The sequence below is a fragment of the Acinetobacter sp. CAU_H_60 genome, from assembly GCF_058599385.1.
In genome coordinates, this window is sequence record NZ_CM178653.1 from 979,713 (window position 1) to 1,037,383 (window position 57,671).

Sequence of the window (57,671 nt, forward strand, 5' to 3'; positions counted from 1 at the left end):
GGAGCAAAAACCTGGAGCGAGCACGTAAACATGTCGAAAAATATGTCTGGGCAGGTGTACTGACCTATTTTATTTTTCTGCTGGTTATGGTTCCGACCGACTACTGGATTATCGATTCACAATATTTCGTACATGATTTTGTGCGCTGTATGCTGGGGCTGATCAATGGTAGTCTAGCTTTACTCGCTTTTTATTTCTTCTCTTGTCTGCCTAAAATCAAACGCTTTTTTCCGCAGGCTTCCATGCTGCTGATGTTCTGGATGATAGTCTCGACCTCTTATCTGACCATGTCCATTCAAACAGTAAGCTTGCAACATCAGTCGATGGCGATCATCACCATTATCTACATCCTAGGGTATATTCTGACCGGAGTAAAACCTTTACAGATGTTAATCACGGGGTTATTTGCCGCACTTTGTACAGTCTGGCTGTTATCCATGTTATCGATCGACTTTAATGCACTGGTATTGGGGCGGATTCTGATTGGCAGTAGTCTATTAGGATGTGTGATTAGTTATATGCTTTTTGCCCGTGAGCGAATGATTTTTCTCTATACCATGCGGGCCAGAATCAGTGAGAAAATTCAGCGGATTCATACCACAGAATTGTTGCATTTAAGCCAGCATGATGAGCTGACCAAAATTTCTAATCGACGAACTTTCGATGAAACACTGGATATCTTCTTTGAACGTTCCCGCCGTAATCAGCATGCTTTGGCGATTTTGTTTATCGATGTTGATCACTTTAAAAACTATAACGATTTTTATGGACATCAAAAAGGGGACGATGTCATTTCCAGTATTGCCTTCACTATTAAAAATGCGATCCGGCATATGGATTTCGTGGCCCGTTATGGTGGTGAAGAGTTTGTCGTATTGCTTCCAGAAACCGATGCGCATGGCGCCTATGCAGTGGCTTCTAATATCTTTAATGCAATTGAGCGTCTGGAAATTCCACATGAGAAATCTGGTGTAGCTGACCATATCACCATTAGTTTGGGCATCACCGTTTATCGTGGTGAGGACTTTATTGATAAGGATGCCTTATTGGGAATTGCCGATCAGGCGTTGTATCGGGCCAAACAGTTGGGTCGAAACCAGATTTATTACCAATCCATACGCACTGCAAATCCGAACAGTGTGAATACCTAAATTGAATCCATAAAAAAACCGCTCATTCGAGCGGTTTTTTTGACTTTAAAACAAACTTATTTGTTTTTGTCTTTTAATTGAGGTACTGCAGAACCTGTACCTACTGCAAGCAGGCCAGAATCTGTATAGATACCCAGTTTCGCACGTGTATCTGTGATATCCAGGTTACGCATAGTCAACTGACCGATACGATCCGCTGGAGAGAACATAGAATCACCTTTCTCCATAGTTAAACGCTCAGCTTCATAAGTGAGGTTAGGAGATTCAGTGTTCATGATGGTGTAGTCATTACCACGACGCAGTTCTAAAGTCACAGTACCAGTGATAGCTTTAGCTACCCAACGCTGTGCAGTTTCACGAAGCATCAATGCTTGAGAATCGAACCAGCGACCTTGGTACAGAAGACGACCCAAACGAAGACCGTTGATACGGTATTGTTCGATCGTATCTTCGTTATGAATACCAGTGACCAGACGTTCATAAGCGATGTGAAGAAGGGCCATACCCGGAGCTTCGTAGATACCACGAGATTTCGCTTCGATGATACGGTTTTCGATCTGATCCGACATACCTAGACCATGACGGCCACCAATACGGTTCGCTTCAAGAATGAACTCAACTGGATCTTCGATACGTTGACCGTTGATTGCAACAGGGAAACCTTCTTCAAAAGTAATGGATACTTCTTCAGGTTTGATTTCAACGTCTTCTTTCCAGAATGCAACGCCCATGATTGGATCAACGATTTTGATACCGGCATTCAGGTATTCAAGATCTTTGGCTTCGTGAGTTGCACCCAACATGTTTGAGTCAGTTGAGTAAGCTTTCTCTTTTGACATTTTGTAGTCAAAGCCATTGTCGATCAGGAACTGTGACATTTCTGCACGGCCACCTAGCTCGTCAATGAAGGTCTGGTCTAACCAAGGTTTGTAGATTTTCAGGTTAGGGTTGGTCAATAGACCGTAGCGGTAGAAACGCTCGATGTCGTTACCTTTATAAGTAGAACCGTCACCCCAGATGTTCACGTCATCTTCTTTCATTGCAGTTACCAGCATGGTACCTGTCACTGCACGGCCAAGAGGAGTCGTGTTGAAGTATGGAACGCCACCTGTAGAAATGTGGAACGCGCCACATTGAATTGCAGCAATACCTTCTAATGCAAGCTGTAAACGGCAGTCGATCAAACGTGCTTTTACTGCGCCATAAGCTTCAGCTTTTTTTGGAATTGCATCGTAATCGTCTTCGTCTGGCTGACCCAAGTTTGCTGTATAAGCATAAGGTTCAGCGCCTTTTTGTTTCATCCACAAAAGAGCTGCAGAAGTATCTAGACCGCCAGAAAAGGCAATACCAACTTTTTTGCCTACTGGGACATTCTGCAAGATAGTTGCATTATCAGACATTGTTCATCCTAATGATATGAAATAGGCACGCCAGAAGTGGTGGCCTGAAAAAACACATATTGCATCAATTGTATCATTATTTTATTTAGGTTTGCTTTAGAAAAGAAAAACTCGTTTCAAAATCTTGATTCAATAGGCTTAGATAATCATAAAATTACCGTATTTTTGACAAACGCTTAAAAAATAGGAAAATCTGGGAAGATTCAATAACATCATTAAGAAAAAACATCTTCAGGATAGCCCTCATGAGCCCGAATATTCCTCCTTTACCTCATCTGCAACCTGCCTCCAAGAATGAAACCCTGTCGATTGCGCATGGAATCTACGCCGGGTTGCTGGTTTTTAGTACGGTTGCATTTTTATATCTGGAATATCAGCAGTCGACGATTTCCATGCTGAGTCTGGGTATTGTGTTGCTACTTTTGGCTGTGCTGATTGTTTTGAATATTCAGGCCTGTCTCAAGGTCAAACAGGGCAATGGTTCAGGACGCACCTTGTCCAGAATTATGGCGATCCTGATGCTGCTCAGTTTTCCCATTGGTACAGTACTCGGCGTAATTGCTTTATGGAAATCCAGCAAAAATCAATGGAAGCAATAAATCCATCACTCAGGTACGGCATGAATATCACAATTGGTATTTGTGCCTGAGAAAGCGGACCTGATAGTCATAAAAAGCCCCTGAAAATCAGTTAAAGTACATTGATAAGATTTAAGCTTTTAGCCAAATAAGAATCAGGGATATTTTATGACAACGACGCGCTATGCAAATATTTTAAAACCATTACATCTGGGTTTCACCACGATTAAAAACCGTGTGGTGATGGGATCAATGCATACGGGCTTGGAAGATCGTTTTTATAATTATCCTAAACTGGCAGCTTATTTTGGTGAACGTGCCAAAGGTGGTGTGGGTCTCCTGATTACTGGCGGGATTTCACCTAACCGTCAGGGCTGGTTATTGCCTGCTGGCGGAACCATGAATACCTTGGGCGATGTTGCACCGCACCGACTGGTTACGCATGCCGTGCATAAGCATGGGGCCAAGATTCTGTTGCAGATTTTGCATGCCGGACGTTATGGCTATCAACCTTTTGTGGTATCTGCTAGTCCGATTAAATCGCCAATTTCACCTTTTAAACCACGTCAGATGTCTGAAAACCAGATTCTGGATACGATTCAGGACTATGTTAAAACTGCAAAACTGGCTAAAAAAGCGGGCTATGACGGCGTGGAAATCATGGGCTCGGAAGGGTATTTGATTAACCAGTTCTTAAGCCGTCACGTCAATCAGCGTACTGATCGCTGGGGCGGAGAAATTGAAAACCGCATGCGTTTTGCGGTGGAGATTGTTAAAGCGATTCGTGCTGAAATTGGTGAAAAATTTATTATCTGTTTCCGCTTGTCCTTGCTAGATCTGGTACATGATGGCAATACGATGCAGGAAGTGATTACCGTCGCTAAAGCATTAGAGAAGGCTGGAATAACTTTACTCAATACCGGTATTGGCTGGCATGAAGCACGTATTCCGACGATTGTCACTTCTGTTCCTCGTGCCGCATTCGTAGATTACACCGCAGAAGTCAAAAAACATGTCGCTGTTCCAGTCATTGCATCGAACCGGATCAATATGCCAGAAACGGCTGAAGCGATTTTGGCATCGGGTCAGGCAGATATGGTGCAAATGGCACGCCCGTTGTTGGCAGATGCATTCTGGGTAAATAAGACAGCAACCAATCGAGTTGATGAAATTAATACCTGTATAGCCTGTAATCAGGCCTGCCTGGATCATACCTTTAAAAATAAACGTGCTACCTGTCTGGTAAATCCACGTGCTGGTTATGAAACCGAACTGGTTTATGTCAAAACTAAAAAGCCCAAAGGCATCGCCGTGGTAGGTGGTGGAGTGGCAGGTTTATCCGCAGCTACAGTCGCAGCTAGCCGCGGTCATGATGTGACTTTGTTTGAAGCCACTAATGAAGTGGGTGGGCAATTTAATCTGGCCAAAGTAATTCCAGGTAAAGAAGAATTCCATGAAACCATTCGCTATTTCAAAGTGCAGCTGGAAAAAACCGGGGTAGATGTCCGTTTAAATACTCGAGTGAATCGGGAGCAACTGGAACGCGAAGGTTTTGATGAAGTCATTGTGGCTACGGGCGTTGTTCCGCGTGAATTGAAAATTACCGGTAGTGATGCACCTCAAGTCCTGTCTTATGCTGAAGTATTGCGCGGCGCACCAGTGGGAGATCGTGTCGCTGTCATTGGTGCCGGAGGAATTGGTTTTGATGTATCAGAATTTTTATTAAAGCCACCGCATCAGCCACAACCGCAACCTGTAGATGAATGGAAACGGGAATGGGGTGTAGATCTGCATGCAAATTATGTAAGTGAAGGCGGACTGCAGCCAGCAGAAGTCGAGCCACCTGTACGTGAAATTTATCTATTACAGCGTAAAACTACTGCTTTAGGAGCAGGCTTAGGTAAAACCACGGGCTGGGTTCATCGTGCCCAATTAAAAAAACATGGCGTGCGCATGTTACGCGGTGTGCACTATAAATCGATCACGGATGAAGGTTTGTGGATTGAAGTGGATGGGCATGATCAATTGCTGCGTGTAGATACGGTCGTCGTTTGTGCTGGTCAGGAATCGGTCAAAGATGTCATGCCTTCAGAGGACCAAAAGACTTTAGCGAATTACCATATTATTGGTGGAGCAAAGCTGGCTGCTGAACTAGATGCCAAGCGTGCAATTCGTGAAGGGGCAGAATTGGCAGCAAAATTGTAAGGATTTGATGAAACTATATGCAGTTGATGAGATTCACTGTAATTTTCACTTGTCAGTCGCCTAAAAGCTCCGTATTATTGCGCACATGGAAGCGTGGCAGAGCGGTTTAATGCACCGGTCTTGAAAACCGACGAGGGCTTATACCCCTCCGTGAGTTCGAATCTCACCGCTTCCGCCAGATACGAAAAACCCCGATCATTGATCGGGGTTTTTTATTGCCTAAGTTTTATTGAGTGGGAAATTGTCTGATTTTTTAGATAAAGCAGATAGATAACAAGCTAATTGATCTAATTTCCTAAATATTTTCTTATTAAAAAAATAAATGAATAAAAACGAATGCATATAGCTTTAATTTCTAAAATTTAATCTCAGGCAATTAGCTTAAGCCTAAATTCAAAAAGTATGATCCAAATTTTTATCTGACAAGAGGATATAAAAATTTAAAGCTTATTTCATTGCCGTTATCAGTTTATTAAATAGAACATTTTTCATTATTAATTCGCTGAATGACTGAAACAGCTGAAAGTCGACTAGGATAGTAGGATAATTTTTTGTTCTTTTCGGCTTTCATTTATGTCGAATTTTAAAGTGCGAGTTAAAAATGGCAACTGAACCTCTGAACCCTAAACGTCCACTTTATATTCCCTACGCAGGTACTGCATTACTTGAACTACCATTGCTGAATAAAGGCTCAGCTTTCTCTGTAGAAGAACGTATTCATTTTAATTTACATGGACTTTTGCCCCAAGTAATCGAATCGATTGAGGAACAAAGTCAGCGTTCGTATCAGCAATACTGCTCATTCAATGATGCAATCAATAAGCATATTTACCTACGTAACATCCAGGACACCAACGAGACGCTTTTCTATCATTTGATTGAAAATCACTTAAGCGAAATGATGCCGATCATCTATACGCCAACGGTAGGAGAAGCATGTCAGCATTTTTCCGAGATTTATCGCCGTCATCGCGGGGTTTTTATTTCCTATCCGGATCGGGATCATATTGAGCACATCCTGCATAACGTGAATCGAAGAAATGTCAAAGTGATCGTGATTACGGATGGTGAGCGTATCCTCGGTTTAGGCGATCAGGGCATTGGTGGAATGGGCATTCCGATTGGAAAGCTGGCTTTATATACGGCCTGCGGAGGCATTAGTCCGGCCTATACCTTGCCAATTACTTTGGATGTAGGCACGAACAACGAGCAGCTGTTGAATGATCCGATTTATATGGGATGGCGTCAGCCTCGTATCACTGGTGATGAGTATTATGAATTTGTCGAAATGGTGATACAGGCGATTCAGCAAAGATGGCCAGATGCACTAATTCAATTTGAAGATTTTGCCCAGCACAATGCCATGCCTTTACTGGAAAAATATCGAGATCGAGTATGTTGCTTCAATGACGACATTCAGGGTACGGCAGCTGTGGCAGTAGGAAGTCTGATTGCAGCTTCCTATGCGTCAAACAAACAATTAAAAGATCAGACCATTGCCTTTCTGGGAGCAGGTTCAGCCGGTTGTGGGATCGCTGAACAGATTGTGGCAAAAATGGTGGCAGAAGGCCTGACTGATGCTGAAGCGCGTAAGCGGGTCTTTATGGTGGACCGCTTTGGTCTTATTACCCAGAATCAGCCGAATCTATTAAATTTCCAGAGAAAACTGGCTCAAGAACCAGAAAATATTGCTGAATGGGGAAATGCCGAAGAGATTATTTCTCTATTGGATGTCATCAAGTATGCAAAACCAACAGTACTGATTGGGGTATCTGGACAGCCGGGATTATTTAGTAAAGAAGTGATCACGACAATGGCTGAAAATTGTGAACATCCGATCATCTTCCCTTTATCGAATCCTACTTCTCGCGTAGAAGCTGTTCCAGCCGATATTATTCAATGGACCAATGGGAAAGCTCTGATTGCTACAGGTAGCCCATTTGCACCCGTTAATTATCAGGAACAGATTTATACTATTTCTCAATGTAATAACTCTTATATTTTCCCGGGAATTGGACTGGGCGTGATTGCTTCAGGCGCTACACGTGTTACGGATAATATGCTGATGGCATCAAGTAATGCCTTAGCAGAATGCTCTCCAAAACTTCAGGATCCAACCGCCAATTTGTTGCCAGATCTGGATCAGATTCAGCATATTTCCAAGATTATTGCCTTAAGGGTTGCGCAAGCTGCGGTTGAGGATGGCGTCGCTCCAAAAGTTGGTTCTGATGTGCTGCAGAAAGCCATAGATGCGAATTTCTGGATACCAGAATATCGCGAATATAAGCGTGTGACCTTTTAATATTATTAGGGAAAGAGCAGCCTAACATTAAGTAAAGCAGAGCAATGACATCGACATTTCTCTGCTTCTTTGTTTGGAGAAAGCGAAGGTAATCTAAAATGTAGAAGTTTAACTCACTCAAGTAATATAGGTTAATTTTATTAAGTGGTTGAAATTAAATAAAATTTAATGAAAATTTTGTAAATAATAAAATAATATTTATAAAGTAATTAAATATATATATAAGAAAACTTGATTATTTTAAATCTTCCTGTATACTGGCCTTAACTAGAAAAAAGTCTTGTTGCAAAAAATCTTCCTTAAGTATCGTCGTTTTATTCATAATCCTTCGTTTTATCCAGATTTTAAGTTCCATTCTTTATTATTTTCAAAGTTACAACTGGTCATTCAGATGACTAAAAATTATTAAAAATTAATAGGTTTTATTATGTCAAACTCAAATATTGTTAAAGGTACTGTAAAGTGGTTCAACGAAACTAAAGGTTTCGGTTTTATTCAACAAGAATCTGGTCCAGATGTTTTTGCTCATTTCAGTGAAATTGCCAGTTCAGGTTTTAAAACCTTAATGGAAGGCCAGCAAGTTGAATTCAGCGTAGTTCAAGGTCAAAAAGGCCCAAATGCTGTAAATATTACTGCGCTATAAGTCTTTAGAATAAAAAAGCACGCATCAGTGCTTTTTTATTGTTTTAAATAAAAGTTAAAAAGCTTTTTCTAGATTGGAAGAAGTATAAAAATAGGATACAAGTTGTTAAAAATTAATGAATTAATTGCAAAATCTAAAAATGGTACAGAAATTATTGTTTCTTTGATTCCCTTGAATAAAATGCAAAATACACGTCAAGGTTTTAAGGAAATTGAAGTAGGTAAAAGAGTGCTGCTTCAATCAGGAATCGAAGTTGACCTGAATCTAGACGGTCGTACATTTTATACATCTTTAAATCAATTATTTAAATTAAATCATAAAGTTATTTAATATTTAAATTATATATTGGCTAAACATTTTCTAGCCGATCTCTCTTATAATCATTATTAAAGGTTTATTTATGCTTAAGCAAAAGATCAGTGTGAAAGATCAATTCGGTGTTCAATACGTGATTCAGGCTACTGTTGATCCTGATTTTGTTCGTACACAATCGGATTCTAACGTCAAACATATTACAGTTGAAGGTGAAAATATTCGCCCAAGTTTTGAAATGTTTTTTCAAAGCACCATCAGCGGCAAAATTTTCAAAATTATTTAGTGGTCATATGACATGACCAAAAGTGCATATAAAAAATCCTGGTATCTTGCCAGGATTTTGTCTTTGAAATTATTCACTTCTTAATTAAACCTATTCATCGTCTTATAAATAAACCCTGAATTAATAAGCATATTTTAGTTCACACTTAAATCGACTTAGCCATCATTTCAGTGATATATATTTTATATCTTCTACTACTTATGCTTTTAGGCATAAAACTATTATCAACCTATAAAAAATCTAATACACATCAAATCAGAAAGCCAATCAGAGTTAAAACCAGTCAAGGTTATTATAAGTTTCGTCGGTATGAACTTAAGTCATATAAATGACTGAGGATATACAGCGGGTTTAAGGTGGTGAGCAAGGGTAGTTCAGTTTTAGTTTTGCTAGGACATTCAGACGCTAAGTATTTAATCTTTTATTTTTGAATATTTAATACTCAATAGATGATCATAAAGTCAGGAGTTTACTCTATGAATAAATGTATAAAATTACTCGCCAAAAAAAAATTAAGTATTACTTTTCTAGAGAGTGCATCAGCAGGTTACCTGGCTTACCGATTTTCCCAAAATAAATATTCGGGTGATATTTTATATGGCGGACTGGTCTGTTATGACATGGGTGTCAAAGAGAATATTTTAAAAATCAAACCTGAATTTATTAAAAAATATACCCCGGAATCTATGGAAGTCACGCAGGAAATGGTCAGAAAAGCCAAGAAAATGTTTTATTCTGATATTTATATTGCCTGTACAGGACTCTTAAAAAGAGGCGGGACAGAAACCAAAGAAAAGCCAGTAGGAACTTTTTTCTATGTAATTTCTTATAAGGATGAGCTTTATAGTTTCCGCTTTCTTTGCAGAGGAAAACCGAGAGAGAAATTAAAAAAACTGGCGAGAAATATCAATCTGAGCTTAATTGAAATCCTTGAGGGCAGTCGGGACAAGAAAAATAAGTAAATCGCTATTTATTTAGCTCTTGATGGTCGCTCATACACTGATCATGAAAAATGATTTGCTATAAAAAATCCCAGCTGAAGCCGGGATTTTTTATATTTAATTGGTCAATTAGTAAGGATAATTAGGGACAGGGCCATGCGTTGGAATGGTGAGCCATTGTCCTGTTGCCAGGCGATTTGAGCCGCCATCCGGTTGCGCATAGAAATACAAAGGTGCGGTAGGCAGATTAAGCAGGGCGACTGAAGCATGTGCGGTTGCAGTGACAGGCAAGCCATAAAGTGCATAGAAATCTTTAAGGTCATAGCCCATGATTTTTGAACTGAGCACATAAATCAGGTCAGGGCGGCTCATGTTTTTCGCATTAAAGGCGCCTAGTCCCAGTTTATTCTTATCTGCTTGAGAAGCTTTACTTAAATCGATCTGATTATATAAACGTTGCGCCGTATTCAGTAAGCGTATAAATTCAAATACTCCCTGAAGATCAGGTCGCGATTTACCTTGATGTAAACGGGTATAGTTCATGGCCATCTGGATATGGAAGGCCTGCATCGATACATGATAGCCATCTTGCCATAAGCGTTTTTCCATGGCGGCACGTTGTACCTCACCTGACAGACCAAGACTTCGTGTATCCTTGATATTGGCATATAAGGTTGGGTGGCGGAAGTTGCTGCCATTACTGTCCTGAGCATATAGATGATATTTACGCATCATGCTTAGGCCTGCCAGAATGTTGTTATTACATTCCACTACGCAACCAATAGTTATTCCGGTTTCAGTAGAAGGGAATACCATGGTTAAGACATCCTGAACAGTATTATGTCCCAGTTCATGTACCCAGCCCCAACCGGTATCAATGCCAGTTGACCCATCTGATGGATTTCCTGAGCACAGGAAGCCACAGGTCGCAATCCAGCCCACAAAATGCTGAACATTCGGTGCACGATGAACTGTGCCGGTACAATCCCAGCCTAATTCATTACAACGCTGTGCCGTACTGCTATCCAGCGGCATGTTGTTATAACCGTTGGCAATGTGGTTACTGTCAAAGATTACGCCCTTAATCTGATCCACATAGGTACGTGCCGATCGATCACCAATGGCTTTTAAAGCATAGTCATTGGTCTGTTGAATTTCACCACCAACAAATTTAAAAGTGTTCCAGCCGAAGTTTCTACTTTGCAGGATGCTGGTTGCTTCGCTAATATCCGCTTCAGTGATCGTTTGAGTAAAATCATAATGCGCATATTTTGCTGCACCTTTGATTTTTAAGGTCACCACAGAGCCTGCTTTGGCATTGCTGTAATTCAACATCAATGGTCCACCGAACGGACTGATAAAGTCATTGCTTTGAGTGGTGTCTAATTTCACGGTGAAACTATTGGGGCGGCGAGGACGTTTATAGCCGCTATCATCAAAGGGATTGCCCCAGGCACGTAAATAGCTGGTCTGGACTGAAAGCTGTGCACCTTGAGCATCAACAATCTCAATACTGACAGGTTTGCCCGGAATGCTGGCACGACCAATTGCGGTAATTCCGCTGCCTTGCGGAATGGTCACGGTAATGGTTTCAGCTTGAGTACTGACAGCCATGTTTTGTGCAGATGCTGGCATATAATCGCCAGCACCATTTGGATTCACCAATGTGGTTTTGCGTTTATAGTCCGTCCAGGAGTCGCTGGCATACGTACGCATAAAAGTCAGAGTATCACTATTTTTCGACAGTCCGCTGTAATTCACGCCTGGACGCCAGAGATCTGCCAATAACACCAAAGCTTTTAGAATCTGATTATTATTTTTTTGGCTAAATGCAGTAATGCCTTGTGCATTTAAATTTTGTAGATTGGTAGAAGCTTTATTGATGGTTTGAATCAACGGATTATTGGCATTTAAATCACCTAGACGTGCCGCACTTGGTGACTTGAAATATTCCAGCATTTGGATCGTACTATCAATGTCATTCACTTTATTCCATTGATCTGTGATGGAACGTCCTGAAGACATGAGTAAAGTATCTTGGCCACGCCAGTAATTATTATTGGTTTCAATCTTTAATGCCGAAAAGATTTTTTCCATCGGTGTAGTGACGTTATAACCCATTGCCTGGAAATATATTGGCTTACCTGCCTCCAGATATTCCTGAATCAAGCTGGATTCAAAATTATTGGCGCCAATATTACTGCCTAAAATCATCAGATCAGCATCTTTCCAGCAGGTATTGGTTTGATCCAGTACATTACATTGTAGAAAGGTAACTTTAACCCCTAAATGCTGGGCAAAATAATTTTCTATCATGCTCAGGTTGGTTTGTGCCAGGCCATTCACGGTAAGTTTAAGTTCTTGTTTAGGCTGTGCTTGTGTTTTCCCCGTCAATAGCCAGCGAAAACCATTGTTGAGCACGGGTGCAAAATCTACCACGTCAGGACTATTCGCTGAGATCCCCCCAAGCATATTCTGGCCAAAAGCCAGCGCACGGCCTTTACCGATTTGTGATGCGACTCCCAGACCACAGCCTTTATTCGCCTGCTGACTTAAATTCCAGCCGCAGGCTTGATCTGAAACTGCGATTGGCAAAGCTGCACTTAAATCATAAGGATAAAGATTAATTGAAGCAGTTGGCGTAAATTGCAGTTGAGGTTGCAAAACTTTGCCATTTGAACTGGTATAGAGTGAGCTAATTAAACCCTTTTGCCATGTTTGTTGTTGCTTGGCGAGCTGCAGGGCCCAGTCTAGCAATGTAGCGGAATCTTGCTGAATCAAAGGTCGGGCATCACCTGTACTTAATGCCTTATTAATCCGGGTGGTTGTTGGCGTTTGTGGATTTAAAGGTGGTGTACTGCCATCAGGTGTTTCTACAGGTGAGGGGGATGATTCCTCGTTATCAGGTGGATGAGTTGTTGATGGTGGATCAACAGCAGAATCTGGTGTTTCTGCTGGAGAAGATGTTCCGCTACTACCACCTCCACCACAGGCAATCAGACTCATCGATAACGATAAGGTCAGTAAGGCTGTTTTCAACCTCAAATAATTTCTTTCCACAATTTTCCCCAAGGTATAACCAAAAAGACGACATTATTTTTAAAGTTGTCGTAAATATCAGATGAGAATTATAGAAGTAAGTGGTAATAAAATAGAACTAATATTTAATTTAAGTATATGTTTTTTAATGATAAATAGTTATTAAGAATAGTATTTAATGTGATGCGGGTTGAGTTAATTTTTATTTGTTTTAATTAGGCCGCAGTTTAAAAATTGCCTCAATCCCAGCTGAAAATTCATGTTCTATCAGTTTTGACTTCGAACTTGAGTAAGGCCAGCGCAATTCTTTCTACATGTTGATAAGCAGGTTGCTCTAATTCTTCACCAAAAATATCCGGATCAATTTCCTCATAAGACCAGTCAATATTTTGATGCTGTTTCATCAAAGCTTCCAGATGCTGCAAGAAGCGATTGCCATCCTGACAAATAGTGACGCCAGTATATAAAAATAGACGTCCATCTGGACTGAGTCGCTGTAAACCCTGTTTAATAATCTTAAAAGACAATTCATTACCATCCAGTTCATTGCCTCCATGACGGTATTGCCGTTGATCTGGATCAATTAAATAAGGAGGATTGGCAAAAATCAGATCGAACTGGCCTTCAAGACCAGAAAATAAATTACTTTGTACAGGATGAATCGTATCAAAACCTGAAAAGTCGATATTAATCTGGCTATAGAGAAGGGCTTTCGGATTCAGATCTGCGACAAAGATTTCCTCATGATCTGGAAAATGTTTAGCCATATGAATTGCAGCAGCAGAAGTGCCACAGCATATTTCAGCCGCCCGTTTAAAAGAATTGGCCTGGCAAGATAAATACTGCTTTAAATGATAGGCAAAACGGTAAGTATCAGGACCAAAAAAAACAGCGTCCTGTTGGGTGGTGGGAAAGGCTGAGTGAATAAATAATTCGTCTTCGAGTGAAGCGACTCTGATCAGACTTTTATATGCATTATCCTGAACTTCTAGAAGCTGATGTTCTAACAATAATGAAAAAAGAACAGGATCAAGATCGGTAATTGTAAATTCCAGATTCCAGCCAAAAATATCCTGTAGAGTTTTCTGTTTATTTTTTTCGCTTCTTTTGCGATCAAGAATCCGTTGATGGGAAAGTGGCGTAATGGCGGTAAACTGATATTGCTGCTGTTTTAAAAAATTTAATAAAAAGTGCAGAGCTTGTTGCTGGCTGCTTTGGATTTCTAAAATCTGGTTCATTAGATGTGCTCTTCGGTTTATTTAGAATAAATGGAAAGGTGCATACACCTGTTTTAACCTATACAAGATAATGACCAGAACAGCCATTCGCTATATTGATCCAATCAGAATGGATCTGATTAATCTTCGCCCAAAATTTGCTGTTGTTCGGTAAAAAACTGATGTGAATTGGTTTAATTTGTATAGTGGTATATTGAAGTTCAAATCCTTATAAAGGATGAATCACTTTTATTTTTATATGTTTTCTATAAAAATGCCGACTGATCAAAATGATGAGTCGGCATAGACTGAATATAAATAGGAGTTTTAATGAGCAGCTTCTGGTAAATCAAACCAGATCACTTGCGCATCTTCAATTGCTTTAATCTCTGCGTCATCTATAAAGGCAATCGCGCCACCAGCTTCAACTGTATATTCTGCAATTTGTACTGAGCCAGAAATCACATGTACATAATTGATATGCTGGGTTGCCTTAATATCTAGACTTTGGCCTTGATGGATCACTGCGGTTTTAACTTCTGCATTTTGACGAATGTGCATGGGTGCATTGTCATTCGGTCCACAGATTAAATGCCATTGATTCGGTTGTTCTTTTGCATCCAGACGAATTTGCTGATAATTTGGCTGAGCATCACGTTCATTCGGAATGATCCAGATTTGCAGAAGATGCACCTGTTCATCACCCTGGTTCATTTCACTATGACGTACACCGGTTCCAGCACTCATCAGCTGCCATTCACCTGCGGTAATGCCGCCATGATTGCCCATACTGTCCTGATGAGTAATCGTACCTTTCAATACACAGGTCAGAATTTCCATATTGTCATGCGGATGGGTACCAAAGCCCTGATGTGCATCAATCAGATCATCATTAATAACGCGTAATGCACTCACGCCCATATAGTTCGGATTGTACCAGTTGCCAAATGAGAAGCTGTGCTTAGACTCCAGCCAGCCCATTTTTACATGACCACGATTTTCACTTGGATGCAGAAAAGCTTTCATGGATTTATCTCACTTTAATTTTTAACTTGAGATCATCATACCGTTGTTTTAATTCTTAAAAAATCATAAACAGGCGACAGATCATTGCATTTTTGCAACGATATAAAAGAAAGCAGATATAAAAAAGCCCACTCGTAAGCGGGCTTAGGTATTTAAATAAAGATTATTCAAGGAAACGGACTGTTACACCTGATTTCACTTTACGGCCTAAATCATTCGCATCCCAGTTAGTCAAACGGATACAACCGTGTGATGCAGTTTTAGAGATTGCAGATGGATTTGGTGTGCCGTGAATACCAAATGATTTTTTGCTTAAACCGATCCAGATATTACCTACAGGACCGTTTGGACCAGGTGGTAAAGAAAGTGGTTTCTTGTTATTGCCTTGAACAAAGTTAGATGGTGAGTAGCTATACCATGGGTTTTTCGCTACGCCAGTCACTTTATAAGTTCCTGTTGGCGATGGAGTACTCGAACTACCAATCGTTGCAGGGAAAGAAGCAATCATCTGGTTCCGGCTATTGAACAGATAAAGCTGTTTAGCACCTTTATGCGCCACAATTAAATGAATATCTTCAGGAACTTCATTACGGATATTAGCAACAATCAGCTTTTCCCCAGCTTTTTTGAAGGTAGCTTTTGGATTTAACTTTTTCAAAAAGTCTTCATCCATATGGAATTTTTCACCCAACATTTCAGTTACGCGAGTGTAATACAGACCTTTCATTTTTGCCTGTAAGGCATAGTCAGAAGGAATAGACTCGGCATAAGGACCTTTTAAGTCTTCTTCAGTGATAGTGTATTCCACAAAAGCAGGCTTAGATCCTTGTTTAGCCAATAGGGCATCCCAAGTTTCCTGAGTCAACGTACCTGTTGGTTTAATGCCATTCATTTGCTGGAAAGATGCGATCGCTTTCAAGGTATTTTTACCGCTAGTACCGTCAATCGCACCTGGAGAAGCATGGGCATTATTCAACATGACATGCGCACGTGCATATACCGGAAATTGGCCTTTACCAATATCTTCATACCAGCTTGCATTATTAAGGCCGTCTAAAGTCCAAGATGCTTTTGCAGCAGCAGAATTTGTCGGTGCTTTAGTCGTGGTTGGAGCAGCACCGATATTGGCAGTCTGGTCTTCAGTATCTTGTAATACATCTAATGCTTCAGAAGCTTTCTTCAGATCTTGTTGTTCTTGAGCACTAATTCGAGTTTCTGCTTGTGCTGCCGAAGCTTCAGTCGCTAAAGGATCAATCGGATCCTGAACCGCAACATCAGTGACAACTTGGGGGTTTAATGGTTGTTCAGCAGTAGACGCAGCGAAAACAGTACCTGCGAAAATGCAACCTAGACTCACAGCGAGCATTGTGCGAACGAACATGTAACTCAACCTTAAAAATATTTCGTTAACTATGTGAAAAAACACTATAAGTATTACAGAAAAAATGTGGAGATGCAGTAGTTCTTTTGTGTAATTCCTCACATTTGATCACTTAACATGATCGGTTTTTAAAGTCATGAGAAGTTATTCAAAATGCAGTCATTTTGTTATGATGTGGGCAATATCAAAGATAGATAGGAAAGTGAATGACGACCTTAAAAAATGATCGTTTTCTGCGCGCATTGTTACGTGAACCTGTAGATACTACCCCTGTATGGATGATGCGCCAGGCAGGCCGTTATTTACCAGAATATCGAGAAACACGTGCCAAAGCAGGGGATTTCCTTTCTCTTTGCAAAAATACTGAATTTGCCTGTGAAGTGACTTTACAGCCTTTACGCCGTTATGAGCTGGATGCGGCCATTTTATTTTCGGATATTCTGACTGTTCCGGATGCTTTAGGTCTGGGCCTGTATTTTGAAGCAGGTGAAGGTCCGAAATTCCACAAAACTGTGCGGACTGAACAGGATGTGGCTAATTTACCCAAATTTAATGCCAAGTCTGACCTTGATTATGTAATGAATGCGGTGTCGACCATTCGTTCGGCTTTGGGTGGGCAAGTACCATTGATCGGCTTCTCTGGCAGCCCGTGGACCTTAGCGACGTATATGGTTGAAGGGGGTTCGAGCAAAGACTTCCGTTTCACTAAAAACATGATGTACGCACAGCCAGAAGTTCTGCATGCTTTATTAGAACGTTTAGCAGATGCTGTGACTGAATATCTGAATGCCCAGATCGATGCCGGTGCTCAGGCAGTACAGATCTTTGATAGCTGGGGTGGGGCACTTGCACATCGTGAATATGTTGAATTTTCACTTAATTATATGCAAAAAATCGTGGCAGGTTTGCAACGTGAAAAAGATGGCCGCAAGATTCCAGTGATTCTGTTTACCAAAGGTGGCGGTCAATGGCTAGAGCCAATGGTTGCGACCGGTGCAGATGCTTTTGGTTTGGACTGGACCACACCGCTCAATGTTGCGCGTCAGACTGTTGCAGGTCGTGCTGCGCTACAAGGTAATCTTGATCCAGCAACTTTATATGGTACTCCGGACGCGATTGCTAAAGCGACCAAGCTGATGCTGGATGATGCCTATGCCAACGGTGAAAAAACCGGTTATGTAGCCAACTTAGGTCATGGCATTACCCAATGGGTGGATCCAGCCAATCCTAAAGTATTTATTGATACCGTACATGAGTACAGCGCTAAATATCTTTAGGATGTAAACCTTGATCGACTTTTTTAAATCAGGGTTTGAATTTACCTATAAGGCAGCTTCGGCTGCCTTATTTGGGATTCTGCTCCTGCTTGCTTTTGCACAAACCGCATCGATGGGTAGTGAACTATTTTACGGTTTCTACCGCTATGATTATCTATTATTTTTTGCTTTACTGATTCAGGTGGTATTACTCTATACCAAACTGGAATCCTGGGCCGAAGCCAAAGTAATTGCCTTGTTCCATATCATGGCGATGGTCATGGAAATTTTCCTGACCCATCCGGCGATTGCATCCTGGCAATATCCGCAACCTGCAATTTTTAAAATACTGACTGTGCCTTTATTTGCCGGCTTTATGTATTCGGCTGTCGGCAGTTTTTTTGCACGTTCCTTACGCTTATACCAAGTTTCATTTGAAAAATTGCCACAATTTAGCCATATGCTGGCTTTGGCAGTCTTGTCCTACATCAACTTTATGAGCAAATTCTTCATTCCGGACTATCGCTTGCTGTTATTTGTCGGGAGCGTAGTAATGTTCTGGAAAACCAGAATCCGGTTTCAGCTGAATCAGCATGCTTTTCAGCTGCCGATGTTACCTGTCCTGTTGATCTTGGCTTTCATTATCTGGGTGGCAGAGAACATCAGTACCTTTTATCAGATCTGGCTATATCCAAGCCAAGTAGAAAAATGGCACATGGTTGGTTGGGGCAAACTGGGTTCCTGGTATCTGCTGTTATTGTTAAGTCTGGTATTAGTAATGAAGATTTTAGGTATTCGTGATCAGCAAGGAAACTGGAAGCTGAAAAGCTAAAATCGCTGATGAATGCACAGAATATTAAAGATGAAAAAATGAGCAAATTTGTTTTGCCATATGTCTAACTTCTCGATAATCTAACAGCGTGTAATCACAAATACACAAAAATGCATTAACAAGAAAGCTTTATAAAAATTTTTCTGGAGAATGATGAATGTTAAAAAAAATTGCTTTGGCTGCAGTATTGGCAGTCGGTTCAACAGCTGCTTTTGCTGACCGTGACACAGGTTGTGGTATTGGTACTCAGGTATGGGCAGGCCAATCAGGTAAATTGCCAAAAATCCTGGCAGCAACAACGAATGGTATCTTCGCTAACCAGTTATTCGGTATTACCTTTGGTACTTTAGGCTGTAGCGGTACCGGTACAATTACTGCAAAAGTGGTAACTTTTACCAATGAAAATGCTGAAGCGCTGGCACGTGATATGGCAGTCGGTGAAGGTGAAAGCCTGAATGTACTGGCTGAATTGCTGAATATCAAATCTGAAGATAAGGCACGTTTCTTTAGCGTATCTAAAAATAACTTCTCTCAAATCTATGCAGCAGAAAATGAAACTTCTCTAGACGTTTTGGCATCTCTGCAACAAGTGATGGCAAATGACGACGTGCTGAAAGCTTACGTTTAATCTGCCCGAAAACCCTGTCTGATGGCAGGGTTTTTTATGTCCAAAAAATGAGAAAGTCATGATTCAGATGAAGTCCTGCGTATTTACCTGTTCCAGCATTTTAATTAGTTGTTTTAGTTCTACTATTTATGCAAATCTTGCAGAACAATATATCCAGCAGGCGGAAAACCGGCGACTTGATCAGGACATCACCTGGAAACGTTTAATGTATGCAGGTGAAAATGGGCAAAGTGAAGTTAGCTATGCCGGCTATTTTTATCATCCTGAAGGGCAAAAGAATTTAAAGGCAGAACTTGCAGAGAATATTAAAGCTTTATTTCATGAGGCTGAACCAGATCAGTCTATTCAATGCCGTTTCCCAGCACGCAGTCAATTTCTTATCCAGAAACTGCAGATTCCTGCTGATGCATTGCCAAAAACAGAATGTTCAGAACTGGATCAGTGGCTTTCCGAGATCAAGCCGTATAAAGCAACCCTGATTTATGCCACCGATTTTATGGGTAATCCCAGCTCGATGTTTGGGCATACCTTGCTACGACTCGATCCCAAAGATCAGGCTGAACTGAAACTGGTTTCTTATGCGGTGAATTATGCTGCAACGGTTGAGGGAGAGCAGAGCTGGTCCTATGCCTGGAAAGGTTTAACCGGGCAATATCCCGGTGAATATTCCCTGATGCCTTATTATCGTAAGGTTAAAGAATATGGTGATTTTGAAAGTCGAGATCTGTGGGAATATGAACTCACCTTAACGCCAGAAGAAACCCAATTTCTGGTGCAGCATATCTGGGAAATGAAGCATGTACAGTTTCCCTACTATTTTGTGCAGGACAATTGTGCTTACCGTTTATTAGGCTTGATTGATCTGGTACGGCCAGAAGCAAACTTGCAGGAAAAATTTAAAGTTGCTGCCATTCCCGTGGAAACCATTAAAGCGATTCAGCAACAAAAACTGATTAAAGATGTAGTCTATCGCCCGGCACTGGAAACCCAGCTGAATGCACAGGCAGCACAGCATGGTCATAAACTTGCCCGCACAGCACATGAATTAGCATTAGCAGCGCAGAATCAGGATCAAAGTTTATTAGCATCTTATTCAACACAGGATCAGGCCAAAATTTTGGAGATGGCCTATGATGATCTGTACCTACAGTTTATCGGTCAGAAAGTTGATCCCAAAATTGCCCAGCCAAGATTACGTCAGCTTCTGATTCAGCGAAGCCAGCTGCCTTTTGAACGTCAGCGACTGCAAGTCTCGACACCAGAAACTGATCCGGTACAAGGACATGCAGCACGTAATTTCTCACTTAAAACCGGCGAAGTTCAAGGCAAAAAAATCATCGAAATCGGTCACCGGCAGGCCTATCATGACCTGATGGATCCGCAAGGCGGGCTGCGTACAGGAACCCAATTATTATTCCTTGATGGTGCATTGCAGTATCGTGATGACCGCGTGAAGCTGGAACACCTGGATCTACTTACAGTGAATTCCTATAACCCGATCAATGCATTTAAAGCGCCGTTATCTTGGGGCTTTAATCTAGGCTGGAAACAGGAAGCACTGGATCAGCATGGCCAGTTTAGTACCGAGCAGCAGCATGGTGTAGCCAATTTTCAGGTTCAGGGTGGCTATAGCTGGGCAAATGAAGCACGTGAACATCTCTGCTATGTGCAATTACAAAATCATGTGCAGGCCGGAAAAGCGCTAGACAAAGGATGGCGTATCGGTATGGGGCCAACGGTGGGTTGCCAGAATATCTGGACGGATCAGATCAATAGTCTGGTACAGGTGGAATTACCGTATTGGGAAGACTCCCATCAGTGGCAGCTGAAATTAAAAAGCCAGCTGCAATATGCATGGAATACACAAAATGCCATTCGGGCGAGCTGGGAATATCAGCAACAGGACTCGAAAGACTGGGAAAAATGGAGTCTGGGCTTAGTCCATTATTTTTAATTTGGCTAACATACCCTCGAATATTGAGTAAATGAAGTTTATAGATCAAATGACTTATATTTGAATGTTTAAAATAAATTCATGTTCGGAGACTTCTACCGATATTATCAAAGATTGTATTCAGTAATTGGGTTAAAATGCCTGAATATTGTTGTATTTTTCACATAATATCACTGCGAATCGCAAAGTATCGGGAAAAGTTATATGAATAATGAGTGTATGGCTATGCTGGCGGAGCGGTGGGAGCATATCTGTCAAAATTATTCATCGGATGATTTGCTACACGCATTTCAGTTTATTCAAGACCACTCTTTGGTACTGGTAGAAGAATTCTATAAAAATATGCTTCTGGAAGAAGAAGCATCTCAGTATTTTACTGATGAGCTGATTCAGCAGCGTTTACGCGATACTTTACATCAGTGGCTTTCAGAAAGTTTTAGTGTAGCGCTGAATAAGCGTTATGCAGAAGCCGTGCAAAAACAGAATATCGTTGGACATGTGCATGCGCGGGTCGGGATTCCATCTTGGCTGATTATGCGCGGTGTACGGGAAATTCAGCGCAAAATGTTTGAATTGCTGAGTTTAAATCCGCAGCCGAACATGCTTACTACCTGTAGCTATATTGTACAAATCATGGGATTTGCCACAGAAATTATGTGTCGTTCCTATGAGGCGAAATCCGTCCAGAATCAGGAAATGAAGCACAGTTACCGGGTATTTTCTGCAATGCAGGATGTTGCGGTACAAAAAGATAAACAGCGCAGTTCATTGCTGGATTGGGAAAATGAGCTGATGTTCAAGGTCTTTTCTGGCACTACAGGCATTAGACATCAAATGCTGTCCAAGTCAGAATTTGGCTTATGGTTTATTCATAAGGCGTCTTATGCCTTTACCGGTTCTGATCAGGTCGATTTAATTATCGAGCGAATTTATCAGATCGATACGCTGAATCAGGCAGTGCTGGAATGTACTGAAAAAGATCAGATGCTGAATCTGATTCAAAGTATTCGTGACTTAAACCGTGAAATACAGCACTTGGTCGATCAATTATTTCAGGTTGCAGATTACATCGAATCTGGAAATGACTCGTTAACCCAGTTATTGAATCGCCGTTATTTAAATACCATTATTTCACGTGAAATTAACTTTTCTCGTAATAACCAGACACCATTATCCTTGCTAGCGATTGATGCCGATTTCTTCAAAGCCATTAATGATAAATATGGTCATGCAGCTGGTGATCTAGCCTTAAAATTTATTGCTGATGCTCTACAGAAATACATTCAGGGTAGTGACTATGCATTCCGTGTCGGTGGGGAAGAATTCCTGCTGCTGCTGGTCGATTCCGATGAAAGACGTGCACTGAACATTGCTGAAAATATCCGTAAATATGTAGAGCATGGCTTGATCAATACGGCTCAAGGGCAGCAATTCAGACTCACGGTTAGTATTGGCTGTGCGTTATTTGATGGTCATCCAGATTACCAAAGATTCCTGGATGCCGCAGATGCTGCACTATATATGGCTAAAAATACAGGGCGTAACCGGGTCTATCTGGCGCAACCTTCTCAAATTCAGGGTGCACAAAAAGCATCTGTTTAATTTAAAGCTTGCTGCTGAATTGCAGCCTGAAATTGCTGTTTTTGCCGCACATATTCGGGATGGACTTTGGCTTCATCCCATTTTTGTTTAAATATTTTCGCTGCAGCAGCTTTAACCGGATCTTCAGAACTGCGCGGCAATTCTTCACGCCCATGCGCACCACTTAAACCATTTTTATCATCTGGAACTGGCCCATCGTATTTTTTGCCACCTTTATGATTGGCATAACGCCGGGCGCGAGTATAACCCATTTGTAAAAACTTGCGTGCCATATCGGCCCCGACAAAATCTTCCTGTTTTAAATATTCCAGAAACAGGGCATAAATTTTTTCACTACTGGCTCGGGCTTTTTCCGCATCTGCAAAACGCCAGTGGGGCAAAATTTCTGACTTATAAGGTTCCACTAAAAGCACGCCTTGCTCACCGCGTCCGATCCGGTATAAGTCCGGACGTTTACGGAAATCAATTTTCTTAAAATCTAGACTATAGTCAAAACTATTTGAATGAATACGTGAAGGGCGTTTAGGCGGATCAGGCTGCTTTCTACTCATGGCTGTTTCCAGAATTTATACACTTGGATCATGCAGCCTTCCAAACAAAAGGTCTGTATTTAAACATGGCAGGAAATGTAGTTAGAAAATTAATTATGCAGCATCAATTTGTTTATTTGGAAGAAGGGGAGCAGGTTAATTAAGACAACTTTTTGAAAAGAATGTAGGGATAAAATTTTAAGAAATTGAATGAATAAGTAGAAAAGTTAAGGAATTGATTGCAAAATTCCTTAACTGATGAAGATATTGAATTCGTACTTATCTTTTAACTTTCTACCACGACATAATATTTTTTAACGGCTTCAACCACTTCAAAAGTGCCAATAAAACCGGGTGGAATAATGCCGGCTTCACCTGCCTTGATTTCAACAAAGGATTGTCCCTGAGCATCATGTAAACGGACGATCCCTTCGATTACCTGAAAGAATTCCTGTTTATTTTCAGCGAATACAATATTCCAGGCACCCACTTCACATTGCCAGGTTCCGCAATCCATATTGGGATGTTGATAGGCACTCTGGGTCAGGCGTTTAGGATTGCCTTTAACCAGTCGGTCTGGACGTGGATAATCGATACTTTCTTCAGCCTGACCTAAACCTCGACCCGCAATCCAAGTAGATGACATTTTCATAACCTCATCGTGTAAAAAAGCCCCAATATCAATTGAGGCTTTCATTTATGAATCTATATTAATAACTTTCAGGTACAGCACCTAAAAACTCACGGCGGACTTCTTTATCGGTTTTAAAGTCACCGATAAATGACACCGTACGCGTCGTTGATTCCTGTTTGCCAACACCACGCATCATCATACACATATGTGCTGAATCAATCATCACAGCCACACCACGTGCATTGGTGACTTCAGCAACTGCTTCTGCGATTTGCTGGGTCAGATTTTCCTGAATCTGCAAACGACGGGCAAACATTTCAGTAATACGTGCAAATTTAGACAGCCCCAATACTTTGCCTTCAGGTAAATAGGCAATATGTACACGGCCATAAAATGGCAATAAATGGTGTTCGCACAGGGAATAAAATTCGATATTTTTCACTAAAACCATTTCACGGTTATCTGATGGGAAAACCGCACTATTGGTCACTTCTTCCAGAGTCTGGCTATAACCTGAGGTTAAATACGAAAACGCTTTCGCAGCACGCACGGGCGTATCTTTGAGACCAGGGCGATTGAGATCTTCACCAACGGCAGTAAGAATGTTTGCGTAAGATTGCTGCATAGTCATATGACGTATTCACTTAAACTGAGAATGAACAAGGACGGCATTGTAGCAGAAATCTTTTACAATGCCTTGTTTTGAGGGTAAATCCGCTTACTGTTTAAACTTTGGATTTTTTTCTGCACGTTTTAGCAAAACTAAAACTGCACCAGTGCCACCCTGTTTTTCAGGCGCACTGACAAAGGCCAGAACATCACGGTGCTGACGTAGCCAGCCGTTGACATAAGTTTTTAAGATCGCTTCCGGCCCTTTGCCATGTACGATCTTGATCACGTTCTGGTTTTCATCTTTAGCGATCTGGATAATCTGAAGTACAGCCTGACGAGCTTCTTCGACCGTACAACCATGCAGGTCGACAGCTTCAAACCAGCGCAGATTTCCCGCTTTCAGATCTTCAAAAACCTTATGCTGCAACGTCGCAATGCGGTAGCTTAAGCTTGCCTGACTGCCAACCGGATTGAGCATGGCCTGAGTATCAGACAGAACGGTTTCATCGGTATGCATGGGACCTTCGGCAGCAGCACGCTTGGCCAAGGTTTGTGCATCAACTTTTTTCTTGGGAGATTTTTCAATTTTCGCAATATTGCCGGCATCAATTTTTTGTACGCCTTGCATCTGCTTGCGAAATAGATCGAGGTCTTCCTCCTGTTCCTGCTCCGCTGTTTTCACGACAGGGGCAACAGGTTCGGCCTTAGGCTGAGGATGACTAATTTGCTTTTTAAGATTTTTGAGTAAATTATACTGATCTTTAGAAAGCGAAGAATCGTGTTTGCTCATAATCTGGAAACGGGGGAGATACTGAATTTGGTAAATTATAGTCTTAAATCACTGAAAGGAGAAATGAATTGCACTAAATACAACATATCCCAAACCTAGCTTTAATTTCTGGATGGTTTTCTATTATTGAAGAGCTGGTTGAAATTTAAATAGAAAATAATTCATGAATTTTCTCCTTTTATCATTTTAACAGTTGCCTCGATGGAACATCTCTCTTTAAATATAAATCAATCAAACCTGGAAAATTAAAAATGAGTTATTCAGGCAGTTGTTTGTGTGGCAATGTCCAGTTCAAAGTAAATACGAATATTCAGACCATGTATCATTGTCACTGCAGTTTATGTCGTAAACAGAGTGGTACGGCCGCGAATGCAGCAACTTTAGTTCATCAGCAATATTTTGAATGGACCTCAGGACACGCTTCAATTTCCTGTTATCAAAAAGAGACCGGATTTCGTTCTCATTTTTGTCAACACTGTGGCTCGCCTGTACCAAATCAGGTAGGTACAACTGTATTGACCTGGATTCCTTTGGGACTTTTGGATCAAGCACCCAAAATTCAGCAAAGACTGAGTTTTTGTCTGAACTCTAAAGTAGATTGGGCAGATGAAATCAAGGCGGATGAGTGCTATTCTGAACTGCCAGAATTTGAAAAATTAATCTCTTATTTTGATCATTCAACTCAGTATTAAATTTCGTTATTAGAAATAAAAAAGCCCCATGCTGAGATGGAGCTTTTTTATACTTAATATTTTAAACCGATTCAGGCTCACCGAATAAATCACGGAAAGCGTGATCTGGGCGTGGCTGTTTCATGAAACTTTCACCGACCAGGAAAGCATGAATATCATGTTCCTGCATCATCGCAACATCAGCAGGGGTCGCAATACCGCTTTCAGTGACCAGCAGGCGTGAAGGATCCAGTAATTTTTTCAGACGTAGTGATGTATTCAGGTCGACATCAAAAGTTTTTAAATTACGGTTGTTCACACCCAGTAGACAACGATCAGAAAGTTTTAAAGCACGCCCTAATTCTTCTTCATCATGCACTTCAACCAGTACATCCAGATTATGCTCAAACGCAGTTTTAGACATTTCCTCTAACTGCTGATCAGACAGACAGGCCACGATCAGCAAGATACAGTCTGCATTTAAGGCACGTGCTTCAATCACACCATAAGGATCGATCAGGAAGTCTTTACGCAGCGCAGGCAAGCCACAGTGCGAACGGGCGATCTGAATATTTTCATCAGCACCCTGGAAAAAATCCACATCTGTCAGTACAGATAAACAGGCAGCGCCGGCATCCTGATATTGCGCCGCAATTTCTGCAGGATTGAAGTTTTCACGAATCACGCCTTTGGACGGAGAAGCCTTTTTAATTTCAGCGATTACACCCGGGCGTTTAGACATTAAAGATTGAGCAAAACCACGTACAGGTGTCGCGCCTTGAGCTAACTCTTCTATATCCTTATAGCTTTTCTGCTTAAGACGAAGAGCGAACTCTTCTTTCTTACGATCAACAATTTTACCCAAAATTGTATTTGCAATATCAACCATGATTCAAATTCCTGACCGTATTAAGCTTCGTATTGTTTGATGGTTTTGGTGAATTCTGACAGCACGCTCATTTTTTCCAGCGCCTGGCCACCATAAATAATATCGTGTGCCAGTGCCACACCTTGTTTATAGCTTGAAGTCAGGCCTGATACATAAATTCCAGCACCAGCATTTAGAGCAATCATATTGGCAGCCTTATGACCGATCTCAGATTTCTTCTTGCCTAAGGCATCTTTAATCAAAGCCAGACTTTCTGCTGAGCTTTCAATAATTAAACCAGTTAAGGTTTGCGATTCAATATCGACCTGTTCAGGGATAATTTCCCATTCAGTGATTTCACCATTTTTTAGCTCAGCCACATGAGTTGAAGAAGCCAGACTGATTTCATCTAAACCATCACGTGAATGTACGACCATGACATGTTCAGCACCGAGCTGTTTCATGACTTCTGCAATTGGACGGCAAAGTTCATTGGAAAATACCCCGATGACCAAGCGTTTTACACCGGCCGGATTCGTAAGCGGGCCAAGCAGGTTGAAAATACTGCGAATACCCAGTTCCTTGCGTGGACCAATCGCATATTTCATGGCTTTGTGATGATTCGGTGCGAACAGGAAGCCTACACCGATATCACGGATACAGCGTTCGGTTTGCTGCATATTTAAGTCTAGATTAATACCTGCCTGTTCCAGTAAATCTGAAGAGCCTGATTTGGTGGAAACACCGCGGTTACCATGTTTGGCAATGGTCGCACCAGCTGCTGCAATTACAAAAGCTGAAGCGGTAGATACGTTAAACAGGTTTTGTCCATCACCGCCTGTACCGACGATATCCACCAGATGAGGGACATCACTGACATCGATTTTGATTGCTAGTTCACGCATGACACGTGCTGCAGCAGTAATCTCGTCAATACTTTCGCCTTTGAGGCGTAGACCCATGAGCAGAGCACCGATCTGGGCATCGGTTGCTTCGCCAGACATGATGGTGCGCATCACGTCTTCCATTTGTTCCTGAGTCAGGTGAATGTTTTTAGTAATATTGCTTAAAGCTTGTTGAATATTCATGACTTGCGTTTTGCCCATTATGCGTTAATTTCAAGAAAGTTTTTAAAGATCTGATGACCATGCTGGCTCAGGATTGATTCCGGATGAAACTGCACACCTTCAATCGGTAGTGTCTTATGTTTAATCCCCATGATTTCTTCCATAGAGCCATCTTGTTCATTGGTCCAGCAGGTCACTTCCAGGCATTCTGGTAAAGTGGCCTGATCAATCACCAGCGAGTGGTAACGCGTCGCAGAGAAAGGATTTGGCAGATTGCTGAAAATGCCTTCATCGCTGTGATACATATCAGACAAGCGACCATGCATGACGCGTTTGGCACGAATAATATCGCCGCCAAAAGCCTGACCAATACTTTGATGCCCCAGACAAACACCGAGCAGGGGAATCTTGCCGCCAAAATGCTGAATGGCAGGAATCGAAATTCCAGCTTCACTTGGCGAACATGGACCAGGACCAATCACCAGATACTTGGGTTGCCATCGCTCAATATCCTCCAATGTCACGGCATCATTGCGGACTACTTTTACTTCTTGATTCAGTTCGCCAAAATACTGGACGATGTTATAAGTAAAGGAGTCATAGTTGTCGATCATTAGAAGCATGAGCTTAACCTATTGAAATTATCGCACTTAACTGTGCTAAAGTGATCCAGATTGAGCTTTATCGGGACTTGTTGCAAGTCTAGGGAATACACGACTAAATCGTTGATTTCATTGTGTGAAAATAAAGCACGCCTCATCATAGCAAAAAATAGCCACATCGGGCGCAATAATTTTTCAATTTTCAGCCGGGTGAGTAGCTCACAGCCTTTTAAATATTTTAAATGTGCGTATAAGTAATTGACTGACGAAAAGTAAGTTTAAATAAATATTGCAGTTATTATTTTTTTAAATTAAAAATAAATAGGTTTTAAATGATTAAAATCATTATGCTGAAAAAAACATCATTTGAATAATAATGCATGGGATAAATCAAACAATAAGATCGACAATTTGAATAAAAGTGACTCAAAATAGTGATCTTTTTAAGTACATAAACCTACAGATACCACTTTGTAACTGATAAAAATTAACCAGAATTAAACGAAATTGAATATTTTTTAAACTAAATTAGCATAAAAACGCAAATCCTCACTGAAAAGTGCTCCTATTCTTACCTAATATGAAAACGTCGCACTATTTAGGTGCGCTAAAAAAATACCTGCAACAAATCTCAGGAAGAATGCTTGAATATAGTGCATTTAGTTTAAGTCACAGTATAATAGCGACAAGGTATTTTTATCTTCCTATGTTTTCTTATAAAGATTTCAAGATTTTAGATATACTTTTAAAAGTTGGTACGCTAATTGCTTAATAGATACCAACTTCTAACACGCACTTTGCGAGTGCAACAAAAAACATCGGAGCAAAATGAGCATGGCGAACAAGGTCCTTCAACTCATACAAGAAAGTGGCGCGAAATGGGTCGATTTTCGCTTTACTGATACCAAGGGTAAAGAACAGCACGTTACTTATCCAGCAGACAGTATTGATGAAGATACGTTTGAAGACGGCAAAATGTTTGACGGTTCTTCAATCGCAGGTTGGAAAGGCATCGAAGCATCGGACATGATCTTACGTCCAGATGCAGAAACAGGTTTCATCGACCCGTTCTTTGCAGAGCCAACTGTTGTTGTGACTTGTGACGTTATCGAACCATCAACTGGTCAAGGTTATGAACGTGACCCACGTTCGATTGCTCGCCGTGCAGAAGAATACCTGAAATCTACAGGTATCGGTGATACTGCATTCTTCGGTCCAGAACCAGAATTCTTCGTGTTTGACGAAGTAAAATGGGAAGTGGATATGTCTGGCGCGCGCCATACATTAATCGCTGAAGAAGCTGCCTGGTCTACAGGTAAAGACTATGAAGCTGGTAACTCAGGTCACCGTCCACGTGTTAAAGGCGGTTACTTCCCGGTTCCTCCAGTTGACTCTTCACATGATATGCGTGCAGACATGTGTGCAAAAATTGAAGAAATCATGGGTCCTGGCCGTGTAGAAGTACATCACCACGAAGTTGCATCTTGTCAGCTTGAAATCGGTGTAAGCTTTAATACCATGGTTCGTAAAGCAGATGAAGTACAACAGTTCAAATACGCAGTTTGGAATGTGGCACATCAATATGCGAAAACTGCAACCTTCATGCCTAAGCCAATGGTAGGTGACAACGGTTCGGGTATGCATGTTCACATGTCGATCTCTAAAGACGGCAAGAACCTGTTTGCTGGTGATGAATATGCAGGCCTATCTGAAACCGCACTGTATTTCATCGGCGGTATCATCAAGCATGCGCGTTCATTAAATGCATTAACCAACCCTTCTACAAACTCTTACAAGCGTCTGGTTCCGCATTTTGAAGCGCCGATTATGCTGGCTTACTCTGCGCGTAACCGTTCAGCGTCTATCCGTATTCCTTACGTATCTAGCCCGAAAGGCAAACGTATCGAAGCACGTTTCCCAGATCCAATGATGAACCCGTACCTCGGTTTCGCGGCATTATTAATGGCTGGTCTTGATGGTATCCAAAACAAGATTCATCCAGGCGAAGCTGCTGACAAGAACTTGTACGATCTTCCTCCTGAAGAAGAAGCTAAAATCCCTACAGTGGCGCACAGCCTTGATATGGCACTTGATGCTCTTAAAGAAGATCATGACTACCTGTTAAAAGGTGGCGTGTTCACAGAAGAGATGTTGAATGCTTATATCGAGCTGAAAACTGAAGAAGTACGTCGTCTGAATACGACTACTCACCCAGTTGAATTCGACATGTACTACAGCCTGTAATTCTGATAAGAATTTCACTGTAAAAAAAGACCCGCCTTCGTGCGGGTTTTTTTGTATGATGTAGATATTAAATAAAGATCAGATTTTATGGCAGCACGTAAAAAGCATACCGGTTTCTTTCCCTGGATTGATCCTCAAGATCAAAGCAAAGGCTTTAAGCTGAATTTTTCTGAAGTGACTTACATTGAAGTAGGGCGTACACCTGAAGGCTATAAGCAGGCTGAATTTGTTGCGCTGAAAAACCCTGAATTAGCCTTGGATTATGACTATCCCGCCAGTTTTTACCTCAGCAGCGATGGATTAATTTTAAAAAAATTACCCAATGGAAAATATACTGTCATTGCCAAGACAGATAATGCCTGATTAAAAAGTGGAAAAGAGTTTGAATTCGACAGTTAAAAACAAGCAGGGACAGCAGATGCCTGCCGCGCTTCGGAAATGGCTCTATGCTTCAGGATCGCTTACCCAGCAGTTAACAGATCTGGCAGGTGGAAAGTTTCGGGTGGAGCCAGTACAGGAACATTTTCAGCGTTTAAGCCTTGTAGATGCGAACTGGATGAAAATGCCTTACCAACATACCTCTTGGGTGCGGGAAAGTTATTTATATGGCTGTGAAGAGCAGCCATGGGTCAAAGCAAAAAGTATATTTCCGATATTAAGCTTGCAAAAACGTGCGCGGATTTTTCAGCATATTGGATCGAAGCCGATTGGCTGGCTATTATTCCAGCGGACCAATCCAAACTGTGAACGACGTGTGATTTATCTGGAAGAGGGTTGGACGCGGCAGAGCTGCTATACTTGGCATGGTTGTAAATTTATCGTACAAGAAACATTTTTACCAGCATTTGAACACTTTATACAAAATCAACAGGCTTAACTTGATATGGCAACTGCACAAGCAATTACCTGGCGTGAACGTCTCAGCGCCTATTATTATCTTTGTCGTTTTGATAAGCCGATTGGCACAGAACTGGTATTTTGGCCGACCATGTGGGCCTTGTGGGTCGCCGGAAAAGGAATTCCTGATCTAAGTATCCTGGTGCTGATGATTCTTGGTGTGATCTTTATGCGTGCGGCAGGTTGTGCCATTAATGACTTTGCCGACCGTAAAGTGGATGCGCATGTCGAGCGTACCAAAACTCGCCCATTGGCCACCGGTATTATTAGTGCTAAAGAAGCAGTGATGGTCTTTCTGCTGCTCGTCGCAGCCAGTGCCTGCTTGTTATTTTTCCTGCCGATTGAAACCTTTTACTGGTCCTTTGGAGCCTTGTTTTTAGCGTTCATTTATCCGTTTATGAAGCGCTATACCCATTTGCCGCAAGTATTTCTGGGAGCTGCATTTTCATGGTCAATTCCGATGGCTTATACCGCAGTCGGGCAGACACCTGACTTAACCTGCTGGCTTCTCTATTTTGGCAATCTGGCCTGGACTGTAGCCTATGACACGCAATATGCGATTACCGATCGTGAGTATGATTTGAAGATTGGGGTAAAATCCACAGCCATTTTATTTGGTCAGCATGATATTCAGATCATTAGTACCTTACAGGCTCTAAGTCTGGTCTTGATTGGCACGGCATTATGGATTGAAGATTTGCTTGTTCCATTTGGCCTGATGGGGCTTCTAGCCGTCGCAATTGATTTTATTTATCAATGGTCAAAAACTAGAGATAAGGACCCGCAACGCTGTTTCTGGGCCTTCCGTCATAACCGTTGGGTGGGACTGATAATTTTCCTTGGAATCTTCACCGCGCTTCTGTAACTGCACCTTGTCGATTCATAACAAAAGCATCCTATAAGGGTGCTTTTTTTTATGCTTAATTCAAGATTCTTCATGAAAATCATAAACAACAATAAGGGATTAGAATATGAATAATGTAGTGAAAAACGGTTTCAAAAAAACCTGTCTGGCACTGGTATGTTCCATGTCATTGTTCATGACTGCGTGTAATGACGATGATAATGATTCGTTCCGACCACAGGAAAGGGTATTTTTAAGTCAACAATCTTATGATGAGGATACCTTGCCTGAAGCGTCAGATATTCAAGTCATACGCTATAACATGCCAAACGTAAATGGTGAACGGGCTGAAGCGACAGCCATGGTGTTTTATCCAAATACACCTCAACCTCAAGATGGATGGAGAGTGGTGGTTTGGGAACATGGCACGGTGGGTAGTGGTGATTCTTGTGCACCAAGTAATAATCAGCTGAATAATAATTTTAGAGGACTGGCCAGCAGTTTACTTGCACAGGGATATGTGATTGTTGCCCCCGATTATGACGGATTAGGTACTCGGGGAATTCATCCTTATTTAAATTTAAAAAGTGCGGCACAATCGGCTATCTATGCAGTAAGAGCCTTTAAAGAACAACAAGGAAATCGATTTAATGGTGCTTGGGTCTCAGTGGGACAATCCCAGGGAGGACACGCATCACTTGCCACAGCCCAGTTTGCCGATGAAGATCCAAATTATAAGGCAGCAGTGGCAGCAGCTCCGGCCTCAAGTCTGGGTTATATTATCAGTGAAGTAGCACCGCAAGCGCTTAGTGCTTTGGTTGAGGCTGGACAAGATAATGCTGCGAAAGCGGTCTATGCAGAATTACTGGCATATGCGGCTTATGTGGCTGTAGGGATTAAAGCTTATGAACCAGGCTTTAACTATCGCAATATATTTTCAAGCCGTGCAGGGATTGTAGCTGAAAAGGCGGAAGGCACGACTGGAGAAAATGGACTTTGTTTAGGGCCATTGATTACTGAATATATGCAAGATATTGATGATTATTTGGTGAATAATCCAGAAAAAACGGTCGTGGACTATCCAGGATTAGTAGAAAACTTCCAGAATAATTCGTCGGTTGAAAAGTTCCTTCAGAATAATCAGCCTGCAACTGAAAAAATTAATGTTCCTGTGATGATCATTCAAGGTACTGCAGATATGGCTGTTCCATATCCAGTGACAAATACTTTACAACAAGGCTTGAAAGATATGGGAACCACAGTGACTTTTGTACCGGTACAAGACGCATCACATACCGAGGCTATTGTACAAAGCAGAACCCAGCTGCTGACCTTCATCAATACCTATATGCCTTCAGGTATTTCTGTCAATCCTTAATCCTAAAAGGAGCTTCGGCTCCTTTTTATTCCTTGTGATGCTAGGCCTTGAGCAATCATTTAAGTTTGTTATAGTGGCTTAAGATTATAGGTTATCAGTGTAGGCTTGTTATGTCGGAACAGACAAAACCCCGCAGTATCAAAAAACTGCTTATCTTTGGAACCCTGGCTTTATGTGTTCCGATTTTTTTAGTGACGATGGCATTTTTGGCTGTTAATAGTGATGCAAAAAATCAGGAAAAATATAAACAGCAACAGGCGGATATGATTGCCCGGATTGAAGCACGCGAAGCAGCTGAAAAATCAAAGGCAGAGCAGGAGGCTCAAGCAACTCAAGCTGCTTCCGAAGCTGAAACAAATTCCTCTCATTAAACTATTTATCTTAAATCTCTTTGTAGCTGCCGGATCGTTGGGATTTCAGTGTAGCGTACGACCGTATAGCCGGCAGCAATCAGCATCGCATCGCGTTCCGCATCTTCCTGTTCCTTGCCAATATGGGTTGGATCATCCAATTCTATAATCGCCACCACATTATATTCCCGGTCCATCACCACAAAATCGGTCACTTTGCGGTTAAACTTACTGCGCATTTTTATATTATCATGCGTAATCAAAGCACTAAATGCGACCTGTGCCAGAATGTGATGGTGTGGAAAAGCATCTTTCAGGCGAGTAAACATCTTGCTTTCGAAAGCTGTAATGACACGCTTGGGATAGAATTTCTTCTGGCGGGTAAACAGATGAGGGAAGAGCAGGCAAATTAAGGCAAAGCTTGCCAGACAGCCAATCACAAAGAATATAAACTGACTCAAATCAAACACGGATCATAAAAGAAAAAAGAATAAAAAAACCCACTTCATAATGAGTGGGTTTTTTCAGAATCTTGGCTCTCCCACCTGGGCTCGAACCAGGGACCTGCGGATTAACAGTCCGTCGCTCTACCGACTGAGCTATGGGAGAATAGATTGGCTCTCCAACCTGGGCTCGAACCAGGGACCTGCGGATTAACAGTCCGTCGCTCTACCGACTGAGCTATGGGAGAATAGATTGGCTCTCCAACCTGGGCTCGAACCAGGGACCTGCGGATTAACAGTCCGTCGCTCTACCGACTGAGCTATTGGAGAATCTGAAAGCGATTATAGAGAGATTTAAAAAGGGGTCAAGGCACTTTTATAAAAAAGCTAAAAAAACTGAATCAAGTGTTTTAAAAATAATCAAAAATGATTGTAGTTCAAAATGTTATGTTTATGTAAACCCAGATTAAAGATAAAGGGGTTTCGTGATTATTCTCTGCCATGGTTGCAAGTCGCTAAAACTGGAAACAGGACTCATATAGATATTTAATCCAAAATGCAGACATAAAAAAACCCACTTCGCAATGAGTGGGTTTTTTCAGAATCTTGGCTCTCCCACCTGGGCTCGAACCAGGGACCTGCGGATTAACAGTCCGTCGCTCTACCGACTGAGCTATGGGAGAATAGATTGGCTCTCCAACCTGGGCTCGAACCAGGGACCTGCGGATTAACAGTCCGTCGCTCTACCGACTGAGCTATTGGAGAATCTGATGCGCATTTTAGGCAGGAAAACAAAGACCGTCAATCAATTCCTGTAAAGAAATGAATCATTTGCTTTTTTAATATGCACCTCACGCCTAAAAATAAAAAAATCACCCATAAAGGGTGATTTTTTAAGCTGGAAATAAAAAATTATTTCTCAACACCAGCAGGTTGACCTGCATATTTCGCGTTTGCGTAATCCCAGTTCACCAAGCTTTCTAGGAAAGTAGAGATGTATTTAGGACGAGCGTTACGGTAGTCGATGTAGTAAGCGTGTTCCCAAACATCGATTGTCAACACAGCAATTTTACCGTGCGCCATTGGAGTGTCGGCATTTGAAGTTTTAAGGATAGACAGGTTACCGTTTACTTCGTCAGCAACTAACCAAGCCCAACCTGAACCGAACTGAGTTGCAGCAGCAGTTGCGAACTCTTCAGCGAATTTTTCGTAAGAACCAAAAGCTTCGTCAATTTTTGCAGCCAAAGCGCCAGTTGCTTTACCGCCACCGTTTTTAGTCAAGCAGTTCCAGTAGAATGTGTGGTTCCATACTTGCGCAGCGTTGTTAAATACACCTGCTTTAGATGAGTCACCAGCAGTTGCTTTGATGATTTCTTCTAGAGTTTTGCCTTCAAGCTCAGTACCAGCGATCAGGTTGTTCAGGTTAACCACATAAGTATTGTGGTGTTTGTCGTGGTGGTATTCTAAAGTTTCTTTGCTGATGTGTGGAACAAGAGCGTCGTAGTCGTATGGTAATGGTGGTAAAGTAATGGTTGTCATGTTTTCAATTCCTTGCATTTTGCTGGGTTTTGACAATAAGTGGCGTTATTGTAATAGATTCTTAGGCAAAAATGGGCACTGTGTATAAATAACAATACAGAATAAAGCCTGAAAATTTAAAGATAAAGCCACTCAACTACTTGCCAATCGTAATTAAATCGGATTGTTTAATTCGAAATAACTATACTCAATATTAAATTGTTCTGAAATAGCTTTAGCCAGACGTTGTACACCATATTTTTCAGTGGCGTGGTGGCCGCAGGCATAATAATGCACATCCAGTTCCTGAGCATCATAAAAAGTACGCTCACTGACTTCGCCAGAAATATAAGCATCACAGTCTTGTGCCGCCGCTTTATGAATATAATCCTGTGCACCACCAGTACAGAAACCGACTTTTTGAATCAGGCTTTTTTCAGCAGGTAAATGCAGCGCATCATAGCCAAGTCTTTCTGATACATAGGCCTTGAATCCTTCTGGCGTCATGGCCTGCTTTAAATAACCAATATTCCCAATTGGACGGCGCTCACTCGGATCAAGCTGTTCTAGGTTTTCCAGTTCCAGCAGGTCTGCAATCGCAGCATTATTTCCCAGAGTTGGATGGCTGTCTAAAGGCAGATGATAACCGACAAGGGAAATATCATTTTGGATCAGGCTTTTAATTCTTTTACCACGCATCCCAGTAATCGGGTAGGCTTCGCCTTTCCAGAAATAACCATGGTGAACCAGTAACAAATCAGCACCCTGTTTAATCGCAGCTTCGATCGCGGTTTGTGAGGCAGTAACGGCACATAAAATTTTATTGACTTCAGCGCGGCCTTCGATCTGTAAGCCATTCGGTGCATAGTCCTTAAATTCGGAAGATGCCAAAGTCTGATCGCACCAGCGGATAATATCGTTTAAATTCGCCATAAAATTCCTGTCAGTTGATGAACTTGCCAATTCTTATTCATATGTCCAATTGTAACTAAAGCAGCACAAATCTCTGTGGATTTTTTTGTGTTTAGTTATGTATTTGGCATTACAATAGGATACAAATTACTTAGTCATCAACGAATTAAAATATTTTAGAGGATAGCAAAGTGCGCCGCACCTTTACATGGTTACCTTGGGTGTTACTGATTTTAGTCATTATCGGTTTTTTGGGGTGGCAGCAGCTGCAGAAACCTAAATCACCGATTGCGCCGGATGGCGTAAAAATGCCTGCTGAAAAAGTAGAACCGTTGATCGATACTTCGCGTTCTGGAGGCGTTGTCTCCTATAGTGCCGCAGTGAAAGTCGCAGCACCTGCGGTGGTGAATATCTTTACCACACAAAAAGTAAAACAGCAGGCGCATCCTTTACTGACAGATCCTGTATTCCGTGAATTTTTCGGTGATCAGTTACCAGACCAGTTTGGTCAAAGTCCAAATGAAAACAGTTTAGGTTCAGGTGTGATTGTCCGCCCTGATGGTTATATCCTGACCAATAACCACGTGATTGCACAGGCAGACCAGATTGTAGTGGCCTTGCATGATGGACGTCGTGCTGAAGCCAAGGTCGTGGGTACAGACCCGGATACGGATTTGGCTGTAATCAAGATCGAACTTGAACAATTACCAGTTTTGCCATTCAAACTCAGTGGCAATGAAGTCGGTGATGTCGTTCTGGCAATTGGTAACCCGTTCGGTGTCGGTCAAACCGTGACTCAGGGGATTATTTCTGCGACAGGCCGTTCTGATCTGGGCATCAATACCTATGAAGACTTTATTCAGACAGATGCTGCAATTAACCCGGGCAACTCGGGTGGTGCCTTGATTGATGTTGCCGGAAACCTGATCGGGGTCAATACAGCAATCTTCTCGCAAACAGGTGGCTCACTGGGGATTGGTTTTGCGATTCCGGCTAAAATCTGTCAACAGGTAATGAATGCGATCCTGAAAGATGGCCGTGTCGTTCGTGGCTGGCTGGGTATTAGTTTGTTGCCGACAGAACGTAATGATGTACTGCAACCTAAAGAATCAGGTGTAGTGGTCGCTGAAGTGCTGGAAAATGGACCAGCAGCAAAAGCTGGCATCCAGCGTGGTGATAAAATTATCAAAGTGAATAATGAAGTGATTACTTCTGCCTCACATCTGATTAATTTTGTCGCTTTACAGGCACCAAACAGTACCGTTCAGATTGAAGTAGAACGCGCTGGAAAAACCATGACACTGGATGTGGTGATTAGTGAACGTAAAACGCAAAGCAGTTCTTCACAATATATTCCTTTACCAGGTCAGTAATTTTTTCTAAGAAAAATCCCTCCATGTGAGGGATTTTTTATGCACGATTTATTTAATTAGATACAAAACGAAAATATTTTATGTGAATTAAATCATTTAACTTCATTGAATAAAAATCAAAAAGAGTAAAGAAAAATGAGTTTTATGACTGCAGATCAGGCCAAAATTTTATCGAACGTGGCTAATTTAAATATTGAAATGTACAAGCCACGTTTGGCTCAACTGATTGAAGACAATGCCCGACTAGGCAATACCGCTGTGCTAACGGTATTTCCCAAACATTTACCCTTGGAAGAAATTCGGGGTCTTTCGGCAGAGCTGACTGAGCTCGGTTATAACGTACGTTTTGAGGTACAGGAATTTTATTATAGCTTTAATGTCTACTGGCTATAATTTTATTAATTGTTCAAAAATACTTCTATTCAGGCATATATCTTGCTGCATTCAACTCATAGTTAAAATATGAGAGTGATATGTCTTTATCTATTCATCTTGCAGCACAGGCAGATGCACCTTATGTGGTGCTTTCACCCGGACTGGGCGGGCATGCCAGTTTCTGGAATCCTCAAATTAGAGTTTTACAGCAGCATTTTCATGTAGTCACTTATGATCAGGAAGGCTGTCATTCAGATTCTGAACTCTTGCCCATGCCTTATTCGATCGACCATATGGCCTGCCAGATTCTGGATTTATTGATCAATGATGGTATTCGAGAGTTTCATTTTATCGGGCATGCATTGGGCGGACATATCGGCATGCAACTAGCGACCTATCAGGCTGAAAGAAAGTTTAAGCTGCTCAGTCTGACCATGTTAAATGCTTGGGGAGAGCTGGATGCTCATACTCAGAAATGTTTCGAGGCACGAACTTCCTTATTGGTGAATAGCGGGGCAGAGGCTTATGTGAAAGCACAGGCTTTATTTCTTTATCCGCCGTACTGGATCTCAACCCATATTGATCAGTTAACCGAAGCAGAAAATAAGCAGTTATTAGACTTTCCACCGATCCAAAATGTTCTGGCACGCCTACAAGCCGTGCAGGCTTTTAAACTAAACGAAGAGCATCAGCAAGCATTCAAAGGTGTTCCTATACATCTGATTGCCAATCAGGATGATTTTCTGGTGCCTTATCAACGGTCACAGCAATTACAACAATGCTTGCCGCATAGTCATCTCAGTTTGCTTGATACAGGTGCACATGCTTCCACCGTGACCGAGACAGATCAGGTGAATCAACTGATCCTTTCCTTCCTGATTTCCCCTTAGTCTGCAGTTTTTTAAAAAGCCAGACCTCGTGTCTGGTTTTTTATTTTTTCTAATCAATCATTTTGTAGCGTTAGTATGGTTTTTACTTCGAATTGATGCATGAACTGCAAATGCACAAATTGCTACGAGTGCACTTGAATGAAACAGTATGTGCAAAATTGACTCATAGGTAAAAATGAATATTTTACTAAAAATTCAAAAAATAAAATATTAAGTAATTAATAATTATAAATTAAATATAGTTGGCACACGCTTTGCAATGTTTATCTTGTAAATAAAATTCCCGAAGTGGAATCAGAATTTTGAATAAGTGTTAAAAATAATGAGGTGTAAAAATGAAAATAGGTGTCTTCTGTCCAATCGGAAATAATGGCTGGTTACTCTCTGAAAATGCACCGCAGTACATGCCGACTTTTGAGTTAAACAAACAAATCGTACAGCGCGCTGAGCACTATGGTTTCGATTTCGCACTTTCCATGATCAAGCTGCGTGGCTTTGGTGGCAAGACTGAATTTTGGGAACATAACCTGGAAACGTTTACATTGATGGCAGGTCTTGCAGCTGTCACCAGCAAAATTAAAATTTTCGCAACTGCCGCAACTCTGGTAATGCCACCTGCAATTGTCGCGCGGATGGCATCAACCATTGATTCGATTTCAAATGGCCGTTTTGGTCTGAATGTCGTGACCGGCTGGCAGCCACCTGAATATACCCAAATGGGCATGTGGCCAGGTAATGACTATTTTGGCAAACGCTATGAATATCTGTCTGAGTATGTACAGATTCTTCGTGAACTTTGGGCGACTGGTAAATCAGACTTTAAAGGCGAACATTTCCAGATGGAAGATTGCCGTGTGAGCCCACGTCCACAAGCGGATATGAAAATTATCTGTGCAGGTCAGTCTGATGCAGGTTTAGAGTTTTCTGCACAATATGCCGACTACAACTTCGTATTTGGTAAAGGCCTGAATACTCCAACAGCTTATGCAGAAATTAATGACCGCCTAAAAGAAAAAACAGATGTGACTGGCCGTGATGTACAGACTTATGTGCTGTTTATGGTGATTGCTGCTGAAACCGATGAAGAAGCGCAAGCAAAATGGCAGCACTATAACGATGGTGCTGATATGGAAGCGATTAACTGGCTGATGAATCAAGGCGGTAAAGATACGACTTCTGGTACAGATACCAATATCCGTCAAATGGCTTCGAGTGTATCTCCAGTGAATATCAATATGGGTACGCTGGTGGGTTCTTATGAAAATGTGGCACGAATGTTGGATGAAATTGGCGAGATCAAGGGTACCGAAGGTGTGCTACTGACTTTTGATGATTTTATTCAAGGGGTTGAAGATTTCGGTCAGAAAATCCAGCCATTAATGAAATGCCGTGACCATATTGTCATTGAAGATGCAGCATCAGTTCTGGAGAAAAGCGCATGAGTAAATCAGTCGTAACAGCCGGTTTTACTGAAAAACTCGGCACAGGGAAAACCCTTAAAGCTGAACCCGAAGCGATCTGTCTTGCACCAGAGCAAACAGCCTTGATTGTGATTGATATGCAGAATGCTTATACCTCGCAAGGCGGCTATCTGGATCTGGCGGGCTTTGATGTCTCAAAGACCAAGCCAGTAGTGGAAAATATTAAAAAGGCTGTTGATGCTGCACATGCAGCTGGTATTCAGGTGATTTATTTCAAAAATGGCTGGGATGCGGAATATAAGGAAGCGGGCGGTACGGATTCTCCGAATTTCCATAAATCCAATGCCTTAAAAACCATGCGTAAACGTCCTGAATTACAGGGGAAATTGCTGGCTAAAGGCGGTTGGGATTTTGAGCTGATTGATGAGTTAAAGCCACTGCCACAAGACCTGGTGATCGAAAAGCCACGTTATAGCGGTTTCTTTAATACCGCGCTGGACAGCATGTTACGTGTGCGTGGTATTCGTAATCTGGTCTTTGTCGGGATTGCCACCAACGTTTGTGTGGAATCGACGCTACGTGATGGCTTCTTCCTAGAGTATTTCGGTGTCGCACTTGCTGATGCCTGCCATCAGGCAGGTCCAGTCGAAGCGCATGAAGCCAGTCTGTATAACATCAAGACCTTCTTTGGCTGGGTGTCAGATACTGCAAATTTTGTCGAGACCTTTCAAAAAGAAAGTGAGTCACTAAAAGAAACTAAATTAGCTGTAAGTGCATAAAGAATTAAAGATCAGGATTAAGGAAAAAATAGTATGCCTAAAGAAATTATTATTCCAGCAGGAACATCGAAACCATTAGCACCGTATGTACCGGCAACCAAGGCAGACAATATTGTGTATGTATCCGGTACATTGGCTTTTGACGAAAATAATAATGTGGTGCATGTCGGTGATGCCGCAGCACAGACCCGTCATATTCTGGAAACCATCAAGCGTGTGATTGAGGAAGCCGGTGGCAGCATGGATGACGTAACGTTTAACCATGTCTTTGTCAAAGACTGGGCAGATTATGCTGCGATTAATGCAGTTTATGCAGAGTATTTCCCGGGAGATAAGCCGGCACGGTATTGCGTACAGACAGGTTTGGTCAAACCTGATGCGCTGGTCGAAATTGCTTCGATTGCCCATATATAAGCCGATCCACCTGATTCAATCTCATTACTAGATGCCCCAGTGAATATTGACTTGGGGTCGGGAGAACAGCATGAATGCCAAACTATCTAAAATCATCATAGAGACAGTTGCAGAAAATAATGCATTAAATAAGGTTTTGGCGACTAACGCACCAGGTGACATCTTTACCCAGGTCGATCAGCAGATTTTCCGTCAGGGCATGTCCAATCTGGGTGCTGCGGTGAATGTGATTACCACGCAAGGCGATGCAGGAATGGCTGGATTTACGGCTTCGGCCGTATGTAGCGTGACGGATACACCACCAACGTTGCTGGTGTGCCTGAACCGTTCTGCGTCAGTCTATGAAACCTTTAAAAAGAATCAGGTGTTGTGTGTGAATACTCTGGCATCACATCAACAACATCTTTCCAATCTGTTTGGTGGAAAAACACCAATGGCAGAGCGTTTCAGTCAGGGGAACTGGAAAACTTTGGTGACCCAGTCACCTGTACTTGAGGATGCCTTAGTCAGTTTTGACTGCGAGGTGGTCCAATGTTTATCCGTAGGCAGTCATGACGTGCTGTTCTGTGAGGTGAAAGCCATGTGCCAGAGTCAAGGCAATGCGCTGATGTACTTCAACCGTTCTTACTGTGAGCCACACAAAATGTGCTAATTCAATTCAATCCTAATCAAGGAGGGGAAGCCGATGCAAGAAAAAGAAACGTGGTTTCCAAAATTTAAGTCTTACCAAGGCAATCTCGATACCACACCCGTGCAAACAGATGAATATCTGCCTGCTGGAAAAAGTATTATTCTCGGGTTACAGCATGTGTTTGCCATGTTTGGTGCAACCGTGCTGGCACCCTTACTAATGGGGTTTGACCCCAATCTCACGATTTTCATTACTGGGATTGGCACCATTTTATTTTTCCTGATCACGGGCGGCCGATTGCCAAGTTATCTGGGATCCAGCTTTGCCTTTATTGGTGCGGTAGTCGCAGTGACGGGTTATTCTGGGGTTGGAGCGAATCCTAATATCGGACTGGCCCTTGGCGGCACCATTGCTTGCGGTATTGTCTATGCCTTGATTGGGCTGCTGGTGATGAAAACCGGTACCAACTGGATTGAAAAACTGATGCCACCTGTAGTGACAGGCGTGATCGTGATGATCATCGGTTTGAACCTGGCTCCAGTCGCGATTAAAAGCGTTTCAGCGAACCAGTTTGATTCCTGGATGGCATTAATCACCATTATCTGTATCAGTGTGATTGCTGTGTTTACCCGAGGAATGGTACGCCGTCTGCTGCTGTTATTAGGCTTATTATCTTCCTACCTGATTTATTTCCTTTTCACGAATGTGATGGGCTTCGGACCTGCGATTGATTTTACCAAGGTCAGTGAAGCAGCATGGTTTGGTTTGCCAAATTTCCAGAGTCCGGTCTTTGAAATGAATGCCATGCTGATGATAGCACCAGTGGCAATTATCTTGGTTGCAGAAAATCTAGGGCACTTTAAGGCAGTCTCTGCGATGACCGGTAAAAACCTGTCTCCATATATGGGTCGTGGTTTCTTTGCTGATGGGGTGTGTACTTCATTGTCCGCTTCTGTCGGTGGTACAGGTATGACCACTTATGCCGAAAATATCGGTGTCATGGCAGTCACCAAAGTTTATGCAACGACTGTATTTGTCTTTGCTGGTATCTTCGCTATTTTGCTCGGACTTTCACCTAAATTCGGTGCAGTGATCAGTACCATTCCAGTGGCCTTGTTGGGTGGTGCATCGATTGTCGTATTTGGTCTGATTACTGTGGCTGGTGCGAAAATCTGGGTAGATAACCGTGTTGATTTCACCAAGAACAGTACGCTGATTATTGGTGCAGTCTGTCTGATCATGGGCACAGGCAACTATAGCTTGCAGATTGGTGGTTTTGATCTGGGTGGTATTGGTACCGCAACTTTAGCTGCAATTCTATTAAATCTATTCCTGAACCGTGGTGAAGATAAAGAATTGCCAGCATCTGAACCAACTAAAACCGTAACTGAGGTTGAGGCTAAGCCAGTCGCTTAATATGAGGAGTATTTTTTGAGTCATACAATTGCATTTTTAGGACTCGGGGCAATGGGCTGGCATATGGCCTCCCATTTGCCAAAACTCGGACATCAGGTTTGGGTCTGGAACCGGACTGAACAGAAAGCTATAGCGCATGCTGAAACTTTTGCAACACAGGCGGTGAGTATTGAGCAGGCAGTTCAGGCAGATTTTATCTTTTCCTGTTTGCCGACCAGTCAGGATGTGGAAGCATTAATTGCAGCCTATCCACCCAAACAAGGTGCAATCTGGATTGACTGTACCAGTGGGGTGCCAGAATCTGCAGAGAAACTGGCGAAACACTTGGAGCAACAAGGCAGTTTTTATCTGGATGCGCCAGTTTCTGGGCAAACCATTGGAGCGGAACATGGCACTTTAACCGTTATGGTCGGAGGCAATGAACAAGCCTTTGAACAAGCCCGACCGATCATTGATGCCTTTGCCGGCCTGATTGAATATGTGGGAGAAAGTGGTTCTGGCTTTGCGGTAAAGGCTGTAAATAATACTTTAATGGCGACTCATTTATGGGCATTGGCTGAAGGGCTGACTGTACTGAAAGGACAGGGAGTTGATTTAAGCAGTGCACTAAACTGTATTAATCATTCTAGCGGTAAAAGCAGCATGTCGGAAAATATCATGGCGCAGCGTGTACTGAGCCGTGAGTTTCACAAGACCTTTGCGCTGGATTTATTGCAGAAAGATATTGGTATTGCCTTGGAACTGGTGCAGCAACAGCAACTGGATTTAACGGTGATGTCTTTGGTTCAGCAGGAGTTTCAGCAGATTTCCAAGCCACAGGCCAGCCAGCTGGATTTCTCCGCGGCGGTGCAAGGCTTGGAGCAACGTACTCAAATTGAATTAAGAGGATAATCTTTTCAAACAATATTAAAGACAGTGTTAAAGACGTTATAGCTATAGATATATCAGTTTAAAATTTAAAAAGCCGGGAATTTTAATTCCCGGCTTTATTATTGATAAGCCAGTTAAATAGCCTAGGCAGTTCTTAATTCTGCTGATTTGTCTGATATTCCTGAATCACTTCAAGCGCTGCACGGAAGGCTTCCTGAGTAGCAGGGGCACCGCAGTAAGGCAGGCTATGGAGTAGCACTTCCTGAATTTCTTCTACTGTTGCCCCATTATTCAAAGCGCCACGAACATGGCCTTTCAATTCAGTCGGGCTTTTTTGCGCAGTCAGAAAAGCAATGGTAATTAAAGAACGGTATTTACGTGGTAAAACCCCTTCACGTTGCCAGGTCGAACCCCAAGCATGTTCATTAATCCAGTCCTGTAAAGGTTGGGTAAAAGGAACTGTATTGTCTTGAGCGCGCTTTACAAAGCTTGCACCCATCACTTCAGTACGGACTTTCAAGCCATTTTCATAATCTTGTTGTGACATCATTGACCCTCAATTTTATTATGGGTCCTAGCTTAACGTTTTATGCCGTAAATACCATCGTGCAATAGTCGTAAAAAAGTGGCTGAATAGCCACTTGAGATATCCAAAGTGAAGTCAAGAAATAACCTCACTTTGGAAAGCAAGATCCGATTTAGATAAGAGATCTATCAAGGACTGGTTGAATGTGAAGGTGCACTTTGAACTGAAGTATCGGTACCTGTTGCATCTGCTTTTGAAATATGAGGATTTTCCAGCTCCAATACTTCCTGTAAATACAGATCGAAGACATCGGTCAACATACTGTCATAACGACGCGCATTATAGTGCAGTAACTTATTGGCTTCTTCTTCATTAATAAAGCCTTGTTCATGCGCATCAGCCACATGATCAGCAAAACTAAGTCCTTTAAATTGACCTTTGTTTTCGGCTTTCTTAAAGCGATCCCAAAGCTGCTCAATTTCCAGTAACATGGTGAAGGTTGATTCCATGCGGCCATTCACATCATCTTCTGCTGTGCTATAGAAAACATGCTTTTTCAGTACCTTCCGGAAAGCGTTATCTTCCATCATGACATTTGCGACTTCCTGTTTAAGTCGGTCAGATGGCTTCGCGACAGGTCGGCCAAATGGGAAACAGATGAGTTTGACCATGCCAGCAGCAACCCCAACCGGGAAGTTTGCAAACAGGTCATAAAACGCTTCCTGAGCGGTATATAAAGATTTCTCAATTGCCAATTGTGCATGCAGACGTTCAGCTTCAGTTTTTTTGCTATGTTCAAAGAATTTTAGGATTGCCGTCGCAATAAACAAATGAGCATGGATATCAGCCAGACGACCAGAAAGCATTTCCTTGCGTTTAATATCACCGGCAAGTAAACCCAGACACATATCTGCAGTCAGGGCAAAGTTAGCACTGAGCCGGTTAATAATCTTGTAATAAGGACGGGTAAAATCAACCGCACTTTGTGGCGCAGCACTTGAACCCCCGCTAAAAGCATAGGCAAAAGAGCGGGCAGTCCGGTTAAAGGTATAACCCAGATGTTTAAACAACATAGTATCGAATGGATTCAGAGCGGCTTTCGGGTCTTCAGCTTGCAGAAGCTGTAATTCTTCATACAGATAAGGATGGCAACGCATCGAACCTTGACCAAAGATCATTAATGAACGGCTCAGAATATTGGCGCCTTCAACTGTAATCGATACTGGAATGGCCTGATAGTTGAGAGCCAGGAAGTTACGAGGCCCCATCTGAATCGCACGACCACCCACGACATCCATACCATGGTTAACAATTTTACGCATGGTCTCAGTGGCGTAGTATTTGGCAATCGCGGTCATGACTGCCGGTTTACCACCTTGATTCAGACCACAAGTCACTAAATAGCGGAATGCTTCCAGCATATAGGCATCACTGGCAATTTCACTATTGGCTTCCTGAACCCCTTCAAATTTACCCACCGAAATCTTGAATTGCTGACGGATTCGCGAAAACGCGCTGACATTCAGATAAGTCATTTCAGCACTGGAGGTAGACAAAGCCGGTAGGGAGATACCACGACCAACCGCTAGACATTCCATCAGCATACGCCAGCCTTTACCGGCATTTTTCACACCACCAATGATCCAGTCTAAAGGAATAAATACATCCTTACCTTCAACAGTGCCATTCATAAAAGGGGAGCCAGGATTATGTCGTGGACCGACTTTTACCCCTTCATGATTGGCCGGTAGCAAGGCACAAGTAATCCCATAATCTGTTTTATCACCGAGTAAATGATCAGGGTCATACATTTTAAAAGCCAGTCCAACTACAGTGGCTATCGGTGCCAAAGTAATCCAGCGTTTGGAGAAATTCATTCTCAATCCCAAGACTTCCTGACCTTCAAACTGTCCATAACACACGACACCAGTATCTGGAATCGCACCGGCATCTGAACCGGCCTCAGGACTGGTCAGACCAAAACATGGGATTTCTTCACCTTTGGCCAGACCGGGTAAATAACGATCTTTCTGTTCATCAGTACCGTAATGCAGCAGTAGCTCACCCGGCCCGAGAGAGTTAGGCACCATACAGCTCACAGCAGCAGTGAGAGAGCGTGAAGAAATTTTGCTCATCACCCGGCTTTGAGCAAAGGAACTAAAGGCACGACCGCTGTATTCTTTGGGAATAATTAGTCCCAAGAAACCATTATCTTTAATATATTGCCAGATATGTTCAGGCAGCATTTTCTTCTCATGAATTTCCCATTCATCCAGCATGCTACACAGCGTTTCGACTTCGTTATCCAAGAATGCCTGTTCCTCAATGGAAAGTTTTGGATAAGGATAGCTATTAAAGGTTTCCCAGTTCGGTGCACCCATAAAGAGTTCTTTTTCCCACCAGCTGGTACCAGAATCCAAAGCTTCACGTTCTGTCGGGCTAATGCTTGGCATGGCATCCGCTAAAGCCTTATAGGCTGGCCTGGAAATGAAAGATATACGCAAAGGTTCGATCATGACGACCAGACTGATCAGGATCAGGGGAATACCCAGAATCAGTGACCAAGGACTGATAAAGGCACAAACCACTGACATGACAATCAGGGTAATTGCACCAGGGGTACGGGAGAGTTGAAAAAAGAAAATCGCCCATAAACTGGCAATGAGAAGAAGTACGGCGAAAATAAATAGCATTGTTATATTTCTCCAGGGTCATACAATTGTGATGCTGCCGATCTCCCTAAGGTGTCTTCTTAAGACTTGATCAATTTTTTTTACATCGCTTAAGCAACTGGCAAATTCACAATTGTTCTTGTGAGAACGATCGTTATTAAATATTTCAACGATATATTGAAGTGTTTTATCTGTTTTTGAGATTGTTTGAAAAATGCGCAGTCTTCAAGTGAGAACACGCAAAGAAATGTGAAGATAAGTAATAACTTAATCTCTAAGAGAGGGTAGGTGAAATAATTAAAAAGTGAACAAATATAAATTTAGTTAGGCATAAAAAAGCCCTCTACTTGAGAGGGCTTTGATCTAAGTCATTTTAAGCTTCAATCGCCTGTACAGCGATTTTTTTTGCAGGATCAACTTTACGACGTACTTCCGGAACCGGTTCACCATAGTATTGACGATCTGCAAAGTAACTTGAACGTACCATCGGTGCTGACCAGATATTCTTAAAGCCAAGTTTACGACCATGTTCTGCATAACGTTCGAATTCTTCTGGCGTTACAAAACGGTCGATTGGTGCATGCTGTTTAGATGGCTGTAGATACTGGCCAATCGTTACATAATCTACGTCATGCGCTTTCAGGTCATCTAACAGAGCGAGAACTTCTTCTTCAGTTTCACCAATACCGACCATCAAACCACATTTGGTTGGAATTTCTGGGCAATAATCTTTAAACATTTTCAACAGATTTAAAGAGTGCTGATAATCAGAACCTGGACGCATGGCTTTATATAAACGTGGCACAGTTTCAATGTTGTGGTTAAACACATCTGGTGGACATTCAGTCATGATGCGTAAAGCGATGTCCATACGACCACGGAAATCAGGTACCAGAATTTCCAGCAAAGTCTTTGGACTCAAAGCACGTGCTTCTTTAATACAGTCCACAAAATGCTGTGCACCGCCATCCAGCAGGTCATCACGGTCTACTGAAGTGATGACTGCATATTTCAGACCCAGGTTGGCAATCGTTTCTGCCATATGACGCGGCTCGTCTGGATCGAGTGCATTTGGGCGACCATGTGCTACATCACAGAACGGACAGCGACGCGTACAAATATCACCCATAATCATAAAGGTTGCTGTACCCCCACCAAAACATTCAGGCAGGTTCGGACAGGCCGCTTCTTCACATACGGTATGCAGTTTTTGCTGACGAAGTGTAGTTTTAATACGCTGAACTTCCTCGGGAGCGGCCATTTTCACGCGGATCCAGTCCGGTTTACGTGGCGTTTCAACCGTAGGAACAACTTTTACAGGAATACGGGCGACCTTTTCTGCGCCGCGAAGTTTGATACCCTGTTCAGGTTTACGGTTTTCAGACATATATAACTTTTCCACTGTTTTGAAGGAGGGAGATAAATCAAAGTTAACACTTTTTTAATTATAACGAAACTCGAGTGAAATAGGGCGAAAAGGATTATTCATTTAAAAAATGTTCTTATCACACAATATATGTAAGTTAAATACACCAAATTGGCAGCAATTACGTCATAATATAGCGTAGATTAAAGCAAAATTTTTAAATTTTAAGGAGCGTTGAATGCCACGTAAAAAAGAGGTCGTTAGTGGGACTTTCGTTAAGTACGATGCGGTAGTTCTAGGTTCAGGCCCTGCGGGCGAAGGCGCGGCAATGAAACTTGCCAAATCTGGTAAGCGTGTTGCAATTGTGGATATGCGTGAACAGCTGGGTGGTAACTGTACTCACGTAGGTACGATTCCAAGTAAGGCATTGCGTCAAACGGTATCCAGCATTATCCGTTATCAACGTGATCCAATGTTTCAAAAAGTAGGTGAATGGAAACAATTCACCATGAAACAGGTACTGCGCAATGCACATAAAGTGATTCAGCAGCAGGTGGATACTCACTCACGTTTTTATGACCGTAACAAGATTGATATCTATCATGGTCGTGCTTACATTCAAGACGAAAATACGATCTTTGTATTCACACCAGATGGCATAAAAGAAACCATTATGTTCCAGCAACTGGTGATTGCGACTGGTTCGCGTCCATATCGTCCAGAGATTCTGGATTTCAATCATCCACGTGTATTTGATTCAGACAAAATTCTGGATCTGGATTTCTCGATCCAAAAAATCATTATTTATGGTGCAGGTGTGATTGGTTGTGAATATGCATCGATCTTTATTGGTCTGGGACATAAGGTTGACCTGATTAATACCCAACCAAAACTGCTGAGCTATTTGGATGATGAAATCTCTGATGCGCTGTCTTATCACTTACGTGAACAGGGTGTATTGATCCGTCATAATGAACAGATCGACTTCCTTGAAACTTCTGATGATTATGTGGTTCTGCATACACAAAGCGGCAAGAAAATTAAAGCTGATGCCATTCTGTGGTGTAATGGCCGTTCAGGGAATACTGACGGTTTAGGCCTTGAAAATATTGGTCTGAAACCAAATAGTCGTGGTCAATTAACCGTGAATGAGCAGTATCAGACTGAAGTCGAAAATATCTATGCTGCAGGTGACGTGATTGGCTGGCCATCATTGGCTTCTGCTGCCTATGACCAAGGTCGTTGCGCAGGTGCCAACATGAGCGGTGAACAAGACGTTGCACCGGTGACTGATATTCCGACTGGTATTTATACCATTCCGGAAATTTCTTCGATCGGTAAAACTGAGCAGCAGTTGACTGAAGAAAAAATCCCGTATGAAGTGGGTCAGGCTTCTTTCCGTCATCTGGCGCGTGCACAGATTACTGGTGATACGGTTGGTGAATTAAAAATCCTGTTCCACCGCGATACGCTGGAAGTTCTGGGTGTGCATTGCTTTGGTAATAATGCATCAGAGATTATCCATATTGGTCAGGCAGTCATGAACAGCCCGAACAATACGATCAAGTATTTTGTGGAAACTACATTCAACTATCCAACGATGGCAGAAGCTTATCGTGTGGCAACATTGAATGGTATGAACCGTTTATTCTAATTTGATTTATTCAGGTTAGATCAAAAACCCGCAAGTTCGATTTGCGGGTTTTTTATTTTATAGATTGAAAAAGTTCAATCTGGTCAGTAAGTCTAGTGATTAAGCTGCCATTTTGCGGCATTCTTCAGCACAGCGACGGCAAGCTTCGGCACATTGCTGGCAATGATCATCCTCATGATGGCCACATTCTTCTACACAATAATCGCAAGCTTTAGCACATAGCTCGTAAATCTCTTTGATAAATGGAGATTGCTTTTGTTGCATGCGGGCGCAGAGCTGACACAGATCAGCACAGTCCAGACAGCGCTGGATACATTCCCGCATCATTTCTAAATGTTCTTCTTTCAGGCAGGCACTGGCACAGTTAGTACAGGCCAGAGAGCAGGTCATACATGCGCGAACACAATCTGAAAACTGAATCTCGTTCATTTTCTTCTCCTTTTTGCAGCTATAGCAATGGCTTGTTTTTTTAATACGCTAAGCAGAAAAGGAAAAATACACTAGGCAGTTTGAGTGAGAAAAAGTAATCCGATTGCCGATTTTGTTAAAAGCTGTATTTTTAAAAAATTTAATTTAAAACCTCTATCCTGATATTCCCAAAATAGGATGACTAAAAATTTAAAAATAAAACCATTGAGGCGGTCATTCCTCAATGGCGGAAAATCTACATGATGAGTCGTTATTGTCGAAGGCTTAAATGACCTTTCTCTTTATTATATTTTTATGGTGATTAAAATGGACGACTACCTGCCAGGCTGATACGTTTTAATAAACGGCGCTGATCAGCAGGGAAAGGACGGCGTGAATGTAGAGTAACCTGATTGTCCCAGAATACGATATCGCCTGCTTCCCAATTGTGCTCATAAGCGAATTCAGGTTTTAAGACATGCTCACGTAATTTTGCAATCAGTTCATTGCCTGCCTGATCATCATAATTTACCAACTCAACTTCGGTATGAGTATTTAACCAAAGTGCTTTACGGCCAGATTCAGGATGGGTACGTACCAGTGGGTGCGGGTAGGCATGACCTAAAATTGGCTGATCTTTAAAGCGATATTTTGGCATATTACCCGCATAAGCATTACCACCTTTATTGCTCTGGAAGCGTACAAATGGATTATAGGTAATGAGCTGTAACTGATCGATTTGTGCTTTGGTTTCTTCATCCAATGCTTCATAAGCCTTGATGGTATTAATCCAGGACGTCTGACCACCGTCTTTTGGCAGTTCAATGGCATAGAGTAAAGAGCCAAAAGATGGTAAAGGTGTCCACTGGTGATCGGCATGCGGGGCAAGTTCACCATGGCCGGTGTAATCCCCTTGACCGACTGCGTTGGAAACGGGTACGACATCAGGTGGAGTGCCGGTATCTGTTTTAGAAGCCAGCACTGGCGTGTCGGCATCTGGACGGAAGATTGAACCGAAATAGGTGGCAAAGGCAAGATACTGTAGATCATCCAGACTTTGATTTTTAAAGATCAGGATCAAATGTTCAGCCAGAGCTTGCTTCAGACGCAGGATGGTTTCGCCAGATTGGGCTTTGCGGGCATCGAGGCCATAAACCACTGCGCCTAGGGCTTGATCTGTCTGCGGGACAATTTTAATTTCATCAGTATTCTGGAACTGATCTTGCTGATGCCAGCGTGGTGCATCGTGAATGGCTTGTGAAAGTTGGGTCAAGCTTGTCATTGGAAAGTCTCTGAATTTTCTTGTTGCAGAAAATCTAAAAAAATCCAGAGCAAAAATAAAATCACAAGAATTGCTAAACTTATGAAAAACCGAATAAAAATATCTAAATGATTGATTTGTTATCTTTTAATTAAAATGGCAAAACAAAGTCCTAAAGCTGCTGAAAAATGTCAAATATTTGACAATTAATGTGCACAAAACGCCTGATTAAAGTACTCAAACAGTTCTGGAGTCTGGCTCCAGAGCCATAAAGAAATAGAGAGGAGAAGTACCATCGCTACCGCAATGGAAAGCTTGAGCAGAAAGGTCGAATCAGTCATGTACGATTTGCTCCTCATTTACCCATAAGTGCACCAGTACGCCAAAAATACTTAAGGCAATCGACAACATCCATACCGCATTATAGTTGCCACTCATGTCATGGTTTACACCACCGAGCCAGCCGCCAAAGAATGAACCGACCTGATGGGTAAAGAATACAATCCCGCTGAGCATAGTTAGATATTTCACGCCAAACATATTGGCAACAATACCGTTGGTCAGTGGTACGGTGGAAAGCCATAATAATCCCATGATGACACCAAACGCATAGACCGTCCAGGTGCTTAAAGGCAGCATCAAAAAGGCGATAATCGCAATCCCGCGCAGACCGTATAAGCCCATTAGCAGACGTGGTTTGGAATACTTTCCACCGAGCCAGCCAGCCGTATAGGTACCGACAACATTAAACAGGCCCACCAGCGCCAGGAAAATGGTGCCAGTTGTAGCATTGAATCCATGATCAATCAGATAACCCGGCAGGTGAATCCCGATAAAGACCACCTGAAAGCCACAGACAAAAAAGCCCATCGCCAGAAACCAGAACGGCTTATGGTTTTTGACTACCACTAAAATCTGTTTAAAGCTGAGAGATACCTTATTCGGCGTAGATACAGTATTTGGATCGACATACATCGGGGCTTTTAGCATCCAGGCCAAAGGTACAATCAAAGCGATTAAAATTGCGCTGACGACAAGTGCTGCTGACCAGCCGACATTCTGTAAAAGTAACAGCGTTGAGGGCAGCATAATAAACTGGCCGAAGGAGCCTGCTGCACTGGCAATCCCCATTGCCAGACTGCGTTTTTCAGATGGTGCAGCTCGTCCAACCGCAGACAATAAAACCGGGAAAGAGGTGGCAGACAAGGCCAGACCTAAAATCAGTCCGACGCTGAGATTCAATAATAATCCGGTTGAACTGACAGCCATCAATAACAGGCCAAGCGCATATAAAGCACCGCCAATGGCAACGACAATCTTGCTGCCATATTTATCAGCGAAGGCACCAGTAATGGGCTGAACAGCACCCCAGATCAGGTTTTGCATGGCAATGGCTAAACTAAAGACATTATGACCCCAGCCAAATTCTTCACTCATTGGCACCAGATATAGGCCAAATGCATGACGAATCCCCAAAGATAAAGCCAGAATAATGGCAGCGCCAATCAGCATAAAAATCAGGGTTCTGGAAAATTGACTGTCAGCCATAAGTCATTCATGCATATAAAGTTGATAGGTATAGTATTCGATTCAACCTAGAGAGGCGATAAAATAAAAATTAATCAAACGATAAATTTTTTTTATAGCTGTATATAACGTCAGAAAACAGAACAACGGCCGTAGCCGTTGTTCTGAAGTATTCAGTTTTTTTAATGAAAGAATTAATTGATTAGAAACGCATCCCGAATCCGGCATAGGCCAGAATTGGATTAACTTCAATATCGGCTTTGGAGCGAATCAGTTCACCTAGATTTGCATCTGTTACCGTAATCGTGGTGTCATTTTTCAGATGAGCATAAGATACAGAACCTACCGCGAACCAGGTATCATTAAAGTCATAAGTGAAGCCGACAGTCGCGACAGGAGCAAAGGCATCAGACGCTTCCAGATCTACTGTAGGATTGGCATTGCTCGGTTTACCTTCCAGTGAAGCTCCGGCATTGCCTTCTTTGATATTGGCAATCATATGACCGGCTGCAATCAAATCCTGTTCAGTACGCGGGTTAATCTCCAATTCATTAAAGTAAGCGTACATTACCCCTAAGCCGACATAAGGGCGAAACTTATTAACTCCGGTTTTTCCAAAATGATATTGTAATTCAAAGGCAGGCGTCCAAGCACGTGCTGACGCTGCAGGACCATGAGCTTCTAAATCAGTAATAAAAATATCATTTTGCAGATCGATATTCAGGAATTCTAAAGGCAAACTACCGATTTGAGGTGTAGCGATCGCAGCGAAAGGAGCATAAATTTTTCCTTTGCCCTGTAAGTCCACTTTGGGTGGAATGCCGGCTTTCATTTCAAGTGATACGTGATCGGTAAAAAAGTAATTACTTAAAATCCCAAGGGTAGTGACATCATCTGCTTCCAGACCTGTGCCTGGATTATTCCACTCCTCCAACCCTTGAATTCGTGAACTACCGCTGAGTCCACTACCTAATTCACCACCGGTAAAAAAACCCAGAAATTCTAATGCTGCTGCAAGACCCTCTTGGTCAACATTAGAATTCAAGTTATTCAATACGGTATCGACTTGAATAGCACCATTTCTGGCAACTTCACCATTTTTTACAGCAGTATTAACTTGAAAGGGCTGAGCTTTTCCTTGTGGCATGACATGCAGTGCACCGACTGAAACGGAAAATCGTTTAAAGCCATCGCCATCCTGTAGGCTGAAATATGGGGATTCTGCATGTGCAAGCAGGGGTAATGTGGCTAGACCTGCCATGCATACCATGATTGTCTTCATTGTTCAGAGGACTCCTTGTCCGTGGTAGTTATTTGTTTTTCTATTGAACAATTTAGTTAAATCTCACCAATTTACACAGTTACAGAACGAGTAGTGAAAAGTTAACAGAAAGTAAAAAATGCCAAAGTTTGTATAAATTGTATTAATAAAATATATATTTATGTAAAAATTATTATGAATAGTGAAGATAAATAGGATATTAATTTTTATAAAATTTTCAGTTTTATCGAAGTAATAGAATAAGAAGTAATAGAATAATAAGTGGGTAACATTTTTCTCATTAATCTAAGTTTTAAATAATGATTTAAGCTTTCTATCCTGGACGTGATTTGTACAAGAAATCAGGAAATTTTCTGCTTTAAACTCACTAGAAAAAGCTTGAATAAATTTAGCTAACCGATGGTACACAGCAGATAGAGTTTTTTTGTACAATAGCCGCATAAATTATTGAGTATTGCGCATGAGCTCCCAAAATTCTCCCAAGAAAAAGCCACTGGTTAATTTACCTTTTCCATTAAAACAGGCAGAACAATCTGCTTCAGATGAAGTTCTGGAAGATCTGCGACCTAAACCGCAGCGTTATGCTGATCGGACCTGGATGCCACCTCGTGGTACACGCCGTTCAATGGGCAAACGTTAATAAATAAAAAAGCCATGAAGTTCATGGCTTTTTTATGAGTAAAATTTGAGATTTTCTTAGCGAACTGTTTTACGCGCCTTATTTTCAGGTTTTGGCGGGGCAATCTCACGATCGCCTTTCCAGACATCAATAAAGTCTTTTTCATTGATATTATAAAGTTCTAGTAGCGCCAGAATCACAGCACCAAACAGCATGGAACCTTCAGAATTGTTCTGGAAATCAAAAATCTTGCCATTCAGGTTATGCAGAATATCTTCAATCTCGAATACACGATCACGACCATTGCTGTCGACTGGATAAATCTGAGTATTGAGCAGAATCTTGGCCAGACTCTTTTCATTATCGGTCAGTGCCAGAACATCAATTAGCTCATCTGTCGCCGGAGTAAAAATCACCGAATCCCGAAAGATAGTATGCAGGAATTGCGACGTAATTTTCGGAAGCGCTTTTTCTACAAAAGGCCGGAATGACTGGGGGAAAATGACATTGTGAGAAATGCCTTTAAACATCGGAGCGATTTCTTCAACTTTATAACCTGCAATGCCACAACCGACCGAAGTAATAAAATATTTAATTTTAGGATGGTTCTTGGTGTAAATCTTAAAGTCATCAATATAGTGCTGGATCTGTGAGAGAGGCATCTGTTGCAAATGCTCATTCATAGTCGGAATGGCATAACTTTGGCCTGCCCAGCCACGACCAACCCCCATGACCGCCCCAAAATGCTCATAAGCTGTTCGAGCTGCGCCTCCGGCATGTTGTCCAGCCAAGTTGCTTCCGAAAACAAATACCGTATTTTCTGGCAGAGATTTAACAATACTTTCATCGTGATAATGGTAAGTCATGGCTTTTTTATTCGATATCCTGATTGATTTCATGTTGCCTTTGAAACGGGCAGGGGTCAAGGCATTATTGTGCAGCATTACCCAAACAGATACGTCAAAATTCCGCCAATAATCCAGAATAGGATACCGAACAAACCTAAATAGAGTTGCTGTCTAAAAATGCTTAATTTATTCTTTTGCATAAGTGACGGCCTTTTATAAAAAGTAC

General features: G+C 42.0%; 55 protein-coding genes and 6 tRNA genes (1 of these 61 only partly in view). 32 read left to right on the top strand and 29 right to left on the bottom strand.

Translation table 11 applies throughout. From position 1 onward, the window contains the following. On the top strand, positions 1-1,151 hold the 3' portion of the coding sequence (locus AC4MBN_RS04520; RefSeq protein ID WP_419374410.1) for a GGDEF domain-containing protein. The gene continues 121 nt to the left of window position 1, outside the view; the window shows 1,151 of its 1,272 coding nt (coding positions 122-1,272); its start codon lies beyond the left edge, outside the window; its stop codon occupies positions 1,149-1,151. Between the two features lie 56 nt (positions 1,152-1,207). On the opposite strand, the gene argG is transcribed toward AC4MBN_RS04520, so the two are convergent. Next, positions 1,208-2,551: an argininosuccinate synthase gene (gene argG, locus AC4MBN_RS04525; protein WP_180130400.1), complete on the bottom strand. Its 1,344-nt coding sequence runs from the start codon at positions 2,549-2,551 to the stop codon at positions 1,208-1,210. Positions 2,552-2,796: 245 nt separating this feature from the next. Here argG and AC4MBN_RS04530 point away from each other — a divergent pair, with 245 nt between their 5' ends. The 8 genes from AC4MBN_RS04530 (at position 2,797) to AC4MBN_RS04565 (ending at position 9,839) form a co-directional block, all read left to right on the top strand. Beyond that, positions 2,797-3,150 (top strand): hypothetical protein, encoded by a 354-nt coding sequence (locus tag AC4MBN_RS04530; protein WP_491880740.1) that lies wholly within the window; start codon positions 2,797-2,799, stop codon positions 3,148-3,150. Positions 3,151-3,297: 147 nt separating this feature from the next. Beyond that, positions 3,298-5,334, top strand: coding sequence for an oxidoreductase (locus tag AC4MBN_RS04535; RefSeq protein WP_419363396.1), 2,037 nt, complete (start codon positions 3,298-3,300; stop codon positions 5,332-5,334). An 87-nt stretch (positions 5,335-5,421) separates the two neighbouring features. Further along, a tRNA-Ser gene (locus AC4MBN_RS04540) sits at positions 5,422-5,512 on the top strand. Positions 5,513-5,935: 423 nt separating this feature from the next. Further along, positions 5,936-7,636 carry an NAD-dependent malic enzyme gene (locus AC4MBN_RS04545; RefSeq protein WP_419374412.1) on the top strand — a complete coding sequence of 567 codons (1,701 nt, stop codon included), beginning with the start codon at positions 5,936-5,938 and terminating at the stop codon, positions 7,634-7,636. Between the two features lie 427 nt (positions 7,637-8,063). Continuing rightward, complete coding sequence (locus AC4MBN_RS04550) at positions 8,064-8,279, top strand: cold-shock protein (protein WP_004782814.1); 216 nt, start codon at positions 8,064-8,066, stop codon at positions 8,277-8,279. 102 nt (positions 8,280-8,381) lie between these two features. After that, positions 8,382-8,609, top strand: coding sequence for a hypothetical protein (locus AC4MBN_RS04555; RefSeq protein WP_004782813.1), 228 nt, complete (start codon positions 8,382-8,384; stop codon positions 8,607-8,609). A gap of 70 nt (positions 8,610-8,679) precedes the next feature. Next, on the top strand, positions 8,680-8,877 hold the full coding sequence (locus AC4MBN_RS04560; RefSeq protein ID WP_419363401.1) for a hypothetical protein: 198 nt from the start codon (positions 8,680-8,682) through the stop codon (positions 8,875-8,877). Between the two features lie 476 nt (positions 8,878-9,353). Beyond that, positions 9,354-9,839, top strand: coding sequence for a CinA family protein (locus tag AC4MBN_RS04565; protein ID WP_034706081.1), 486 nt, complete (start codon positions 9,354-9,356; stop codon positions 9,837-9,839). 108 nt (positions 9,840-9,947) lie between these two features. Here AC4MBN_RS04565 and AC4MBN_RS04570 read toward each other — a convergent pair whose 3' ends face one another. The 4 genes from AC4MBN_RS04570 to AC4MBN_RS04585 all read right to left on the bottom strand — a co-directional run bounded on the left by AC4MBN_RS04570 (position 9,948) and on the right by AC4MBN_RS04585 (position 16,481). Continuing rightward, positions 9,948-12,863 (bottom strand): ImpA family metalloprotease, encoded by a 2,916-nt coding sequence (locus AC4MBN_RS04570; RefSeq protein ID WP_491880741.1) that lies wholly within the window; start codon positions 12,861-12,863, stop codon positions 9,948-9,950. A gap of 251 nt (positions 12,864-13,114) precedes the next feature. Then, positions 13,115-14,095, bottom strand: a complete 981-nt coding sequence (locus AC4MBN_RS04575; RefSeq protein ID WP_491880742.1) for a methyltransferase — start codon at positions 14,093-14,095, stop codon at positions 13,115-13,117. Between the two features lie 306 nt (positions 14,096-14,401). Continuing rightward, positions 14,402-15,100: a pirin family protein gene (locus AC4MBN_RS04580; RefSeq protein WP_491880743.1), complete on the bottom strand. Its 699-nt coding sequence runs from the start codon at positions 15,098-15,100 to the stop codon at positions 14,402-14,404. A gap of 163 nt (positions 15,101-15,263) precedes the next feature. Continuing rightward, entirely contained in the window at positions 15,264-16,481 is a 1,218-nt protein-coding gene (locus AC4MBN_RS04585) for a L,D-transpeptidase family protein (RefSeq protein ID WP_180104617.1), read from the bottom strand. Positions 16,482-16,687: 206 nt separating this feature from the next. Between AC4MBN_RS04585 and hemE the strand changes: the two genes are divergently transcribed. The 5 genes from hemE to AC4MBN_RS04610 all read left to right on the top strand — a co-directional run bounded on the left by hemE (position 16,688) and on the right by AC4MBN_RS04610 (position 22,753). Continuing rightward, entirely contained in the window at positions 16,688-17,758 is a 1,071-nt protein-coding gene (hemE, locus tag AC4MBN_RS04590; RefSeq protein WP_419374416.1) for a uroporphyrinogen decarboxylase, read from the top strand. Positions 17,759-17,768: 10 nt separating this feature from the next. After that, on the top strand, positions 17,769-18,569 hold the full coding sequence (locus tag AC4MBN_RS04595) for a DUF817 family protein (protein WP_491880744.1): 801 nt from the start codon (positions 17,769-17,771) through the stop codon (positions 18,567-18,569). 157 nt (positions 18,570-18,726) lie between these two features. Next, positions 18,727-19,197, top strand: a complete 471-nt coding sequence (locus AC4MBN_RS04600) for a DUF3015 family protein (RefSeq protein ID WP_347454358.1) — start codon at positions 18,727-18,729, stop codon at positions 19,195-19,197. Positions 19,198-19,264: 67 nt separating this feature from the next. Next, positions 19,265-21,151 (top strand): Lnb N-terminal periplasmic domain-containing protein, encoded by a 1,887-nt coding sequence (locus tag AC4MBN_RS04605; RefSeq protein ID WP_491880940.1) that lies wholly within the window; start codon positions 19,265-19,267, stop codon positions 21,149-21,151. 204 nt (positions 21,152-21,355) lie between these two features. Next, positions 21,356-22,753, top strand: a complete 1,398-nt coding sequence (locus tag AC4MBN_RS04610) for a diguanylate cyclase (protein ID WP_491880745.1) — start codon at positions 21,356-21,358, stop codon at positions 22,751-22,753. Here the strand turns inward: AC4MBN_RS04610 and AC4MBN_RS04615 are convergent. The 4 genes from AC4MBN_RS04615 to AC4MBN_RS04630 all read right to left on the bottom strand — a co-directional run bounded on the left by AC4MBN_RS04615 (position 22,750) and on the right by AC4MBN_RS04630 (position 25,319). Then, positions 22,750-23,304 carry a DUF4385 domain-containing protein gene (locus AC4MBN_RS04615; protein ID WP_419363422.1) on the bottom strand — a complete coding sequence of 185 codons (555 nt, stop codon included), beginning with the start codon at positions 23,302-23,304 and terminating at the stop codon, positions 22,750-22,752. The two genes, AC4MBN_RS04610 and AC4MBN_RS04615, sit on opposite strands and share 4 nt — an antisense overlap. Before the next feature lie 265 nt (positions 23,305-23,569). Next, the gene (locus AC4MBN_RS04620) at positions 23,570-23,929 is read right to left on the bottom strand and encodes a cupin domain-containing protein (RefSeq protein ID WP_491875985.1); all 360 of its coding nucleotides are present in this window, start codon (positions 23,927-23,929) and stop codon (positions 23,570-23,572) included. A 64-nt stretch (positions 23,930-23,993) separates the two neighbouring features. Beyond that, positions 23,994-24,542 (bottom strand): GTP cyclohydrolase I FolE, encoded by a 549-nt coding sequence (gene folE / locus AC4MBN_RS04625; RefSeq protein ID WP_171064799.1) that lies wholly within the window; start codon positions 24,540-24,542, stop codon positions 23,994-23,996. Between the two features lie 93 nt (positions 24,543-24,635). Then, positions 24,636-25,319, bottom strand: a complete 684-nt coding sequence (locus tag AC4MBN_RS04630) for a Smr/MutS family protein (protein ID WP_491880746.1) — start codon at positions 25,317-25,319, stop codon at positions 24,636-24,638. A gap of 251 nt (positions 25,320-25,570) precedes the next feature. Between AC4MBN_RS04630 and AC4MBN_RS04635 the strand changes: the two genes are divergently transcribed. Next, positions 25,571-26,011 (top strand): GFA family protein, encoded by a 441-nt coding sequence (locus tag AC4MBN_RS04635; RefSeq protein ID WP_491880747.1) that lies wholly within the window; start codon positions 25,571-25,573, stop codon positions 26,009-26,011. 61 nt (positions 26,012-26,072) lie between these two features. Here the strand turns inward: AC4MBN_RS04635 and trpC are convergent, their stop codons facing one another. From trpC to AC4MBN_RS04650, 3 genes are read right to left on the bottom strand one after another with little or no spacing between them, the layout of a single operon-like run. Beyond that, positions 26,073-26,879: an indole-3-glycerol phosphate synthase TrpC gene (gene trpC, locus AC4MBN_RS04640; protein WP_491880748.1), complete on the bottom strand. Its 807-nt coding sequence runs from the start codon at positions 26,877-26,879 to the stop codon at positions 26,073-26,075. A gap of 20 nt (positions 26,880-26,899) precedes the next feature. Next, on the bottom strand, positions 26,900-27,946 hold the full coding sequence (gene trpD / locus AC4MBN_RS04645; protein ID WP_491875981.1) for an anthranilate phosphoribosyltransferase: 1,047 nt from the start codon (positions 27,944-27,946) through the stop codon (positions 26,900-26,902). A 17-nt stretch (positions 27,947-27,963) separates the two neighbouring features. Next, complete coding sequence (locus AC4MBN_RS04650; protein WP_491875980.1) at positions 27,964-28,548, bottom strand: anthranilate synthase component II; 585 nt, start codon at positions 28,546-28,548, stop codon at positions 27,964-27,966. Between the two features lie 807 nt (positions 28,549-29,355). On the opposite strand from AC4MBN_RS04650, the gene glnA reads away from it, so the two are divergent. The 6 genes from glnA to AC4MBN_RS04680 all read left to right on the top strand — a co-directional run bounded on the left by glnA (position 29,356) and on the right by AC4MBN_RS04680 (position 34,261). Further along, complete coding sequence (gene glnA / locus AC4MBN_RS04655; protein ID WP_419374422.1) at positions 29,356-30,771, top strand: type I glutamate--ammonia ligase; 1,416 nt, start codon at positions 29,356-29,358, stop codon at positions 30,769-30,771. A gap of 87 nt (positions 30,772-30,858) precedes the next feature. Then, a complete protein-coding gene (locus AC4MBN_RS04660; RefSeq protein WP_419363433.1) occupies positions 30,859-31,134 on the top strand; it encodes a hypothetical protein in 276 nt (91 codons plus the stop codon). Positions 31,135-31,189: 55 nt separating this feature from the next. Then, positions 31,190-31,648, top strand: coding sequence for a chorismate--pyruvate lyase family protein (locus AC4MBN_RS04665; RefSeq protein WP_419374461.1), 459 nt, complete (start codon positions 31,190-31,192; stop codon positions 31,646-31,648). A 6-nt stretch (positions 31,649-31,654) separates the two neighbouring features. After that, entirely contained in the window at positions 31,655-32,533 is an 879-nt protein-coding gene (gene ubiA / locus AC4MBN_RS04670) for a 4-hydroxybenzoate octaprenyltransferase (RefSeq protein ID WP_491880749.1), read from the top strand. Between the two features lie 106 nt (positions 32,534-32,639). After that, positions 32,640-33,890 (top strand): alpha/beta hydrolase family protein, encoded by a 1,251-nt coding sequence (locus AC4MBN_RS04675; protein ID WP_491880750.1) that lies wholly within the window; start codon positions 32,640-32,642, stop codon positions 33,888-33,890. A 110-nt stretch (positions 33,891-34,000) separates the two neighbouring features. Continuing rightward, the gene (locus tag AC4MBN_RS04680) at positions 34,001-34,261 is read left to right on the top strand and encodes a hypothetical protein (protein ID WP_004782761.1); all 261 of its coding nucleotides are present in this window, start codon (positions 34,001-34,003) and stop codon (positions 34,259-34,261) included. A 5-nt stretch (positions 34,262-34,266) separates the two neighbouring features. Here AC4MBN_RS04680 and AC4MBN_RS04685 read toward each other — a convergent pair whose 3' ends face one another. From AC4MBN_RS04685 to AC4MBN_RS04720, 8 genes are all read right to left on the bottom strand, one after another. Then, positions 34,267-34,710, bottom strand: coding sequence for a DUF2726 domain-containing protein (locus AC4MBN_RS04685; RefSeq protein ID WP_491880751.1), 444 nt, complete (start codon positions 34,708-34,710; stop codon positions 34,267-34,269). 63 nt (positions 34,711-34,773) lie between these two features. Next, positions 34,774-34,849 (bottom strand) — tRNA-Asn (locus tag AC4MBN_RS04690). Positions 34,850-34,855: 6 nt separating this feature from the next. Beyond that, positions 34,856-34,931 (bottom strand) — tRNA-Asn (locus AC4MBN_RS04695). A 6-nt stretch (positions 34,932-34,937) separates the two neighbouring features. After that, positions 34,938-35,013, bottom strand: a tRNA-Asn gene (locus tag AC4MBN_RS04700). Positions 35,014-35,290: 277 nt separating this feature from the next. After that, positions 35,291-35,366 (bottom strand) — tRNA-Asn (locus tag AC4MBN_RS04705). Between the two features lie 6 nt (positions 35,367-35,372). After that, positions 35,373-35,448, bottom strand: a tRNA-Asn gene (locus tag AC4MBN_RS04710). 147 nt (positions 35,449-35,595) lie between these two features. Then, the gene (sodB, locus tag AC4MBN_RS04715; RefSeq protein ID WP_491880752.1) at positions 35,596-36,222 is read right to left on the bottom strand and encodes a superoxide dismutase SodB; all 627 of its coding nucleotides are present in this window, start codon (positions 36,220-36,222) and stop codon (positions 35,596-35,598) included. 153 nt (positions 36,223-36,375) lie between these two features. Further along, entirely contained in the window at positions 36,376-37,134 is a 759-nt protein-coding gene (locus AC4MBN_RS04720) for a Nif3-like dinuclear metal center hexameric protein (protein WP_419374426.1), read from the bottom strand. A 170-nt stretch (positions 37,135-37,304) separates the two neighbouring features. On the opposite strand from AC4MBN_RS04720, the gene AC4MBN_RS04725 reads away from it, so the two are divergent. The 9 genes from AC4MBN_RS04725 to AC4MBN_RS04765 all read left to right on the top strand — a co-directional run bounded on the left by AC4MBN_RS04725 (position 37,305) and on the right by AC4MBN_RS04765 (position 45,303). Further along, on the top strand, positions 37,305-38,486 hold the full coding sequence (locus AC4MBN_RS04725; protein WP_004782756.1) for a S1C family serine protease: 1,182 nt from the start codon (positions 37,305-37,307) through the stop codon (positions 38,484-38,486). Positions 38,487-38,621: 135 nt separating this feature from the next. Next, a complete protein-coding gene (locus AC4MBN_RS04730; RefSeq protein WP_004782755.1) occupies positions 38,622-38,879 on the top strand; it encodes a hypothetical protein in 258 nt (85 codons plus the stop codon). A gap of 80 nt (positions 38,880-38,959) precedes the next feature. After that, positions 38,960-39,751, top strand: coding sequence for a pyrimidine utilization protein D (gene rutD, locus AC4MBN_RS04735; RefSeq protein WP_491880753.1), 792 nt, complete (start codon positions 38,960-38,962; stop codon positions 39,749-39,751). 335 nt (positions 39,752-40,086) lie between these two features. Beyond that, positions 40,087-41,193 (top strand): pyrimidine utilization protein A, encoded by a 1,107-nt coding sequence (gene rutA / locus AC4MBN_RS04740; RefSeq protein WP_334134664.1) that lies wholly within the window; start codon positions 40,087-40,089, stop codon positions 41,191-41,193. Further along, positions 41,190-41,951 carry a pyrimidine utilization protein B gene (gene rutB / locus AC4MBN_RS04745; RefSeq protein ID WP_166137121.1) on the top strand — a complete coding sequence of 254 codons (762 nt, stop codon included), beginning with the start codon at positions 41,190-41,192 and terminating at the stop codon, positions 41,949-41,951. Before rutA ends, rutB begins: the two co-directional genes overlap by 4 nt. Positions 41,952-41,984: 33 nt before the next feature. After that, positions 41,985-42,365 carry a pyrimidine utilization protein C gene (rutC, locus tag AC4MBN_RS04750; protein ID WP_179992236.1) on the top strand — a complete coding sequence of 127 codons (381 nt, stop codon included), beginning with the start codon at positions 41,985-41,987 and terminating at the stop codon, positions 42,363-42,365. Positions 42,366-42,501: 136 nt separating this feature from the next. Further along, entirely contained in the window at positions 42,502-43,017 is a 516-nt protein-coding gene (gene rutF, locus AC4MBN_RS04755) for an NADH-dependent FMN reductase RutF (RefSeq protein WP_419374462.1), read from the top strand. Positions 43,018-43,050: 33 nt separating this feature from the next. Next, positions 43,051-44,412, top strand: coding sequence for a pyrimidine utilization transport protein G (gene rutG, locus AC4MBN_RS04760; protein WP_491880754.1), 1,362 nt, complete (start codon positions 43,051-43,053; stop codon positions 44,410-44,412). A 51-nt stretch (positions 44,413-44,463) separates the two neighbouring features. After that, complete coding sequence (locus tag AC4MBN_RS04765) at positions 44,464-45,303, top strand: NAD(P)-dependent oxidoreductase (protein WP_491880941.1); 840 nt, start codon at positions 44,464-44,466, stop codon at positions 45,301-45,303. A gap of 133 nt (positions 45,304-45,436) precedes the next feature. On the opposite strand, the gene AC4MBN_RS04770 is transcribed toward AC4MBN_RS04765, so the two are convergent. From AC4MBN_RS04770 to lipA, 3 genes are all read right to left on the bottom strand, one after another. Next, a complete protein-coding gene (locus AC4MBN_RS04770; RefSeq protein ID WP_166137136.1) occupies positions 45,437-45,829 on the bottom strand; it encodes a carboxymuconolactone decarboxylase family protein in 393 nt (130 codons plus the stop codon). Positions 45,830-45,996: 167 nt separating this feature from the next. After that, on the bottom strand, positions 45,997-48,501 hold the full coding sequence (locus AC4MBN_RS04775) for an acyl-CoA dehydrogenase (protein WP_491880755.1): 2,505 nt from the start codon (positions 48,499-48,501) through the stop codon (positions 45,997-45,999). A gap of 352 nt (positions 48,502-48,853) precedes the next feature. Beyond that, positions 48,854-49,867, bottom strand: coding sequence for a lipoyl synthase (gene lipA, locus AC4MBN_RS04780; RefSeq protein ID WP_004782741.1), 1,014 nt, complete (start codon positions 49,865-49,867; stop codon positions 48,854-48,856). Positions 49,868-50,084: 217 nt separating this feature from the next. On the opposite strand from lipA, the gene sthA reads away from it, so the two are divergent. Beyond that, positions 50,085-51,500, top strand: coding sequence for a Si-specific NAD(P)(+) transhydrogenase (gene sthA, locus AC4MBN_RS04785; protein ID WP_005234884.1), 1,416 nt, complete (start codon positions 50,085-50,087; stop codon positions 51,498-51,500). 99 nt (positions 51,501-51,599) lie between these two features. Here sthA and AC4MBN_RS04790 read toward each other — a convergent pair whose 3' ends face one another. The 5 genes from AC4MBN_RS04790 to AC4MBN_RS04810 form a co-directional block, all read right to left on the bottom strand. Further along, positions 51,600-51,929, bottom strand: coding sequence for a four-helix bundle copper-binding protein (locus AC4MBN_RS04790; protein ID WP_491880756.1), 330 nt, complete (start codon positions 51,927-51,929; stop codon positions 51,600-51,602). Positions 51,930-52,230: 301 nt separating this feature from the next. After that, positions 52,231-53,190, bottom strand: coding sequence for a TauD/TfdA dioxygenase family protein (locus AC4MBN_RS04795; RefSeq protein WP_312533799.1), 960 nt, complete (start codon positions 53,188-53,190; stop codon positions 52,231-52,233). 185 nt (positions 53,191-53,375) lie between these two features. Further along, complete coding sequence (locus AC4MBN_RS04800; protein WP_277343749.1) at positions 53,376-53,510, bottom strand: hypothetical protein; 135 nt, start codon at positions 53,508-53,510, stop codon at positions 53,376-53,378. Continuing rightward, on the bottom strand, positions 53,503-54,717 hold the full coding sequence (locus AC4MBN_RS04805) for an MFS transporter (RefSeq protein WP_491880757.1): 1,215 nt from the start codon (positions 54,715-54,717) through the stop codon (positions 53,503-53,505). Before AC4MBN_RS04805 ends, AC4MBN_RS04800 begins: the two co-directional genes overlap by 8 nt. A gap of 181 nt (positions 54,718-54,898) precedes the next feature. Next, positions 54,899-55,978, bottom strand: coding sequence for an OmpW/AlkL family protein (locus AC4MBN_RS04810; RefSeq protein ID WP_166137148.1), 1,080 nt, complete (start codon positions 55,976-55,978; stop codon positions 54,899-54,901). A 460-nt stretch (positions 55,979-56,438) separates the two neighbouring features. On the opposite strand from AC4MBN_RS04810, the gene AC4MBN_RS04815 reads away from it, so the two are divergent. Further along, on the top strand, positions 56,439-56,618 hold the full coding sequence (locus AC4MBN_RS04815; protein WP_004782731.1) for a hypothetical protein: 180 nt from the start codon (positions 56,439-56,441) through the stop codon (positions 56,616-56,618). Between the two features lie 56 nt (positions 56,619-56,674). Here AC4MBN_RS04815 and AC4MBN_RS04820 read toward each other — a convergent pair whose 3' ends face one another. Continuing rightward, on the bottom strand, positions 56,675-57,463 hold the full coding sequence (locus AC4MBN_RS04820) for an A1S_2505 family phage non-structural protein (protein ID WP_034580895.1): 789 nt from the start codon (positions 57,461-57,463) through the stop codon (positions 56,675-56,677). Between the last annotated feature and the right edge of the window lie 208 nt (positions 57,464-57,671).

Bases quoted from the DNA above. Each gene is read 5' to 3' on its own strand.
- argG (WP_180130400.1), bottom strand. From the start codon at position 2,551: ATGTCTGATAATGCAACTATCTTGCAGAATGTCCCAGTAGGCAAAAAA.
- AC4MBN_RS04530 (WP_491880740.1), top strand. From the start codon at position 2,797: ATGAGCCCGAATATTCCTCCTTTACCTCATCTGCAACCTGCCTCCAAG.
- AC4MBN_RS04535 (WP_419363396.1), top strand. From the start codon at position 3,298: ATGACAACGACGCGCTATGCAAATATTTTAAAACCATTACATCTGGGT.
- AC4MBN_RS04545 (WP_419374412.1), top strand. From the start codon at position 5,936: ATGGCAACTGAACCTCTGAACCCTAAACGTCCACTTTATATTCCCTAC.
- AC4MBN_RS04550 (WP_004782814.1), top strand. From the start codon at position 8,064: ATGTCAAACTCAAATATTGTTAAAGGTACTGTAAAGTGGTTCAACGAA.
- AC4MBN_RS04560 (WP_419363401.1), top strand. From the start codon at position 8,680: ATGCTTAAGCAAAAGATCAGTGTGAAAGATCAATTCGGTGTTCAATAC.
- AC4MBN_RS04565 (WP_034706081.1), top strand. From the start codon at position 9,354: ATGAATAAATGTATAAAATTACTCGCCAAAAAAAAATTAAGTATTACT.
- AC4MBN_RS04575 (WP_491880742.1), bottom strand. From the start codon at position 14,095: ATGAACCAGATTTTAGAAATCCAAAGCAGCCAGCAACAAGCTCTGCAC.
- AC4MBN_RS04580 (WP_491880743.1), bottom strand. From the start codon at position 15,100: ATGAAAGCTTTTCTGCATCCAAGTGAAAATCGTGGTCATGTAAAAATG.
- AC4MBN_RS04585 (WP_180104617.1), bottom strand. From the start codon at position 16,481: ATGTTCGTTCGCACAATGCTCGCTGTGAGTCTAGGTTGCATTTTCGCA.
- hemE (WP_419374416.1), top strand. From the start codon at position 16,688: ATGACGACCTTAAAAAATGATCGTTTTCTGCGCGCATTGTTACGTGAA.
- AC4MBN_RS04600 (WP_347454358.1), top strand. From the start codon at position 18,727: ATGTTAAAAAAAATTGCTTTGGCTGCAGTATTGGCAGTCGGTTCAACA.
- AC4MBN_RS04605 (WP_491880940.1), top strand. From the start codon at position 19,265: ATGAAGTCCTGCGTATTTACCTGTTCCAGCATTTTAATTAGTTGTTTT.
- AC4MBN_RS04610 (WP_491880745.1), top strand. From the start codon at position 21,356: ATGAATAATGAGTGTATGGCTATGCTGGCGGAGCGGTGGGAGCATATC.
- AC4MBN_RS04615 (WP_419363422.1), bottom strand. From the start codon at position 23,304: ATGAGTAGAAAGCAGCCTGATCCGCCTAAACGCCCTTCACGTATTCAT.
- AC4MBN_RS04620 (WP_491875985.1), bottom strand. From the start codon at position 23,929: ATGTCATCTACTTGGATTGCGGGTCGAGGTTTAGGTCAGGCTGAAGAA.
- folE (WP_171064799.1), bottom strand. From the start codon at position 24,542: ATGCAGCAATCTTACGCAAACATTCTTACTGCCGTTGGTGAAGATCTC.
- AC4MBN_RS04630 (WP_491880746.1), bottom strand. From the start codon at position 25,319: ATGAGCAAACACGATTCTTCGCTTTCTAAAGATCAGTATAATTTACTC.
- AC4MBN_RS04635 (WP_491880747.1), top strand. From the start codon at position 25,571: ATGAGTTATTCAGGCAGTTGTTTGTGTGGCAATGTCCAGTTCAAAGTA.
- trpC (WP_491880748.1), bottom strand. From the start codon at position 26,879: ATGGTTGATATTGCAAATACAATTTTGGGTAAAATTGTTGATCGTAAG.
- trpD (WP_491875981.1), bottom strand. From the start codon at position 27,946: ATGAATATTCAACAAGCTTTAAGCAATATTACTAAAAACATTCACCTG.
- AC4MBN_RS04650 (WP_491875980.1), bottom strand. From the start codon at position 28,548: ATGCTTCTAATGATCGACAACTATGACTCCTTTACTTATAACATCGTC.
- glnA (WP_419374422.1), top strand. From the start codon at position 29,356: ATGAGCATGGCGAACAAGGTCCTTCAACTCATACAAGAAAGTGGCGCG.
- AC4MBN_RS04660 (WP_419363433.1), top strand. From the start codon at position 30,859: ATGGCAGCACGTAAAAAGCATACCGGTTTCTTTCCCTGGATTGATCCT.
- AC4MBN_RS04665 (WP_419374461.1), top strand. From the start codon at position 31,190: ATGCCTGCCGCGCTTCGGAAATGGCTCTATGCTTCAGGATCGCTTACC.
- ubiA (WP_491880749.1), top strand. From the start codon at position 31,655: ATGGCAACTGCACAAGCAATTACCTGGCGTGAACGTCTCAGCGCCTAT.
- AC4MBN_RS04675 (WP_491880750.1), top strand. From the start codon at position 32,640: ATGAATAATGTAGTGAAAAACGGTTTCAAAAAAACCTGTCTGGCACTG.
- AC4MBN_RS04680 (WP_004782761.1), top strand. From the start codon at position 34,001: ATGTCGGAACAGACAAAACCCCGCAGTATCAAAAAACTGCTTATCTTT.
- sodB (WP_491880752.1), bottom strand. From the start codon at position 36,222: ATGACAACCATTACTTTACCACCATTACCATACGACTACGACGCTCTT.
- AC4MBN_RS04720 (WP_419374426.1), bottom strand. From the start codon at position 37,134: ATGGCGAATTTAAACGATATTATCCGCTGGTGCGATCAGACTTTGGCA.
- AC4MBN_RS04730 (WP_004782755.1), top strand. From the start codon at position 38,622: ATGAGTTTTATGACTGCAGATCAGGCCAAAATTTTATCGAACGTGGCT.
- rutD (WP_491880753.1), top strand. From the start codon at position 38,960: ATGTCTTTATCTATTCATCTTGCAGCACAGGCAGATGCACCTTATGTG.
- rutA (WP_334134664.1), top strand. From the start codon at position 40,087: ATGAAAATAGGTGTCTTCTGTCCAATCGGAAATAATGGCTGGTTACTC.
- rutB (WP_166137121.1), top strand. From the start codon at position 41,190: ATGAGTAAATCAGTCGTAACAGCCGGTTTTACTGAAAAACTCGGCACA.
- rutC (WP_179992236.1), top strand. From the start codon at position 41,985: ATGCCTAAAGAAATTATTATTCCAGCAGGAACATCGAAACCATTAGCA.
- rutG (WP_491880754.1), top strand. From the start codon at position 43,051: ATGCAAGAAAAAGAAACGTGGTTTCCAAAATTTAAGTCTTACCAAGGC.
- AC4MBN_RS04765 (WP_491880941.1), top strand. From the start codon at position 44,464: ATGGGCTGGCATATGGCCTCCCATTTGCCAAAACTCGGACATCAGGTT.
- AC4MBN_RS04770 (WP_166137136.1), bottom strand. From the start codon at position 45,829: ATGTCACAACAAGATTATGAAAATGGCTTGAAAGTCCGTACTGAAGTG.
- AC4MBN_RS04775 (WP_491880755.1), bottom strand. From the start codon at position 48,501: ATGCTATTTATTTTCGCCGTACTTCTTCTCATTGCCAGTTTATGGGCG.
- lipA (WP_004782741.1), bottom strand. From the start codon at position 49,867: ATGTCTGAAAACCGTAAACCTGAACAGGGTATCAAACTTCGCGGCGCA.
- sthA (WP_005234884.1), top strand. From the start codon at position 50,085: ATGCCACGTAAAAAAGAGGTCGTTAGTGGGACTTTCGTTAAGTACGAT.
- AC4MBN_RS04790 (WP_491880756.1), bottom strand. From the start codon at position 51,929: ATGAACGAGATTCAGTTTTCAGATTGTGTTCGCGCATGTATGACCTGC.
- AC4MBN_RS04795 (WP_312533799.1), bottom strand. From the start codon at position 53,190: ATGACAAGCTTGACCCAACTTTCACAAGCCATTCACGATGCACCACGC.
- AC4MBN_RS04800 (WP_277343749.1), bottom strand. From the start codon at position 53,510: ATGACTGATTCGACCTTTCTGCTCAAGCTTTCCATTGCGGTAGCGATG.
- AC4MBN_RS04805 (WP_491880757.1), bottom strand. From the start codon at position 54,717: ATGGCTGACAGTCAATTTTCCAGAACCCTGATTTTTATGCTGATTGGC.
- AC4MBN_RS04810 (WP_166137148.1), bottom strand. From the start codon at position 55,978: ATGAAGACAATCATGGTATGCATGGCAGGTCTAGCCACATTACCCCTG.
- AC4MBN_RS04815 (WP_004782731.1), top strand. From the start codon at position 56,439: ATGAGCTCCCAAAATTCTCCCAAGAAAAAGCCACTGGTTAATTTACCT.
- AC4MBN_RS04820 (WP_034580895.1), bottom strand. From the start codon at position 57,463: ATGACTTACCATTATCACGATGAAAGTATTGTTAAATCTCTGCCAGAA.